Below are 57,671 nucleotides of genomic sequence, written 5' to 3'. Positions count from 1 at the left end.
CTGGCGTGCCAGCACTTCTGTTGGTGCCATCAGCGCGGATTGTCCGCCTGCTTCAGCGGCATGTGCCATAGCAATGAGGCCGACGATTGTTTTACCGGAGCCGACATCACCTTGCAAAAGCCGTAACATGCGCTGCGGTTCTTTCAGGTCGGTGATGATTTCTTTAATGGCTGTCTGCTGGCTGCCGGTTAATTGATAGGGCAGGTTTTGTAAAATCGCCTGAATGATCTTACCGGTGCCCTGCAAGGGGCGGCCTGATAGTTTGCGTGTTTTTGCCCGTACAAGCGCAAGGGCCAATTGTCCGGCCAGCAACTCGTCATAAGCCAGTCTCCTGCGATAAGGACTTTCCAGCTCAATATCTTGTGGCTCTTCCGGCTGATGCATATGCACCAGTGCTTCATTGTGGCCGGGAAAATCTTCCCGTTTCAGCAGGCTTTCATCAATCCATTCCTGCATGAACGGAATGCGGGTGAGCGCTTCATCAATTGCACGGTTGAGCACTTTGGGTGAAAGACCGGCTGTTGTCGGATAAACCGTTTCTAACAGCGGCAGCCCGTCGGTGTCATGGATACTGGCAATATAGTCGGGATGCACCATCTGGGCGCGACCGTTAAACCATTCCACCTTGCCGGAGATGACTACCGTTTCGCCTTCGGGCAATACTTTGTGAAGCCAAGGGATTTGTGCATGGAAAAACACCAGCGTAATTTCGCTTGTGTCATCATGGGCAATGACGCGGTGCGGAGCATTGGCGCGGGTTTTACCGGAGGCTGAAAAGGCTGGCTGGTGAAAATCTACCACCACTTCTAAAGTGACGATCGCGCCATGTTCGGCCAGATTGACGGTCGGGCGAAAGCGCCGGTCGATCACAGAACTTGGTGGATAATAAATGAGCTGTCCGACACGGGGTTCCTGTCCCGGTTCCGTGCCAAGTAATTTTGCAAGCAGGAGGGACACTTTCGGCCCGATACCGGGAAGTGTTCTGACGGTGGCAAAAAACGGATCAAGCACTGAAGGTCGCATGAGGCGAAGCTTTAACCGGATTTTCGTTGCATGCAAGCCACTGTTGAAAAAATTTGTGCACTTTTTGTTCTGTATGGCTTAAAAGAGTAAAACAGGTTCCCACATTGCAAATAAATGCTGTATAGCGATGGTCAATAAAGGTGAAGCGGAGAGCGTTTTTATGACTGACACAACAGAAGCCACGAATGCAGCAGTTGAAAAGGCCGCGGCTAGAGCTGATCTTGACGCCAGACGCCGTAAATTATTGTTCCGTTCATGGCATCGCGGTATGAAAGAGATGGATATCATCTTTGGCCAGTATGCTGATGAATATATTGCCGGTTTTACCGATGCGCAACTTGATGAATATGAGCATCTCCTGGAAGTGCTGGATCGCGATTTGTTCAAATGGGTGACAGGTGAGAGCGATATTCCTGCTCAATTTGATACACCGCTGTTTCGTGACATTATCGATTTTCGTAAGCGTATAGCGTTTTAATATCGCCAGCGGTTAAGTTGTCTGCTGCAATGTAAATAATAGAGTTCTGTCTGATGTCCGTATTTTCCAAATTTGGCTTGAAACCGTCCAAAACAGCGCATGTCACAATTGATGGTGTGGCGGATGGTTTTGAAGGGTTTTGCCTTGCCAGATTAGTTGAAGAGGTGGGCGAGGGCGGCCCTCTGCTATTTGTGATGCGCGATGGCCAGCGAGTAGCGGATCTGGAGCAGGTTTTAAACTTTGTGCGTCCTGATCTGCCTGTGTTGCATCTGCCTGCATGGGATTGTTTGCCCTATGACCGCGTGTCACCGGGCGCCGATACCAGTGCGCGCAGACTGGCTGCATTAGCGCATTTATCTAATCTGCAACAGCAACGCCATCCGGCTATTATCTTAACCACCGCCAATGCGGTGTTGCAAAAGCTGCCGCCGCGTGCAGCGCTTGCCGATCAGGTGATTTCTGCGCGCCCGGGCAATCGCCTCAATATGAACGAGCTTGCCGGCAAGTTGGAACGCAACGGTTTTGAACGCGTGCCGACGGTACGTGATGTGGGTGAATTTGCCGTTCGTGGTGGTATTCTTGATCTTTTTGCACCGGGCACAGATGCGCCTGTTCGTCTTGATTTCTTTGGTGATACATTAGAATCAATTCGTTCATTTGATCCGGCCAGCCAGCGCAGTCAGGGTAATCAAAAAGAGTTTATTCTCCAGCCGATGAGCGAAATTACGCTCTCGCCGGAAATGATCAGCCGTTTTCGTACACAATATGTGCAGATGTTTGGTGCGCCATCACGCGATGATGCGCTTTATCAGGCCATAAGTGAAGGGCGCCGTTTTGCCGGCATGGAACACTGGCTGCCGCTCTTTTATGATGAGCTGGAAACGGTGTTTGATCACGCCGGCTCCATGCCGGTGGTGTTTGACCATCTGGTGACAGAGGCTTTGGCCGAGCGCCACACATTGGTGCTTGATCATTATGAAGCGCGTGAGCGTCAGGCAACAGGCAAGGAGCCGGGCGATAGTGTGCCTTATAAGCCTGTGCGTCCGTCTGCGCTTTATATGTCGCCAAAACAAGTGCAGGAGCATGCGCAGGCTGCCGGTATGCGCATTGATCTCACCCCTTTTGGTGCGCCGGAAGTTGCAGGCCGCACCGTTATTCATGCTGATGTGCAGGCTGCAAGAAATTTTGCCGAAGAGCGCGCCGCCACCGATATTAACCTCTTTGAAGTGGTGGTTAAATATCTGGCTGATTTGCGAGCCGGCGGCAAAAAAGTCATGTTGGCGGCATGGAGTGAAGGCTCGCTTGATCGCTTGCTGCAAGTGCTTGGCGAGCATGGCCTTGAAAAAATCGAAACAGTTGATGAACTTCGCACTGTCAAAGCTTTATCGCGCGATAAAATCACCGCAACCGTGCTGGCGATTGAAAGCGGCTTTACCGCCAGTGATCTGGTGGTTGTGGCTGAGCAGGATATTCTCGGTGACCGCTTGGTGCGCCGTACCAAGAAGCGCAAACGCGATCAGGACTTTATCTCTGATGCGGGTGCACTATCGGCTGGCGACATTGTTGTGCATGTCGATCACGGTATTGGTAAATTTGTCGGGCTTAAAACCATCACGGCTGCGGGTGCGCCGCATGATTGTTTGGAAATTCACTATGCCGGCGATGACCGTCTGTTCTTGCCGGTTGAAAATATCGAGCTTCTGTCGCGTTTTGGCGGTGAGGGCTCAACAGCACTGCTTGATAAATTGGGCGGTGGCGCGTGGCAGGCACGCAAAGCCAAGCTTAAAAAACGCTTGCTGGAAATTGCCGGACATCTCATTCAAATTGCGGCTGAGCGTCAGATGCGCGGTGCGCCGGTTATGCCGCCACCTGAAGGGCTTTATGCCGAGTTTGCAGCCCGTTTCCCTTATGATGAAACTGAAGATCAGCTGAGCGCTATTGAGGCGATCACCGATGATCTCTCGCTTGGTCGCCCGATGGATCGCCTGATTTGCGGCGATGTGGGCTTTGGTAAAACCGAAGTGGCCTTACGTGCGGCTTTTATTGCTGCGCTCAATGGTTTTCAGGTGGCTGTGGTTGTGCCGACAACACTGCTGTCACGTCAGCATTTCAAAACATTTACAGCGCGTTTCCATGGGTTGCCGATCAATGTGGCGCAGGCATCGCGTCTGGTTGGTGCGAAAGAACTGTCGCAGGTCAAAAAAGATGTGGCAGATGGCAAAGTGGATATTGTTGTTGGCACTCATGCGCTGCTTGGCAATGGCATCAAGTTTAAAAATCTTGGTCTTCTCATTATCGATGAAGAGCAGCATTTTGGTGTGAAGCACAAAGAGCGTCTGAAAGATTTGAAATCGGACGTGCATGTGCTCACTCTTTCCGCCACGCCAATTCCGCGTACATTGCAATTGGCGCTCACAGGTGTGCGTGAATTGTCGCTGATTACCACGCCGCCGGTTGACCGTATGGCGGTGCGTACATTTATTTCGCCGTTTGATCCGTTGGTGATCCGTGAAACTTTGATGCGTGAGCATTATCGCGGTGGCCATAGTTTCTATGTCTGCCCACGCGTGTCTGATCTGGCGCATATCAAAGAATTTCTTGATGAGCATGTGCCGGAGCTGAAAGTGGCTGTGGCGCATGGCCAGATGGCACCGGGCATGCTCGATGACATCATGAACGCTTTCTATGAAGGTCAATATGATGTGCTGCTATCCACCACTATTGTGGAATCCGGCCTTGATGTGCCGACCGCCAATACATTGATTGTCCATCGTGCAGATATGTTTGGTCTGGCGCAGCTTTACCAGATCCGTGGCCGTGTCGGGCGCTCCAAGCAGCGTGCTTTCGCGCTCTTTACGCTGCCTGTGGGGCGCACCCTGACGCAAACCGCCGAGCGCCGCCTGAAAGTACTGCAATCGCTTGATACGCTTGGCGCAGGCTTCCAGCTTGCCAGCCATGACATGGATATTCGTGGGGCGGGCAATTTGCTTGGCGAAGAGCAGTCCGGTCATATCAAAGAGGTCGGCTTCGAGCTTTATCAGCAGATGCTCGAAGAAGCCGTTGCCGAATTGCAGGGCACAGAAGTGGTGGAGAGCACGCAGTGGTCGCCGCAGATTTCTATCGGCACTGCGGTGATGATACCGGAATCTTACGTGCCCGATCTGCAATTGCGTCTTGGTCTTTATCGTCGTCTGGCTGATCTGGAAGAAACGCAGGATATTGACGCTTTTGCAGCCGAGCTGATCGACCGTTTTGGTCCATTGCCGGAAGAAGTGCAGCACTTGCTGAAAATTGTCTTCATCAAGGCGCTTTGCCGCAAAGCCAATGTTGAGAAGCTGGATGCGGGGCCTAAGGGTGTGGTTATCCAGTTCCGTGATAAGACATTCCCTAATCCGGTTGGTCTGGTTAAAATGATTGGCGAGCAGGGATCATTGGCAAAAATCCGCCCAGATCAGAGCATTGTGCTGATCCGCGATTGGCCGACACCGGAAAAACGCCTCACAGGCGCGGCTGTGCTGATGACACAGCTGGCAAAAATAGCGGCTGCGTGATTTCTCAAGCAGCCGCCAAAATATCAGATGAAATGAAGGTCGCGATTAGCGGTCTTCAATAATGCCTGGCTCAAAACCGCTTGCGGCTTGGCTGATTGCATCGGCCAAAACCTCAGCGCTTTGTGCGCCCATGACAGCATATTTCTGATCAATAATAAAACATGGCACCCCGCGCACGCCGATGCGGGTGGCTGTTTCAATTTCTTGCCGGATATTCTGCTTGTCAGCATCGGTTTCAAGTAGTTTTTCAATCACAGGTGCCTCAAGGCCGGCCTTGGCTGCGGCTTCTACCAGCACTTTATGATCACCGATATTCTGGCCTTGCTCAAAATAGAGCGAGAAGAGCTCGCCGACGAGTTTGTCTTGGGCATCAGGCGTGCCGGCCTGTGCTGCCCAATGAATGACGCGATGCGCATCTAATGTGTTGGGTGCAACTTCAATAGCATCAAAATCAAATTCAATGTCGTTGTCTTCGCCGGTTTTAATCAGCTGATCGTGTATCTCATTAGCACGTGAACCGGAGCCGAATTTTTCTTTCATATAGGCTTTGCGATCCTTGCCGCCAGCCGGAATATTCGGGTCGAGCTGATAAGGTCGCCAGCGTATGGTTGCTTCTACATCGGGCAGGAGATTTAATGCCTGTTGCAGCCGTTTACGGCCTACAAAGCACCATGGGCATACCACATCCGATATAACATCGATGGTTATTTGTTTGGCAGGCATGGTTTATCCTTTTAAAATTGCAAGTTTGTCAGCGCCCCAACATATTCACGACATGGCGTTTTTGTAAGGGGCGCAAACGAAATTTATGCAATTATACGCGACCTGCGTTTGCCTTGGTCAGAAAAAGAAATACCAGATAATCAGCACTACAAAAAACGGAACGCCGAGCATCCATAAAATTCCAGCACGTAACATGAGAACCTCCATTTTTTAGCTTCTAAAAGGCGTGGCCTGTATCAAACTAACTGCTGAATGCAGGATTGGTTCCGTATTTTTTTACATAAGTTTTATTTGAAATTTGTGCGGAAAACGAATTTTTGAGGGTCGTTTTAGCGATTTTTTTAAATAAAAGCCCTGATTCACGCCACGATTATGCCAGCATGGAAAAGGTGTGGAATGTATGGTCTCTTGTCTTTGATCCGGCCATAAAACGGCTCTTTTGCGCTTCCAAAATATAAAAATTTAACATGGCTGCATCCCTTGTATAATACGGGATGCAGTAAGATTTAGCGTCTTCTGATGTTAGTAGATTTCTGTGTTTGGGTGGACATGAAGTCAGTTTTCTATATACTAACTCATAAATCTGAATTGAATGAGTTCTTATTATTGAAGTTTTTAAATTCTCTACTTTAAGCTTTAATATATAAGAACATTTTTGCTTGTTTAAGGAGGTTAGGTCTGCCCGACAAGGCAGGGTTAATTATAATATATGGTATTTATTACGGATAACGATAGTAAAGAAACTTCCGAAAAAGTAAAAATTTCTTTGAAAAATGTTTTCAAAGTTTTTGGCGATCGTCCGGAACGTGCTTTAAAAGAATTGAAGTCCGGAAAATCTAAAACAGATATCCATCGTGAAACCGGCTGCACAATTGGTGTGGATGATGCCGGATTTGAAATTAAGGAAGGCGAGATTTTCGTCATTATGGGGCTCTCAGGCTCCGGGAAATCGACGCTATTACGGTTGCTCAACCGTTTGATTGAGCCAACATCCGGTGTGATTGAGGTTGATGGTCGCGACATTACCAAAATGTCGAAATCAGAACTCATCGATTTACGCCGCCGCGATATGAGTATGGTTTTCCAGTCCTTTGCGCTTTTGCCAAACAGGACTGTTTTAAATAATGCTTCCTTCGGGCTGGAAATTGCCGGTGTCGGTGAGGCCGAGCGCCACGAAAAAGCAATGAAGACGCTGGCAGCCGTCGGCCTTGAAGCTTATGCACAAAGCAAACCGGATGAATTGTCCGGTGGTATGAAGCAGCGTGTCGGGCTGGCGCGTGCCTTGGCAAGCGAGCCGACCATTTTGCTCATGGATGAGGCTTTCTCAGCGCTTGATCCTCTGATCCGCACAGAAATGCAGGATGAGCTCATTCGTTTGCAGGCAGAAAACAGCCGCACGATTATCTTCGTCAGCCATGATCTTGATGAAGCGATGCGTATTGGCGACCGTATTTGCATTATGCAGCACGGTAAGGTGGTGCAGGTTGGCACACCGGACGAGATCGTCTCGCAACCAGCCAATGACTATGTGCGCTCCTTTTTCCGCAATGTGGATGTGTCACAGGTCTTCAAAGCCGGTGATATTGCCCGCAGCACTCAGCTGACGATCATCGAGCGCCATGGTGTTTCTGCTGCGGCAGCACTGAAGCAAATGGAAAGTGCAGGACGCGAAGTTGCCATTATCGTTGGTCGTGACCGCGGCTATCACGGCATGATCAGTAAAGATGCACTGATTGAACGTTTGAAATCAAAAGTCGAACAGCCTTATCGTGAGGCCTTTATTCCGGATTTGCAGCCGATACAGGCGGAAGAATCCTTGTCTGATGTGCTGGGGCGCGTCGCTGAAAGCCGCTGGCCTGTGCCGGTTGTTGATGAAAACAACCGCTATATTGGTGCAATAAGTAAAACTGCACTGCTTGAAACTCTCGACCGTGCCGGTTGAGCGCAGCCTTTCTGCTTCGTTTGAAGCAATGGAATAGTATGCGTGGAAACAAAAATAAGGATGCGTAAAAGCATCCGGAACGGACGGATAAAATGAATTTTGAATTTAGTATCGGCAAGGGTGCCGATCTTGTGGTCAATTATATTCTTGACCATTTCACCCCGCTGTTAGATGCCATTTCTGCTGCAATTGGCCTTGTAACCGGTAGTATTCAGCAAGTTTTGCTGTCCTTGCCGCCAGTCGCTGGCATTCTCATTGTGGCAGCGCTCAGTCTTTGGCGCGTTGGTGGAAAGTTTGCGCTCTTTACCCTGCTTGCGATGGCTTTGGTTCTTCACATGGGGCTTTGGGAAGGCATGATGCAAAGCTTGTCACTTGTGTTGGCGGCAACCATCATTGCTATGCTGATTGGTATTCCGCTGGGCATCTGGATGGCGCGCAGTGAAACAGTGGCTACGATTACGCGCCCCATACTTGACCTGATGCAGACCATGCCTGCCTTTGTGTATCTCATCCCGGCCGCCATGTTCTTTGGTCTTGGTGCGGTGCCTGGTACAATCGCCACGGTTATTTTTTCAATGCCGCCGGTGGTGCGACTTACCAATCTTGGTATTCGTCAGGTGGATGGTGAATTTATTGAGGCAGGGCTTGCTTTCGGCTGCACAGGCAAACAACTGCTCTTTAAAGTGCAGCTGCCGAATGCAATGCCTTCCATCATGGCAGGTGTAAACCAAACCATCATGCTGTCGCTGTCGATGGTTGTGATCGCATCGATGATTGGTGCAGGTGGTCTTGGTAATACGGTCCTCACCGGTATTCAGCGCCTTGATGTTGGCACTGGTTTTGAAGGTGGTTTGGCCGTGGTTATTCTGGCGGTTGTTCTTGACCGGATTACTCAGAGCTTTGGTCAGGCAGGTGGAAGTGAGCGTTCTGGCTTCCTCAAGCGCCTTGTATTTTTCAAAAAAGAGGCAAGCGACGTCAAGCAGCCTGTGCTGAATAAACAGGAAGCATAAGAGCTGTTTGCGAATGAATTTATGCATCGCTTTGAAAAGGCGTTTTCAAAATTCGAGCGTGTAAAAGCGATGCATTGCAAAAATTAAAAACCGAAAAGGAGAAGATATGTTTGGGAAACTGACACGTCTAAGCCTGGCGGCATTGCTGGCGGGAACTATGGCAACTTCGGCTCTGGCACAGGATGCCAAAACCGTGAAACTGGGTTGGGCTCCATGGTCTGATGCTGAATTTGTCACTAAACTCGCAGCAAAATTGTTGGAAGATAAATACGGCCAGAAAGTTGAGCTGATTCAGACCGACGTGGCACCACTTTATCAAGGTGTCAGCCGTGGTGATCTGGACGCGATGATGATGGCATGGCTGCCTGCAACCCACGAAGATTATTATAAGCGTGTGGAAAACAAGGTTGAGAACTTAGGTTCTGTTTATGAGGGCGCAAAACTTGGCTGGGTTGTTCCTGCCTATATTCCGGAAAGTGAGATCAATTCGATCGAAGATCTGAAAAAGGCTGCGATTCAGGAAAAGCTGAAAGGTCAGATTCAGGGGATTGATCCTGGCGCAGGTCTCACCCGCTTGTCGGAAGAAGCGATCAAGTCTTATGGTTTGAATTACAAGCTTCAGATTTCCAGTGAGGCGGCAATGCTCACCACTGTTGACCGTGAAATGCGCAAAGACGGCTGGTTTGTAGCGACCGCGTGGAGCCCGCACTGGATGTTCGGTAAATATAAGCTGCGCTATATTGATGATCCGGAGAAAGCTCTGGGTGATGCAGAACATGTTGATGTGCTGGCACGTCAAGGGTTCTCAGAAGAAAACCCGGAAGCTGCTGGTTTCTTGAAGCGGATGAAGCTGCCGATTGATGAGTTGGAGGCTGCGATGTTTAATGCGCAGGAAACCTCTTATGAAAAAGCGGTCGATAAATATATTGAAGAAAATCCAGACCGTATCAAGGAATGGGTTGAAGACAAATAAGTAAACTGAAAGCGGCGGCTTCATATTGAAGCCGCCGCTTTTTTAATCAGCTGCGGCGGGCAAATAAAATGCCGCAAATGATAATAATGCCGCCGATAATCTGCATCATACCAATTGGCTCACTGAGAATGAGCCATGCCAGAATGGCAGCCACAACCGGTTGGATCAGCAAAGTGAGCGATGAGAAAGAGGCAGGCAGATAGGCCAGCGCATAGGTAATGAGCCCCTGACCACCCGCATGGGTAATCAGCGCAAGGCCGATCAGCATTGCCCAGCCGTAAAAAGTGAGCGGGAACAAATTAGTTTCAAAGGCAACCGATACAATCAGCATGGCGATGCTGGCTGAAATGGTGCTTGCCAGCATAATTTGCATGGCGGTGAATTTTGCCCGAAGCTTGCCCAGAAACAAAATATAGCCTGCATAGAACATGGCGGCGATCAGGGCGAGGCCATCTCCTTTGACTTGTCCGTCGGTAAGACCTGCCACGCCGCCCTTCAAAACGACCAGCCCGATACATGCAAGGATGAGGCCGATCACAAACGGGCGGGAAGGACGAATGCCTAAGAAAATCCAGGCTCCGGCAGCCACAAAAATCGGCGCCATATTAGCAAGCAAGGTGGCATTGGCAACGGTAGTGATATTGAGGGCAGCATGCCAGAGCGCCAGATCACCAGCCAGAAACAACCCCGGAATACCAAGTGCAAAATAATCCTTCCATGTGAAGTCTTCTGTTTTGGCCTCTGGTTTGATGAACATTTTATCAAACGCCATTAGCGGTAGCAGAGCCAAAGCCAAACGCCAAAAAGCCGTGGCCAGCGGACCTGTCTCGGAAAGGCGTACAAAAATTGGTGATGTACCAATGGCGACACCGCCCAGGAATAGCGCAATTATCGCAATGTGAGCAGGGCTTTTCTTCGATGCAGCAATCATAACTTCCGCCAAATACATACCAATAAACCGGCGGGCACGCTTACGAGGCTAAATATTTATTTGCCAATATTTCATGCTGTTGCAGCACTTGCTGTCGGTTGGGAAAGAATAAAAGAGCCGTATCAACGGCTCTTTGTGTGAAGTCCATAGAGGATAATGAGCGCCAAAGCAACTCAAAGAGCCGGATGCGAATTATTGTTCCAGCCGCGCCAGCAATGACGAAGTATCCCAGCGACCACCGCCAAGTTTTTGCACTTCTTTATAGAACTGATCGACAAGGGCAGTCACAGGCAGCATTGCGCCATTACGGTTGGCTTCATCAAGGCAGATGCTCAAATCTTTTCGCATCCAGTCAACGGCAAAGCCGTGATTATATTCGCCCTGATCCATGGTTTTGTGACGGTTTTCCATCTGCCATGATCCGGCAGCACCTTTGGAGATTACTTCAATAAGTTTGCTGATATCAAGGCCGGCTTTTTTACCGAAATGAATGCCTTCTGCCAGCCCCTGAACCAGACCTGCGATGCAGATTTGATTGACCATTTTGGCCAATTGTCCGGCGCCAACAGGCCCCATTAAGCCGACTGAGCGGGCAAAAGCCTCAATCACTGGCTTGGCCGTATTGAAATCATTTTCATCCGCACCAACCATCACCGTGAGTACACCATTTTCAGCGCCTGCCTGACCACCGGAAACAGGAGCATCCATAAATTTGAAACCGGCCTTTTGTGCCGCTTCGCCCAGTTCGCGGGCAATGGCAGCGGATGCGGTGGTGTTATCAATAAAAAATGCGCCCTTTTTCATTGAGGAAAACGCACCATTCTCGCCTAAAGTAACGGAGCGCAGATCATCATCGTTGCCGACGCAGGCGAAAACGAAATCAGCGCCTTGAGCGGCTTGCGCAGGTGTGGCAGCAAAAGATCCGCCAAATTCTTTTGCCCATTTCTCAGCCTTAGCAGTGGTACGGTTATAGACCGTTACCTCATGGCCACCTTTGTTTTTCAAGTGTCCGGCCATCGGATAGCCCATAACGCCAAGGCCTAGATAAGCAACTTTTGCCATAAGAGTTCCCCCATTAAACATTTCTGTCTGATGCATGAAGCCGTTTTGCGACAGATAATGCGTATAAAATAAATAAAGACGTGTTGTTCAGCACTGTCATCATCACAGAGGGTGCTGACTATGTGGCTGATTATTCAATAGTTGTCATGACGCGGCGGCGATATGCAGGGCGCGTCTGCAATTGCTGATACCAGCGCTCGAGATTAGGAAAAGACGGACGCTCAAGCGAAAGGCCGAACCATAAATAGATGTTAACACCAAGCGGGATATCGCCAATGCCAAAGGCTTTGCCCGTCATCCATTCATTTTCGCTCAAATGAGCCTCGGCAATTTCCAGCACTCTGGAAAGCTCGGCGACAGATTGGGCCAATAGTTTGGGTTCACGCTGCGCTTCAGGCAGGCGCAAACCATGCATGATAATGGTGCGGAAATGCGGCGCAACGGAATTCGACGTCCAATCCATCCATTTTTCGGCAGAAGCGCGCTCGGCTGGGTTTTCAATCCAAAGGCTTCCCTTGCCATATTGCGCTGCCAGATAGCGCACAATCACATTAGATTCCCATAAGTTAAGCGAGCCGTCCTCGAGAAGCGGCACTTTGCCGTTGGGGTTGCGTTTCAGGAATTCAGGATTGTCCAGACCGCCATGTTTGCCACCGGCGTGGATATATTCAACATCCTGGCTGAGTTCTTCAGCCGTCCACAATGTCTTTTTAACATTGCCTGAACTATCGCGTCCCCAGATTTTCATTCTCTTCCCTTTGCATTTTCTATATCAGTCATCATCGGCGCAGATCAGCGCTTCAAATGTCTGGTAATTCTGCGTTCGATCCATTCCCAAATATGACGCAATATTTCTACGATGATAAGATATAAAACAGCCGCCCACAGATATGTCTGGAAATCAAAAGTGCGCGAATAGGCGCGTCTGGTTTCACCCATCAGGTCATAGACCGTGATGATCGCAACGATCGCCGAGCCTTTGATCATCAGGATGATTTCATTGCCATAAGGGCGCAGAGCCACGATGAGCGCTTGCGGCAGGATAACCTTCCAGAATGTGGTGCGTTTATTAAGGCCAAGTGCTGCCGCACCTTCCCATTGGCCGACCGCAACACTTTGAATAGCGCCACGTAAAATTTCTGCCTGATAGGCCGATGTGTTAAGCGTGAAAGCTAAGATCGCGCAGTTCCACGCATCACGGAAAAATACCCAGAGGCCGACACTTTCCAATGAGGGGCGGAAGGTGCCAAAGCCGTAATAAATCAAAAAGGCTTGCGCCAAAAGCGGCGTACCGCGGAAGAAATAGACATATCCATAAGAAATACGGCGCAAAATTTTGGAGTTGGACATGCGCGCCGCGGCAACAGGCAGCGAAACCAGCGCACCCAAAACAATAGAGATAGCGACAAGCTTTAATGTGGTGAGAAGGCCGGACCAATAGCGTGGACCATAGGTCTGTACCAGATCGATCTGCCATGCATTATAAAGATAGGTGGCAAGACCCGCGAACATAATAAGCCAAAGGCCAACCAGTACATGGCCGGTGATCCGCGCTTTTGTCCAGCCGCGTTTAATCGCAGGAGGTTTTAAACACTCAACTTCGGTGCGAAGGATTGCGTTGGAGGACATGTGTTTACTCATGCTTTGCCTCCATTTTTATTGTTGCTGGCCCAATCGCCAATGCGATTGATAAAATAGGACGAAATAATTGCAAGGCTGAGATAAAGCAGGCAGGCAAGGCTGTAAAAGAGAAACGGCTCTTTGCTGACACGTGCTGCAATCTGGGTCTGTCGAATGATGTCGGACAGAGAAATAACCGACACAAGCGATGTGTCTTTGAGCAAAACCAGCCACAGATTGGCAAGACCGGGAAGGGCGATGCGGATTAATTGCGGAAAAATGATTTTGCGCATTGTCTGCCATTTGGAAAGGCCAATGGCATAGCCAGCCTCATATTGGCCGGCAGGAATGGCACGGAAAGCGGATAAAAACACTTCACTGGAATAGGATGAGAACACAAAGCCCAGCGCCAACATACCGGCAGCAAAGGAATTGATTTCGATCTGAATATTAAGTCCAAGTGCGGTGGTGAGTTTTTGTACGCCAAGTGTGGCGCCGAAATAAACCAGAAACAAAGTGAGGAGCTCGGGAAGCCCGCGAAAAATGGTTGTATAAATATTGGAAGCCAGTCGCAGTGATGGCTCGGATGATTGCTTGCCAAGAGCCACCAGAAAGCCAAGAGCAAGGCCGAGCGGCAGTGTGGCGACAGCCAGAGAAACGGTAATCACCAGGCCAGATAAGATGTTTCTGGCCCAGCCTTCAGGTCCAAAACTAATTAAGCTTAAATAATAATCCATGCGCTTATGCGCCTTTTCTTTCTCAAATTATATGTGGCCTGCATGTCGCTAACCTGCATACCATTGGTCTTTTAACCGCAAAGCCTATGTGGGCGAAATGAAATCGCGTTACGGCTTTAAGCATCTGCATTTAAAGGCATAAGATGAAAACGGCCCTTCCTGAGGCTTCAAGAAAGGCCGCTCATTCATGGATTAGTTTTCTGCACCATAAGCATCAAAGGCAAAGTATTTGTCGTTGATTTCTTTGTATTTGCCATTGGCGCGAATAGCCTTAATAGCGGCGGAAAACTTATCAGCCAGTTCTGTATTGCCTTTTTTGACGGCAACGCCGGCGCCCGGGCCGTGAATTTCAATCACTGGCGGAAAAGTGCCGAGCATCTTGCAGCATGCGCCATCAGGCGTATCCAGCCATTGCGACAGGGTTACACTATCATCATTAACGGCATCAAGACGGCCATTGGCCAGATCAAGGCGATATTCTTCCGCTGTCGGATAGGCTTTGATCTCGCTGTCAGTAAAGGTTTTCTCAGAATAATTAGCGTGGGTTGTCGAAACCTGAACGCCGATTGTTTTGCCAGCCAGATCTTCTTTGGTCATGCCGGTAATCGGGCTGTCTTTCGGAACGGCAATGCCCGGAGGGGTGTTATAATATTTACCGCTGAAATCTACTTGCTTCAGGCGTTCTTCAGTGATTGACATTGAAGCGATATAAGCATCGATTTTGCCCGCTTGCAGGCTTGGAATGGCGCCATCCCACTCTTGTGTGACCATTTCACAATCGGCTTTCATTTCCTCACAAAGCGCAAGGCCGATCTCAACGTCGAATCCGGTTAATGTGCCATCCGGCTTGATGAAGTTAAATGGCGGGTAAGCGCCTTCAGAGGCGATTTTAATCTTTAGCGGTTCTTCCGCCGATGCGCTGGTGATGCCGGCAGCATTGAGGCTGAGTGCAAATGCAAAAGCCGAAACGGCACAAGTCATACGTTTTGATAGACGCATTTTTCCCTCTATATAGTTTGCGGCCTTTGTTTACGATTATTCGTATTTAAGACCGTCGTTTATCTTTGTTTCCCAGATATCTTTGCCTGTTAACGGCTGGCCGCGATACAAAAATATATCTGAAGCATTTACTTCTTATGGATTGATATTCCCATTATTTTCAGGAGAAAGGCAAGCTGTATTCAGATTTTTTACTTTAAATAAAATTTAAAAAAAGGATGGCACAAAATTTCCGGCGTTATAATGGCTAAACTGCTGCATAATAAGGGCTGGTAGCTGCTTTTTTGACGAAAAAAACTGCATAATGAATGATCTCTAATACCAAAGACGTAGATGTTAAGGTGGCAAAAATAGCCGCTAACTTCTTCGCTCGTGTTCAGCGCTGGAATCATCACTTTTTCAGATTGCAGAAGCGCTCAATATAATCAGCAACTAAGTGTATGTCATCTGGGTGAAAAAGGGGCAGATGGCCAGCGCCTTTCAGATTGGCAGGCGATAAATCACTTGCTAAGGCAACTATGCTCATATTGGCCTCATAAATGGGCGGCTGTGTTTGACTGGCTTGCCGGATTACCTCAAGCTTGGGGTGAGAGCCTTGCTTATAACCTTCAACCAGTACCAGATCGGCTGGCGATAGCCGTGCAAGAATGTCGTCTAATGAAGGTTCAGCCTCATCCGTATTTTCATGAATAATGGCAAACCGACGAGATGACACGACCGCCACTTCTGCGGCTCCGGCTTTACGATGTCGCCATGAATCCGTGCCTTCCACATCAATATCAAAATCATGATGGGCGTGTTTAATCGTGGAAACACGCCAGCCGCGATGTGTCAGTTCGCTTACCAATCGTGCAGTCATTGTCGTTTTTCCGGAGTTTTTCCAGCCGGTAATGCCAAAAACAGGTGAGGCGAATGACTGATTGCTCATATTGTCAGTTGCTTTAGTAATTGGCGGGCGAGGATGAGATCGGACGGTTCATTAATATTGAAAAACGGATCATAACTGCTGCCGTTTGACAGGGTGCCAAACGGAAAATCGACCGTGCTTTGTTTGATGGTTGCGGCAAAACTAATGACGCTTGGCTTATGACCCTGGGCGAGCCAAGTGGATAGTTTTTCTGCCAGATGAGTGCGCCACAAGCCAAAAGTCGGGTGTGTTGCGCCATTCGATGCGGCAAAGACCACATCGCTTTGGATGGCTTGTTGCCGGTTGAATAGTGCTTCTAGCAGATCACTTGGAATGAAAGGCGTGTCTGCCGCAGCGGTTACAACAAAAGCTTGCTCTTTTGCATAACGCATTGCGGTGAGAATCCCGGTAAGGGGGCCGGAATTATAGGCAAACTGGTCTGCAATAACCGGCAAAGCAAAGCGCGATAAAACGCTTTGAACCTGATTGCTGTTTAAGGCGATATGATCGGCTTGTAATTGTAAACGCTCGATCAAATGGGCAATTACTGGCTTATCATCCAGCAAATGCAGATATTTATCTCCCGACAGCCCTTCGGCTTGCATACGGCTTGAGCGGCCACCGGCAAGAATGACCACCGGTATATGACGGGCTTTAATGTCCTTCATGAAGGGTCGATCCCCGTTGGAATTGAGGCAAGGGTGCTGCGTTGTTCGGCACGTTTGTTCAACACGCTTTCACGGTAGATCATATAGACACCACTGCTCACCACAATCAGCGCGCCGATAATTGTCCAAAGGTCAGGTGGCTCACGGAAAATGACGGTGCTGAGAATGATTGCCCATAGCAGACTGGTGTAACGGAAAGGGGAAACAAAAGAGATTTCGCCCTGACGCATGGCCATGATGATGAAGCTATAGCCAATTAGCAGCAAAACAGCGGCAATAATGCAGAGGAAGACACTATTTATAGTTAAAGGTGTCCAGCCGCCCATTGGCATGATGATGGCAGCTCCTATCATAGTGGTGGCAACGGTTGTAAGGGTTGAGAGATAAAGCGTTGGTACCGTATCCGGCACGCGGCGCGTTGCAATATCGCGCACAGCAGCGGCCAAAACGCTTAAGAGCAAAAGCCCGATACTGGTGAGGCCGGCAATTTCATTGCCGCCCGGCCGAATAATAATCAATACGCCGACAAGACCAATGAGAATACATGTCCAGCGACGCCAGCCGACATGCTCGCGTAAAAACACCGCCGCGCCGATGGTCACAAATAGTGGCACTGCCTGAAAGATGGAGGAAGCAAAAGCCTGCGAGACAAATTTGAGCACATAAATATAGGTAATCGCCGCAACGACTTCGGCGACAACACGTAAGGCCACCATCGCGTTAAAGCCGATTTTGCGTAAGCTGCCCTGATACCATGCCAATGTGGTGATAATGGCGGTAGCAAAAAGACCGCGCACCAGCATATATTGGCCGCCGTTCATCTCTTGTGCCAACATTTTGGTGATACTGTCGCCGATGGTGAATAATCCCATCGCAATCATCATATACATACCGGCGCGCAAATTGGCAGAGTTTACCACGGCAAGGCTTTCATTCTTATTGTTGTTATGAGTGTTGAAAAAAGCAAGAATTTAATAAGGTCGGCGCGAAACTCATCCGCCGGTCATGCTCATATGTCTGGGTAGTGCAGGGCGCTGGTCACGCCGGTCGATGATAAAATCATGACCTTTAGGCTTTCGTGAAATCGCTTCGTCGATGGTGCGGCTGAGAAGTGCATTGCTTTCGGATGCGCGAAGCGGCTCACGCAAATCAGCTGCATCTTCCTGGCCTAAACACATGAAAAGCGTGCCGGTGCAGGTAATGCGCACGCGATTGCAGCTTTCGCAGAAATTATGGGTCAGCGGGGTAATAAAACCAAGTTTTCCGCCGGTTTCCGCAATCTTGTAATAGCGTGCAGGGCCGCCTGTGCGGTAGTTTAGCGGTGTAAGCGTAAATTCCGATTGCAGGTTTTGCCGGACCTTGGAGAGCGGCAGATATTGATCGGTGCGATCAATATCAATCTCGCCGAGCGGCATGGTTTCAATCAGTGTCATATCCATGCCGCGTGCATGTGCCCATTGAAGCATGGATGGAATTTCAAACTCGTTGAAATTTTTGAGTGCCACCGTGTTGAGCTTGACGTGAAGTCCGGCTTCAAGGGCTGCATTAATGCCGTTAAGCACCTGCTCAAGCTTGCCCCAGCGGGTGATCTGCTGAAACTTATCATGGTCGAGTGTGTCGATGGAAACATTGATGCGCTGGACGCCGCATTCTTTCAATTCTCGTGCAAAACGCGACAATTGTGAGCCATTGGTGGTAAGGGTCAGCTCTTCCAGTGCGCCGCTTGCTAGATGGCGGGAAAGCTCACGAATAAGATGCATGATGTTTTTACGCATCAAAGGTTCACCGCCGGTAAGCCTTAGTTTTTTGACGCCTTTGGCGATAAATGTGCTGCAAAGACGGTCTAATTCTTCCAGCGAGAGCAGGTCTTTGCGTGGCAGAAAGGTCATATGTTCTGCCATGCAATATGTGCAGCGGAAATCACATCTGTCTGTCACCGAAACGCGCAGGTAATTGATGACCCGCTCAAACGGATCAATCATTGGCGCATAAGGCTCAAGATCAGCTGTATTTTTCACGTCCTGCATTGAAAAGCTCATTATTATTATGCTTCGCCCTCATATCCAGAGATAAGGCTTCTAAGCTTCGCTGTCCAGCAGTCAAAATGGTTTGATCGTGACTTATCTCAGGCGAGTGCTATTGCCTTGTGATTGATTAAAATTGCGCGTAAATCTTGACGCACGAGCAAGGGCATTAAAGGAGCAGTTTGGTGAGTGATATCTGGCCGGTGGAGTTGCGGGTTTCACAAGACCGCACAGAGTTGAACATTAGCTTTGATAATGGCAGTTCTTATGTGCTTCGTGCAGAAATGTTGCGGGTTTTATCGCCTTCGGCAGAAGTGCAGGGACATACGCCGGAACAACGCAAAACCATTGGTGGCAAGCGCAATGTAACGATCAGCCGGATTGAGCCGATTGGTAATTATGCTGTGCGTATTGTCTTTGATGACAGGCATGATAGCGGCTTGTTTACGTGGAACTATCTGCACAAGCTGGGTGCCGAGCATGATGCTCTTTGGCAGGCCTATCTGGCTGAATTGGCAGAAAAGGGCTTGTCACGCGATTCCCGATTTTAATGAAAAAAGCCGGAAATTTCTTTCCGGCTTTTTTGATGCTGTTTTATAAAAATATTAGCTGAGGTTCAGCTCTTTAAAGAAGTCGTTGCCCTTGTCATCAATGACGATGAAAGCAGGGAAGTCGACAACCTCAATGCGCCAGATGGCTTCCATACCAAGTTCCGGATATTCAACCACTTCGACTTTTTTGATGCAGTCTTGAGCCAGACGAGCAGCAGGGCCGCCGATGGAGCCAAGGTAGAAGCCGCCATGTTTACCGCAGGCATCACGTACCTGACGGGAGCGGTTGCCCTTAGCAAGCATGACCATTGAACCGCCAAAAGACTGGAACTGGTCAACATAAGAGTCCATACGTCCTGCCGTGGTCGGGCCAAAGGAGCCGGAGGCATAGCCGGTCGGGGTCTTGGCCGGACCTGCATAATAGATCGGATGGTTTTTGAAATATTCCGGCATGCTGTCACCGTTTTCCAACCGTTCACGGATTTTAGCATGGGCCAGATCGCGTGCCACAATGATTGAGCCGGACAGGGAAAGCTGTGTCTTTACAGGATGTTTCGATAATTCTTTAAGAATTTGATCCATCGGCTGATTAAGGTCGATCTTCACCACATGGGAGGAAAGCTTTTCCTCATCAATTTCAGGCATATACTGTGCCGGATTGGTTTCCAGCTGCTCAAGGAAGATGCCTTCCTTGGTGATTTTAGCTTTTGCCTGACGGTCAGCCGAGCAGGAAACGCCAAGGCCGATCGGCAATGATGCGCCGTGGCGTGGCAGGCGGATAACGCGCACATCATGGCAGAAATATTTGCCGCCGAACTGCGCGCCCACACCAAGCGACTGGGTCAGCTTATGGATTTCTTTTTCCATTTCCAGATCGCGGAAAGCGTGGCCGGTTTCGGAGCCTTCAGTTGGCAATTCGTCCAGATAACGCGTGGAGGCAAGCTTTACGGTTTTCAGGTTCATCTCAGCAGAGGTGCCGCCGATAACAATCGCCAGATGGTAAGGCGGGCAGGCCGCGGTGCCGAGTGTCAGGATTTTCTCTTTCAGAAACTCGATCATCCGGTCATGGGTGAGTAGCGATGGTGTGCCCTGAAACAGGAATGTTTTGTTGGCCGAACCGCCGCCTTTAGCGACAAACAGGAATTTATAGGCGTCCTCACCTTCCTGATAAATATCAATCTGTGCCGGCAGATTGTTCTTGGTGTTTTTTTCTTCAAACATCGAAATCGGCGCAAGCTGGGAGTAGCGCAGATTTTTCTTGTTATAGGCATCCAAAACACCGGCGCCCAAAGCATCGGCATCGCCGCCCTCTGTCCAGACGCGACGGCCTTTTTTACCCATAATGATTGCCGTGCCGGTATCCTGACACATTGGCAAAATGCCGCCCGCAGCAATATTGGCGTTTTTCAAAAGATCATAAGCCACGAAACGGTCGTTATCGGTGGCTTCCGGATCTTCCAGAATATTGGCCAGCTGTTTGAGGTGGCTCGGGCGCAGCAGATGGTTGATGTCTGAAAATGCGGCTTCTGACAAAAGGCGCAAGCCTTCTTCTTCAACGGTCAGGATTTCCTGATCCTTAAATGTTTCGACCGAAACATAATCAGATGTCAGTTTGCGATATTCAGTTTTGTCTTCACCGAGCGGAAAAAGATCGGCGGCGCTTAACTCAGCCATCATATACCTCACCTTATGCGCCTCATGACTAAACATTGAGGCTTTGCAATATGCTCCGCTTTTAGCCCGTCATGCCAAATAATCCACTGCGGCAGATTGCGCCTATACGGATAAGTGAACAGAAACTTGCTAATATATTTATTGTTGAGAAGCTTCTGTTAAATCTTTCTACACTGGCTCAGGCATAATTTGCTGATGAAGAACTGACAGTGTTGCGCTGGAAAATATGATGAAACAGGCAGGCATTTGATGATGAAGAACTATTCCCGACAGAAAATCTATCTGAAGCAATCCGTAACAAAAGCCGGATTGCTGGCGGGGGTCATTGTGGGCGCATCTTTGGCGGCTTCGCAAGTGCAGGCTGCCAGCACTTTGATGGAGCTTTTCCAAAAGAAAAAGGCGCCAGCAGTAGAGACGGTTCAGCCAGCGTCACAGGCGCCGGTCGCAAAGGCGGCCAGGCCGGCAACACCGACTGCCGCTCCGGTCAAAGCGGTGAAAGTGTCAGGTCCGCAGGTTTATGATTACAGAGCCGATAAACTTGTTCGCATCGATTTTTCAAAGATTGATGAACCGGTAACAAGTGCGGCGGCTGATGTGGCTTTGGTGGCGCCTGCCAGCGAAGTGGAAACCGATGCAACGCCTGTCGCAGAAGATAAGCTCTATAGTGAGTTGAAGAGTTATTTTGCAACCACACGTATCATGGCGGAAAAGCCGATTGCTGAAGCTGTTGCTGATTTTTATATCAAGCAGCAACGCTTGCTTTGGGTGGATGAAAATGGCGCGACAGCACGCGCTGAAAAACTCTTGGCATTTTTTGATAATGCTGATGAAGACGGCTTGAACCCGAAAGACTATGCGGTTGAAGAAATCGGCCTGACGGTTGAAGATGGTGAAGAAAAGCGCTTACAAAAACTGCTTAACTTTGAACTGATGATGTCTGCCCGTGCGTTGCGCTATGCAATCGATGCCGGTGAGGGGCGCATTGTTGCCAATCGCTTGAGCGGTTATCACGATCTGCCGCGCGGTCGTGTGCTGCCCGCTGAAGTTCTTGCGGCTTTAAGCGATCAGGCTGATGCGGCTGATTATCTCGCTAATTTCCAACCGCAGAGCAAATGGTATCAGGCGCTTAAAACCGAGCTTGGTAAACTGACACCGGAAAGCCAAGAAATCCGCATTGCCAGCGATGTGCTGATTAAGCCTGGACAGGAAAATAGCGAGTTACGCAACGTCATTGCTGTTCTGCTTAAGAAAGGACCAGCGAGCTATCTGAACTCACATCAGGAAATTTTGTTGCAATATGCGCAAAGTGACAAATATGAGCCGGAACTCGTTGCGGCAATTAAAGATTATCAAAGCCTGACCGGCAATACGCCGGATGGAGTTATTGGCCGTAGCACTGTTGCCGCGCTTCAAGGTGAGCTGACCTCAGTTAAACGTGACCGTCTGATTTATTCGATGGAACGCCTGCGCTGGTTGCCGCATGAATTTGGTGATCGTTATGCCTTCATCAATCAGCCGGCTTATCGCGCTTATTTTTATGATAAGGGTGAGGAAACGCAGGCGATGAATATCGTCATCGGTTCACGTGCCAATCAGACCTATTTCTTCTATAATAAAATTCAAACCGTGGTGTTTAACCCGTCATGGGGGGTGCCGCGTTCAATCATCGTCAATGAAATGCTGCCTAAAATCATGCGTGACAGCAGCTATCTCTCGCGCAATGGTTATGAAGTCTATAAGGATGGTAAAGTCGTTCCGGCTTCCAGCATCAATTGGTCAAGCGTTGCGGCAGGCAAAACACATGTGGGAATCCGGCAAAAACCAAGCCTTGATAATTCATTGGGTGAGTTGAAGATATTATTCCCGAACAGTCATGACATTTACATGCATGACACGCCTGCAAAATCTTACTTCAAACGCGACATGCGTGCGCTTAGCCATGGTTGTATTCGTTTGGAACGTCCACGCGATATGGCTGCCGCAGTGTTGGGCAAAAGCGCTGAGGACCTGAAGCCATATTTCGGCAAGAATGAACGGGGCATCAAGGTGCCGGAGCCAATGCCGGTCTATGTGGCTTATTTTACGGCGTGGCTGGATGAGGCAAGCGGTCATATTCGCTATTATGATGATGTATATGGGCGTGATGAAGGCTTGGAAAAAGCTTTTAATAAAACCAGCGCCAGCCGTCAGGATGTAAGCGCTTAAAAATAAGGCCGGAGCAAAAACTCCGGCCTTATTTTTTGTGTCCGGCTTTATTTGCCTATGCTGATGCTTTTAATTGCGCCATTTTTCAAGCTGCAATGCAGTGAAATATCCTGCCATTGGCCGGATTTGCGGTGGCGTGCCTGACCGTGAACTGTCAGTTCTTCAGCGGATGATTCAGCCTTTTTCACTTTGGCCTTGCTGATGCCGTCTTGGGTAAAGCCGAGGCGGTCGAACTTCTTATCTTTTTTCACGAGATCATAGCCGGTTGCAATACATGTAGCTATCTGTGGCGGCGCTTTTTGATCTTGTGTCAGTGTGGTATAGTTACCGTTAAAATCGGCGGATTTTTTAGGAGGTGGTGCCGCCAGTGCGGCAGTGCTGAAAAAAACAGAGAAGCTTAAGCAAAGAATAATCTGCTGTTTATTCATCGAGAAAACCCTTATCGTTAATGAGAATATACATTAAATACCCTTGTAGTGAGAGCGCAAATTGTGCTTTTTTTAAGTCGTGGCCAGAGGCTTGCCACATGGGTTGGATTAGCTTAGCCAATAAGCACGGCAGTTAAGGTTGAAGATAATTCAGTGTCACCTTGACAAACCAGCCCTATCAAGACTAAAAGCCCGCTCAACATGAGTATCTCGGATTCTCGTGTTTCACAACGTGTCCCGTGGATAAAGACGCATTGCTTGCGCGCTTTGTCCTGTCAGTTTTTGAAATTCAAAAACAGAGGAGGGCGCGTTTCCTGAATTGGTATCACGTGTCAAAGCGGATATCACTTTGTTTATGTTAAAGGAAATGCGATGAGTAAGCGCGAAGCTTCCAAGTATAAAATTGACCGTCGTCTCGGCGAGAACATCTGGGGTCGTCCTAAATCCCCTGTAAACCGTCGTGAATACGGCCCAGGTCAGCACGGTCAGCGCCGTAAGGGCAAGCTGTCTGACTACGGCGTACAGCTGCGCGCCAAGCAGAAGCTCAAAGGCTTCTACGGTGATATCTCCGAAAAGCAGTTCCGCAAAACCTATGAAGAAGCCGCTCGTCGTAAAGGCGATACCGGTGAAAATCTCATCGGCTTGCTGGAATCCCGTCTGGATGCGATCGTTTACCGTGCAAAATTTGTTCCGACAATTTTTGCTGCACGTCAGTTCATCAACCACGGTCACGTTAACGTAAACGGCCGTCGCGTAAACATTCAGTCATACCGCGCTAAAGCCGGTGACGTGATTGAAGTTCGCGAAAAGTCAAAGCAGCTCACCATTGTTCTGGAAGCTGTTCAGCTGGCTGAACGTGATGTTCCTGACTATGTAGAAGTTGACCACAACAAGATGGTTGCAACCTTCTCACGTGTTCCAACTCTTGCTGACGTACCTTACGCAGTTCAGATGGAACCAAATCTGGTTGTCGAATTCTATTCACGTTAATCTGAATTAGAATTTAAGAACTTAAAAAAGCCGCCCGAAGGTTTACCATCGGGCGGCTTTTTTGTATGAGTGTGGCGAACAATAAGAGGCCGGAAATGAGCGCCGTTGAAACCCTGATAAACGAGACAGATTTAACCGATGAAGGTGTATCGGCAGACGGATGTCATCCGCTGTTTCGTGATATTCCCTCGACAGTCGAATTCAACAAATTGCGCAAAAGATTGCTGCGTCTGACACGGCAGTCTTTGGATGATTTCTCCATGATAACGCCGGGTGAGCGCTGGCTGGTCGGCCTTTCGGGCGGTAAGGATTCTTATGCCCTTCTGGCGGTGTTGCTGGAGCTTAAATGGCGCGGGCTGCTGCCTGTTGACATTCTGGCTTGCAATCTCGATCAGGGACAACCGAATTTCCCCAAACATATTCTGCCGGATTTTTTAAATAAATACGGTATCGCGCACCGGATTGAATATCAGGATACCTATTCGATCGTTACCGATAAAGTGCCTGAAAACCAGACCTATTGCGCGCTTTGTTCACGTCTGCGCCGCGGCAATCTTTACCGTGTGGCGCGTGAAGAAGGTTGCAGCGCATTGGTGCTTGGCCATCACCGTGAAGATATTCTCGAAACCTTCTTTATGAACTTGTTTCATGGTGGCCGACTGGCTTCGATGCCACCGAAACTTGTCAATGATGAAGGTGATTTGAAAGTGCTGCGGCCGTTCTCTTATGTCGCAGAAGAAGATCTGGTCAAATTTGCCGATCTGATGCAGTTTCCAATCATTCCGTGTGATTTGTGCGGCTCGCAGGATGGCTTACAGCGCAATGCGATGAAGGTTATGCTGACCGATATTGAAAAGCGGATGCCGGGCCGTAAAGAAACGATGATCAGGGCATTGGGTAATATTCGCCCAAGCCATATGCTGGATCGTAACTTGTTTGATTTTGCAGGATTAATGATATCTTCGGATAAATAAAAAGGGTGAGGGCTGTGACGTTTAACGAGAATGAGATTGATTGGTTAGCAGGTGTTTTGGCGGATGCCGCAAAGGCTGAAATTATGCCGCGTTTCCGCAAGCTTGATGCCGGTGATATCAAACAAAAAACCACAGCCTATGACCTTGTGACCGAAGCCGATATCAATGCGGAAAAATATATCACCCGCGTGTTGAGCGAGAAATTTCCCGATGCAATCGTCTTGGGTGAAGAGGCTGTCTCGGCAGGTGCTGCACATCTTGAAAGTTTGCATGATGCGGATCTGGCTTTTGTCATTGATCCGGTTGATGGAACTTATAATTTCGCCTCAGGTGTTCCGCTTTTCGGCGTGATGATGTCGGTGCTGGCAAAGGGTGAAACTGTTGCCGGTATTATCTATGACCCGATGGGGCAGGATTACATCATGGCGGTTCGCGGTGGTGGCGCTTATCACGTTCAAGCTGCCCGTCGGCGCGCACTTAAAGTGGCAGCAGCGCAAGATGTATCACAGATGCTGGGCTCCGTGTCATGGCAATATATGGAGGAGCCGCTACGCTCAAAAATTGCCGGCAATCAGGCTAAATTCATGTCGCAGATCGGATATCGCTGTGCGGCGCACGAATATCGTTTGCTGGCTGACGGCCATGCACATTTTGCCGTTTATAATAAACTGATGCCTTGGGATCATCTGGCCGGTTCATTGATCCATACCGAGGCTGGCGGCTATGCAGCGCGCTTTGATGGAAGCCGTTATCTGCCGCAGCATGTTGATGGCGGTTTGATCGTTGCGCCGGATCAGGAAAGCTGGCATGCCATCAAAGCGACTTTATGGTCATGATAATGCATTTGCCGTGCTTGAAGTGCGGCGCGATGCATCTCATCTGTTACTAAGTTACGAATTTTCTGGGCGTTGTTGATGTTTTTATCCGTCTTTGATCTTTATAAAATCGGCATTGGCCCGTCCAGCTCCCATACGATGGGGCCGATGACGGCTGCGAATATGTTTTTGCTCGAGGTGCGTGACGGCGAGTGGCCGCGGCCTACGCAAACAAAAGTTCATCGACTGAAAGCCTATATGCATGGCTCGCTTGCTTTCACAGGCGTTGGTCACGCAACCGACCGCGCGGTGATTTTGGGGCTTTGCGGCAATGTACCGGATCAGATTGATCCCGATGAGATGGAAGCGCAGCTTCAGCGTGTTAAAAAAGAGAAAAAGCTGAATGCTCCCGGCCATCCGGTCTATGCTTTTGATCCGGCGGTTGATCTGGTGTTGGAGCGTAAAATTCCGCTGCCAGGACATGCCAATGGTATGGCTTTTGAAGCGCTGGATAAAAACGACCGTGTTTTGCTGCGCCGGATTTATTACTCGGTGGGTGGTGGCTTTGTTGTGACTGCCGAAGAGCTTGAGCAGATGAAAAGCTCCAAGGGCAAAAAAACAGCGCCAAGCAATGTGCCTTATCCGTTTAACAATGCGGCTGAAATGCTCAAAATGGCGGATAAAAGCGGCTTGTCCATTGCTGAGATGAAGCGCAAAAACGAAGAAACCCGCATGTCGGCTGAAGAGCTTGATGCAGGGCTCGATAAAATCTGGGGCGCGATGCGCTCCTGTATTGATCGCGGTTTAAATAATGAAGGCATTATGCCGGGTGGCTTGAATGTGCCGCGTCGTGCCCGCCACATTAATGATAAATTGCAGGATGAGTGGCGCAACAATCGCCATAATCCGCTTCTCGCCAATGACTGGCTTTCGGTTTATGCGATGGCTGTCAACGAGGAAAATGCTTCCGGCAGCCGTGTGGTGACTGCACCCACCAATGGTGCAGCAGGTGTAGTTCCGGCCGTACTGCGTTATTTCCTGCATTTCCATGAGGATGCAACGGAAAAAGATATTCACGACTTTCTGCTCACTTCTGCAGCGATTGGCGGTATTATCAAGCATAATGCGTCTATTTCAGGGGCCGAAGTCGGCTGTCAGGGTGAGGTAGGGTCGGCGTCTGCTATGGCGGCGGCCGGCATGGCTGCTGTGATGGGCGGCACGCCAGCGCAGATTGAAAATGCCGCTGAAATCGCGCTTGAGCATCATTTGGGCATGACCTGCGATCCGGTTGGTGGACTTGTTCAGGTGCCATGTATTGAGCGTAATGCGCTTGGTGCGGTCAAAGCTGTGACGGCTGCCTCATTAGCGATGAAGGGTGATGGCAAGCATTTTGTACCGCTCGATGCCTGTATTGAAACCATGCGTCAGACCGGTAATGACATGAATGAGCGCTATAAAGAAACCAGTCTTGGTGGTCTGGCTGTTAATGTGGTGGAGTGCTAAGCCTCATTTGCGATCATCGTAATGAGCAGATAGGCTGATGATATGGCATTAAATCTGGTTAAATTATGTGTCGGCTGCGACAGTATCGAAACGCTTGCGGCGTGGATTGATTTCCGGCTGGAAGAAAAGCGTGCGGCTGGCTTGCTGCCGGAGCAGTTTCACACTACGCGCATGGTTCCCAAGCGTGTGGAGGAACTGCTTGCTGGCGGTTCGCTTTATTGGGTGATTAAGGGCAATATTCAGTGTCGTCAGCGTTTGCTGGAAATTCGTACCTTTACCGATGATGAAGGCATTAACCGCTGCCATCTGGTGCTGGAGCCCAAAATTATTCCGACGGAATGGCAGCCGCGTCGTGCATTTCAGGGCTGGCGCTATTTAAACGCTGAAGATGCGCCGCTGGACGAGGCGGCAGGTAAAAGCGGGCGTGCTGCCCTGCCAGCAGAACTCAGACGAGAGCTGGCAGAGCTTGGATTGCTTTAATTCGCCAAATTAAATCTGCCCAGTTGAATCTGCTCAGTTAAATCTGCCCGGTTAAATCTGATTGAGGAATTGCGCAAAAACCATTGAGCCTTCCGGCCAAGGGCCGTGGCCGCTATCTGTGTTCAGGTGGCCGGCTTCACCGGCATCCAGCAGCAATGCGCCCCAATCATTGACGATCGCTTCAGCCGTTTCAAAATCTGAAAAAGGATCATTACGGCTGACGACAACCAATGTCGGGAAGGGTAGCCTTTCACGCGGATAAGGGCCGAATGTCATCAGATGGCGGGGGCGAATATTTTCGTTTGCAACATCCGGCGGCGCTACAAAAAACGCACCGACTACCTTGTCTTTGATCTGCGGAATAGCGTGAATGGCCGCAGCCACGCCAAGTGAATGTGCAACCAGCACAACCGGTTTTTCGGCAGCTTCAACGGCCTTCACGATTTCTTCAACCCAGTCTTCACGAACCGGCTTTGACCATTCTTTTTGCTCGACGCGGCGCGCAGTGGAAAGCCTTTGCTCCCAACGGGATTGCCAATGGTCAGGGCCGGAATTGGTATAGCCGGGGATAATGAGAATTTCGACGTCTTTAACTTTCATATTATGCCGTTCTTTTCATTCACGTCTTTATCAGCGCATGCGCTTAGAGGATTGGTTTGAATGCTTATTGCGTCACAGCTGAGGATATTCAAGCCGTTTTGTCATAGATGGTGCGGACGGGCGATAAACGAAAGTGTTAGCTGGTAAAATATTAGATTAATTGATGATCAACAGATGGTGACAAAAATTAATTTTTGTCACCATCTGTTGCAGTAACTGATTAGTTACGTGGCAGGCGATCTCTGATCTCGGTCAGGCGATCATAAATGCGGAAGGTAAGCATAATGCCTTCACACATAACACGCCAGAAAATCAGGCCGACAACAAAGAATACAATTGCGCCCAGAACCTGCATAACGCCACGGCCCATATAGCTGAATGCTGACAAGATCATCATCAGCGACATAAGTGCGATACCGGCATTGCCGATCCAGTAAACAACCTTGATAAGGGTTGGGGTCAGAAACTTATCAAAGCTGGTCATATCTTGTATATTCATTGTTATTGCGCCTCCTGTTGCGCTTATGTTGTTTTGTCGGTTGAGCAATGCTGGCTGTTAACATGATCATTTGATACTAATAATAAGTCGTAACCGCACAATTGCTATAATTGCCAAAGTCTGCAATTTATCGGTGCAGCAAGTCAGAGCAGTGTGTGGATTGCTCATGAGGTGGTCGGTTCTCACACTAATGTGTGCGAATGTCAGCAAAAGACTTAAATCAAAACTAGCTAAAAATAGCTAAGTCATTTAACATGCAAGGGTACTGCCTATGAAAGCGGTACTACATACGTTTGTTAATTGAGATGGGATGAAAAACATGTCTTGGCATGCACCTCTGTTTGTTGAAGTCAGCTGCGCAATGGAAATCTGCCGTTATGCAGCCGGTGACGGTGATGAACCAGTTCTGTTCTAAGTAACAGGAGAGAAATTCTCAATGTTAAGCATTGAAATTTGATCATGACGACGTTTCGCTCGATCGTGATCGGGGCCGCTGCTGGCGGCGGCCTCCCTCAATGGAATTGCGGCTGCGAAAATTGCCGGTTAGCGCGCTTGCCCTCAGGAGAGGGAATTCCTCCACAAACACAATCCTCACTCGCGGTAACATCAGACGGTGAAAACTGGGCGCTTCTCAATGCTTCTCCTGATATCAGGCAGCAATTGATTGATACGCCTGCACTGCATCCGCGCAGCTTACGTGACAATCCGGTTAAGACCGTGCTTCTCACCAATGGCGATCTGGATCACATTGCCGGGCTTTTGACCCTGCGTGAGAAACAGGCTTTCCGTTTGGTGATGACGGCGGCTATCCGCGATGTTATTGCTGAAAACCCAATTTTCCGCGCGCTTGATCCCGCCTTCGTAACACAGGAAATTATTGCGCTTAACGAGAGTTTCGCGCTCGTGCCGGGCATCACTGCCAAGCTTTTTGCCGTTCCGGGTAAAGTGCCTCTCTTTATGGAGGGGGAGCATGTTGATACGGAATTGGAAGGCGAGCAAACCGTTGGCGTTGAAATGCTGACGGATGACCACCGGATTTATTATATTCCGGGCTGTGCTGTCGTGCGCGACGATCTTCTGAAGCGCATTGATGGTGCCGATATTCTTTATTTTGACGGCACTTTGTTCAGTGATGATGAAATGCTGCAATCCGGCACTGGTGTGAAAACCGGCAAGCGGATGGGGCATATTTCGATTTCCGGCGATGATGGCAGCCTGAAGATTTTGGGCGATGTTGCTGTCACCCGTAAAGTTTACGTCCACCTTAATAATACAAACCCGGTCTGGCGCGATGGCGCAGAGCGCAAACTTGTCGAAGACAGCGGGTTTGAAATTGCCTTTGACGGCAAGGAGATTTGTCTATGAAACCGGCTGCAAGCAAAGAAGATTTTCACGCAAGACTGCTGGCAATCGGGCAGGAGCGTTATCACGACAAGCATCCGTTTCATGTGCGCTTGCATGGCGGCGAAAGCACCATCACGGAAGTGCGCGCATGGGTGATTAACCGCTATTGCTATCAGAGCAGTATTCCGATGAAGGATGCGGCTTTTCTGTCGCGCTGTGAGGATGTGAATATGCGCCGTGCATGGCGCTCACGCATTGAAGATCACGATGGCGGTATGCACGAAGGCGGTGGCATCCGCCGCTGGCTGAAATTGGCGGAAGCTGTCGGTCTGGATGCAGATTATGTGGCTTCCGGCAAAGGTATTTTGGCAGGCACCCGCTTTGCCGTTGGTGCATATGTGCATTATGTGCGCGATAAGCCATTGCTTGACGCTGTAGCTTCATCTCTAACCGAATTATTCGCGCCGAAAATTCATAAAGACCGCATTGCTGGTTTGTTGAAGCATTATGCTTTTGCCGATGACAATGCTTTGTCTTATTTTCGTCAGCGTTTGAATGAAGCGCCCGTCGATGTGGAATATGGCCTGGCCTATGTGATGGAACATGCCGACACATTGGAAAAACAGGATGCCGTTGCGGCAGCACTCACCTTTAAAACCGATGTTTTGTGGTCGCAGTTGGATGCGCTTTACCTGGCCTATGTTGCGCCGGGTATGATTCCACCAGGTGCATGGGACGGCAAAGAAGGCGTGAATGCTGAATGGGACAAGGCGCTGGCTGCAAAGAAAGTTTCAGCATGAGTGACAGTGTAACTATTCTGGCGTCGAATATTGTCAAGCTTGCGCGCGGTGTGCGCCTGCGGGTTGATGATGTGCGCGGACAAACCGTTTTACTGGCACCTGAACGTGCGATGGCGGTTGATGAGATTGCGGTAACCATCGTTAATGCTTTGGATGGCGTACGTTCAATCGATGCTATCTGCGACCAGTTCGCGACTGATTACAATGCGCCGCGTGACCAGATTGGTGGTGATGTGCTGAAATTTGTTCAGGAACTGGCCAATCGTCGTATGATTGAGGTTGTGGAATGACTGCCACCAATTTGGCGGCAAGTGCGGCTTTAAAAAAGCTTGCGCCGCCGCCAATGGCATTACTTGCCGAACTGACCCATCGTTGTCCGCTTTCCTGTCCTTATTGCTCCAATCCGTTGGAGCTGATTGGCGTGAAAAAAGAGCTTTCGACGGAAGACTGGATCGAAACTTTCCGTCAGGCTGCCAAAATGGGCGTACTGCATCTGCATCTTTCCGGCGGTGAACCGGCCGCACGGCGTGATTTGCTGGAGCTGACCAAGGCGGCTGTCGATATTGGTCTTTATACCAATCTGATTACATCCGGCATTGGCCTCAACGAGCAGCGTGTTAAAGCGCTGGGTGAGGCGGGGCTGGATCATGTTCAACTTTCCATTCAGGGCACAGATGCTATCTCCGCTGATCGTGTCGGTGGTTATAAAGGCGGTTTTGACCGCAAAATGGCTGTTGCCAAATGGGTTGGTGATGCCGGTATTCCGCTGACTGTGAATGCTGTCTGCCACAAGCAGAATATGGAACAGCTCAATGACATGCTGGCGCTGGCCATTGAGCTTGGTGCACGCCGCATTGAAATTGCGACGGTGCAGTTTCATGGCTGGGCAGAAAAAAACAAAGCTGCATTGTTACCAACACGTGAGCAGGTTGCATTTGCCAATAAAACCGTGGCAGAAGCGCGCAAACGGTTGGAAGGCCGACTGGTGATCGATTATGTGCCGGCAGACTATTATTCGTCCTATCCTAAGGCCTGTATGGGCGGCTGGGGGCGTATTGGCCTGAATGTCACGCCGGATGGCCGCGTGTTGCCATGCCATGCGGCGGAAACAATCCCGTCACTGAGCTTTGATAATATCAAAGATAAAGCGCTTGCTGATATCTGGTATCATGGCGATGCGTTCAACGCTTACCGCGGTGATGACTGGATGCCGGATCTGTGCCGTACATGCGACCGTAAAGAAATTGATTTCGGCGGCTGCCGTTGTCAGGCGATGGCGATTGCGGGGGATGCAAGTGCTACAGACCCTGTCTGTGTGCGTTCACCGCTGCGCGATTTGGTAACTTCTATGGCGGAAGAAAATTCAAAGGCACCTGTGCCTGAAAGCTTCACCTATCGTACTTTCGCATAACATCATTATCATTGGTTAATAAATAAGCAGGGAAATGTAACAGTTTCTCCTGCTTTTTTGTGTGCTAATCGAGCGCAAAATATAGTTTCTAGAGCAAATTCATTGATCGATGAATCAATTGTGAAGTGACATTAGGCTCAGAACCTATTAATTGATCGCGTCGTAGATGGCCTGCATCGTTTGCAGTAATCGCTATCGTTATATTCACTGTTGCTAGAATAGCTTATATATGTGCTGATAAGAAATATGATAGCATTATACAAATGCTATATCGCCAAGCTTTTTTATTTAAAGAATTTTATTTATCTTAGAAGTAATGGTCGGAGCGGCGGGATTCGAACCCACGACCCCTTGACCCCCAGTCAAGTGCGCTACCTGGCTGCGCTACGCTCCGAACCTACATAAACCTTTAGGATATATAGTGTTTTTAAGCAAGTGGGATGCTTGCTATTACTAAGTCTTAAATACATATGCAATGTAATGGCGATCCCGACAGGATTCGAACCTGTGACCGTCGGCTTAGAAGGCCGGTGCTCTATCCAGCTGAGCTACGGGACCAAAAATGGTAAATCTATTCAGAACTTATGTGCGCAAATACACATAAATGCAAGGTGAGTCTTGCCGCCATCTTATTATTTCAAAAGGATTTTATGATCCTGTTAAAATTAATGAGTCCAAGGCTGCAAGCGGTCTGAACGGAAATTGTCTGAATAAGAAACCTGACGGCGCTTGGCTTCTTTAGGTTCGAAGACTTTGTAGGCAACGCCATTGCGAGTTGCATAAGCAATTGCTTCTTCTTTGGTTTCAAACTTCAGACGTATTTGACTCTGCATGTCGCGGCCTGAGGTGTAGCCCATCAAAGGTTCAACAACGCGAGGTGATTGTGGTTCGTAGTCAAGAAACCACGTTTCTGACTTGGCCTTGCCCGATTGCATGGCTGTTTTTGCAGGGCGATAAATACGTGCGACCATGTGAGGAACCTTGCTATCCGCTTTTCTTGTAATGGTCGGAGCGGCAGGATTCGAACCTGCGACCCCCTGATCCCAAATCAGGTGCGCTACCAGACTGCGCTACGCTCCGCTATCTTGCGAATGACTGTCTTATTAAGGGGTAGGTTGAGTCTTTGCAAGCCCTAAATCTAAATTTTGAAAGAAATTTTATTTTTTAAGTTGCTGAATTCACAAGGCAATATAGCGCTAACACAGTAATTTGCATTGCGCTCTAATCGTCAAATTTTAAAAGGATAAATCCGCCTCATCTAAGTGATGGTCGGAGCGGCAGGATTCGAACCTGCGACCCCCTGATCCCAAATCAGGTGCGCTACCAGACTGCGCTACGCTCCGCTATCTTGCGAATGACGGCTTAATAGGCGCTCGCTTCGCAGTTGGCAAGCCCTAAATCCAGCTTTTAAACGAAAAAATGTCAGTTTTTTCACAAAGTCTGCTTTACAGGGCTTTTTTGCGCTCTCTTCCGCTAAAAAATATGATTTTGGCGGAAGAGGAAACTTAAACAAATGTCAGATTATAAAGGCTTTTATGATTCTAACGCTGCGAATCCACGGTTCAGATCGGTAATTAGATCCTCTGGATTCTCCAGCCCGATTTGCAGGCGGATAATGGCGCCGCCATAATCTTTGCGTGCAACCGTGCGGTCATTAATATTGACGACCACTGCAAGGCTTTCATAGCCACCCCATGAATAGCCAAGACCAAAGATTTGCAGAGCATTGACGAATTTACGTGCTTCTTCATCTGATTTGCCGGCGAGCACTATCGAAAACACACCCGAGGCACCTTTAAAGTCGCGTTGCCACAAAGCGTGGTCGGGGTGGCCTGGAAGGGCTGGGTGTAAAACTTCGCCGATTGCTGAATGATTTTCCAGCCATTCAGCAATAGTGAGGGCGCTCTTCTGATGGTGTTCCAGTCTGATGCCCATAGTGCGCATACCGCGCAGCACCTGATAAGCGTCATCACCTGACACGCAGAGGCCTAAAGTACCGTGAGTCTCGAGCAATTGTGGCCAGCATCGCTTGTTGGCAGAAACAGTACCGAAAAGAATATCAGAGTGACCGGACGGATATTTGGTGGCAGCGTGAATGGAAATATCGACACCATAATCTAATGCACGGAAATAAACCGGCGTTGCCCATGTGTTGTCCATCATAACAATAATGTCACGGGTATGGGCAGTTTTCGCTATTGCCGGAATATCCTGTACCTCAAAAGTGTTGGAAGCTGGTGATTCCGTAAAAACCACTTTTGTATTGGCTTTAAAAAGCTTTTCGATATCTGCACCGGTGTGGGGTGGATAATATTCGACCTCAACACCAAGGCGTTTGAGAATCGTATCGGCAAAATGGCGGGTAGGGTTGTAGATGGAATCAACAAATAGTGCGTGGTCGCCGGGGTTTAAAAAGGCGAGCAAGGGCACGGTAACGGCCGCAAGCCCTGATGGTACACAAACAGTGCCCTCTGAACCTTCTAAAGCATTGATGGCATCGCAAAGAGCGCCGGTCGTTGGGGTGCCTCTGGTGCCGTAGGTATATTTCTGGCTGCCATCAACCATACTCTCAGCATTAGGAAACAAAACCGTTGAGGCACGCACAACAGGAGGATTAACGAAACCATGATATTCGCGCGGATTATAGCCGTCATGCGCAAGGCGCGTATGGATGCCATAATTGTTTTGTTTGTCTTTACTGGTCATGTGAGCAAGCCTCGGATAATTAAAATTTCATGCAACTGACAGCAATTGTGCATAGCTGAGCCCAAAAGAACAGCGGTTCCCTTTATTTTTAGCACTCGCCATCATTATGACGATGTTGGACCCTTGATACAGTTTGGCTGCGCATTGGAATTTAGTTTTTTAAAGGCACTGTTTATGAATGTTAAGACGTCGCAATTTTCACTAAGTCATATATTCAAGAATTTTTTTGCTATTGTGAAGCAACCAAAACCTTTTGGTTGGACTGCGCCGATGACATGGGCTCTATGCGTTTTGCCTTTGCTTTTGTTGCTTGTGCATCCATATGATGCGCAGGTGAGTGCAGTATGGACAGAACATACAACCAAGTTTCAGCAAATACTGGCCTCATCAACCAATATGATTAAGTCAGGCTATTGGCTGGTATTGGCGCTGTTGATTTGGGCAGGTAGTGGATTTTATTTAAAGCAGCAGGCAGGAAAGCCAGTTTCAGCATTGATCATGCGTGCACGCGAGGCTGGGCTTTATCTGTTTTTTGCAATCATCTGCGCCGGCATTCCGGTAACGCTAATCAAGTTTTTGGTAGGGCGTGCACGACCGCATTTGTTGGAACAATTGGGGCCGGAATATTTCTCACCTCTCAGTGCCAGTTATCTTTATTTAAGCTTTCCGTCTGGTCATGCGATGATGGCAGGTATTTTATTCGTATTCTCGTTTAAATATTTACCGCGACTTCGATGGCTGCTGATCCCGCTTTGCTTTCTATTGGCCTTTAGCCGTGTAGTGGTCGCAGCTCATTATCCAACCGATATTCTGGCAGGATTTACGATTGGTGTGGTTGTTAGTCTGTGGTTGTATAATTTTCTCTCCGTGAGAAATATTATTTCTTCGGGGCGAAAAAATAAATATTAGGAGCTGATTTTTTTAAAATTTTAGGGGTGGAAAAGCGTCGTTACATTTGTTTATGTTATGCATCTATCTGAATTTGTGATGAATTTAGTATTTTTACTTCTTGAAGTCAGGTTAGTGAATTTGCACCGATGAATAGTTGGAAAAGCCTTATTAACCTTGAATTTGTGGGGTTCTGTTTCATTTCTTGTAAGAAAGTTTAACACGAAATCTCTTGACCACTGGCGAATTATCGCCTTCCATGAGAAGGTAATAAGATCGACCCGTATCGGTTATAGAGCATCTACCGGCGAATTGATAAAATACGGTACGCTCTGTGGGTTGTTCGTGGGGAAAATAATAAAAAGGTTAAGTACCAAATGAAAAAATATATTCATCAGAGCGTAATGGGAAAAATCATATTAGGGGCTGCTTTGTCGACTGTGCTGATTGGCGGAAGTGCATCCGCCGGCACATTGGATGATGTAAAAGCTAAGGGCTTTTTGCAATGCGGGGTCAATACAGGGCTCACAGGTTTTGCCTCGCCTGATGATAAAGGCGAGTGGACGGGTTTTGATGTTGATTATTGCCGTGCTGTGGCTGCGGCTATTTTTGGCGATACAAGCAAGGTGAAATTCACACCACTTAATGCAAAAGAGCGTTTTACAGCTTTGCAATCGGGGGAAGTGGATGTCCTGATTCGCAATACCACATGGACAATCGGGCGTGATACTTCACTCGGTCTCGATTTTACCGGCGTAAATTATTATGACGGTCAGGGCTTTATGATTAACGCCAAAAAACTGGCGGGTATCAATTCGGCATTGCAACTTTCCGGTGCTTCAGTGTGCGTTCAGGCCGGTACCACCACCGAGCTGAATCTGGCTGATTATTTCCGTTCGAACAAAATGGAATATAATCCGGTCGTGTTTGAAAAAGTGGATGAGGTGAATGCGGCCTATGATGCAGGGCGTTGCGATGCCTATACCACCGACCAATCCGGCCTTTACTCCATTCGCTTGCGTCTCTCCAACCCGGATGATCATATCGTATTGCCGGAAATTATTTCCAAAGAACCATTAGGGCCGACAGTGCGCCAGGGTGATTCTCAATGGGCGGACGTGATACGCTGGGTACATTTTGCGATGCTGGATGCCGAAGAAATGGGCATTAATCAGGGCAATGTTGATGAGATGAAAAACTCTGACAATCCTGAGATTAAACGTATACTCGGCACAGAAGCAGATACTAAAATCGGCACTGATCTTGGTCTCGAAAATGACTGGGTTGTAAAGATCATCAAAGGTGTCGGCAATTATGGCGAAGTGTTTGACCGTAATATCGGTTCAGGCAGCCCGTTGAAAATTGCTCGCGGCATTAACGCCCAGTGGACCAAGGGTGGTTTACAGTATGGTATGCCGATCCGTTAACAAATGGATCTAACGCAGATAAGGCTGACCGTATCGCTAAGCAATGCAAGGATACGGTCACCTTGATGCATAGGGATGATCACAAGGCTCGTGTGTTTTTTAGTGACCTTTTTATAATTTGAAATTTACATTCAAGCACGGGTTTTGCCGGAACATAAAAATAAACTGCCCTTTGGACTGAGTATCATTTTGTATGGATTTCGAATTTTGTCCAAGTGCGAATAATCTGAGTGGCAACTGAACAAGCGGTTGCCATTACAGTTTGATGAAATTTCCGGCAATTGCAGATCATTATCATGTTTTAGGCTAAGTGCTCATAAAAAGAGCATGGCGGCTGGCGCGGAAGCTGCCTGACTTGGTCACGAAGATGGCCGGGATGGGGAGCGCTTCCTTAAAAAAGGAACCTCGCTTAACATCTGTGGGGAAATAAATGACCTCAGGTTCAATGGCGCAACAAAGGATACAGCCTGCACGCGGATCGCTACTGTATGATCCGCATATCAGGGGTATTTTTTATCAGGCATTGGTTTTTATTGCCGTTGTCGGTTTCGTTTACTGGATTGTTGGTAATACGGTTGCCAATTTGCAAAAAGCCAATATCGCTTCAGGCTTTGCGTTTTTAAAAGGGCGTGCAGGCTTCGATGTCAGTCAGACGATGATTGCCTATAATAATGACTCGACCTATGGCCGGGCATTATTGGTGGGATTGGTAAACACGCTCTATGTGGCCTTGCTCGGCATCATTGTTGCGTCGATTGTCGGCTTTTTGGTTGGCGTGGGACGTTTGTCCAATAATTGGCTTATTCGCAAGCTCTGCACTGTTTATGTGGAAGTTTTCCGTAATATTCCGCCTTTGCTGGTGATTTTCTTTTGGTATTTCGGCGTACTTTCTGTGTTGCCACAGGCGCGCGAGAGCTTGGAATTACCGTTTAATACATATCTCAATAATCGTGGTTTTTTCTTTCCCTCGATGGTGTGGGGAGAAGGGGCCGGAATTATTGGCATTACATTTCTTGCTGGCATCGTGGCAGCATTTTTGGTGGGCCGTTGGGCGCGCAAACGCCGTATTCAGAGTGGTCAATCATTTCCAACCCTCTGGGTTAATCTGGCATTAATTATTGGTTTGCCTTTCATACTGTTTTTGGCACTTGGTATGCCTTTGAGTTTTGATTACCCCAAACTTGGTACTTTCAGCCTGAGTGGTGGCGCGCAGATCAAGCCGGAATTTATGTCTCTGTTTCTGGCGCTCTCTTTTTATACGGCTGCTTTTATTGCCGAAACAGTGCGCGCTGGTGTCTTGGGCGTCAGTCGCGGTCAATCAGAGGCAGCAGAGGCTTTAGGGTTACGTTCCCGCCAGACTATGCGGCTGATCGTTATTCCGCAGGCGATGCGCATTATTATTCCGCCGCTATCCAGCCAATATCTGAATTTGACTAAAAACTCGTCACTGGCGATTGCAATCGGCTATCCGGATCTTGTCGCAGTAGGGGGAACTATCCTTAATCAGACAGGGCAGTCCATTGAAGTTGTGGCGATTTGGATGGTGATTTATCTCGGTATCAGCTTGCTGACATCCGGCTTTATGAACTGGTTTAACGCCAAAATGGCTTTGGTGGAGCGCTGATTATGACCAGAGAAAACTTACTTTACGTACGGGATAATTTAGCGCCACGGGAGCACCCGCCCGTTAATAATGCCGGTGCTTTGGCTTGGATTCGCGGTAATCTTTTATCAACTCCACTCAACACAGTGCTCACCATTGTGGCGCTTTTGTTATTATGGTGGTTCGTGCCGCCATTGATGCGTTGGTTGTTTATTGATGCTGTCTGGTCTGGTTCCGATCGTTTTGCATGTTTAACCTCAGCGCAGGGCGGTGAATTGCCAGAAGGCTGGAGCGGAGCTTGCTGGGCTTTTGTTCAATCAAAATATCAGCAATTTCTTTATGGCCGCTATCCGATTGATCAGCGTTGGCGCGTCAATCTGACAGCAGCACTGTTTGCCGTCTTACTTGTGCCGCTGATGATTCCATCGGTGAAACATAAAGTGACTAATGCTCTTGTGTTTTTCATCTTCTTTCCGGTGCTGGCATTTATTTTTCTTGTCGGTGGTTTCTTCGGGCTTTCCTATGTCGAAACCCCATTATGGGGGGGGCTGCTGGTCACATTGGTGTTGTCCTTTGTCGGCATTGCGGTGTCATTGCCTTTGGGGATATTGCTGGCATTGGCGCGGCGCTCCAATTTGCCGGTTATCAAGGCACTTTCAATTATCTTTATCGAAACAGTGCGCGGTGTGCCTCTGGTGACAGTGCTTTTTATGGCAAGTGTGATGTTGCCGCTGTTTTTGCCGCCGGGCGTGAGCTTTGACAAATTGTTGCGTGCACTTATCGGTGTTGCCTTATTTGCTTCCGCCTATATGGCAGAAGTGGTACGCGGTGGTTTGCAAGCAATACCTAAAGGTCAATATGAAGGAGCGGATGCACTGGGCTTAAGCTATTGGCACAAAACTGGCTTTATCATTTTGCCACAGGCATTAAAAATGGTCATTCCAGGTATTGTGAATACCTTCATTGGGCTATTCAAGGACACAAGTCTTGTTTACATTATTGGTATGTTCGACTTGCTTGGGATCGTGAGGCAGAATTTCTCTGATGCAAATTGGGCAACACCACAAACACCGGTGACGGGTTTGGTCTTTGCCGCCTTTGTATTTTGGATTTTCTGTTTTGGCATGTCGCGCTATTCTATTTTTATGGAACGACGTCTCGATACTGGCCACAAACGATAATTGAGGGAATAAACGGTTATGAATGCACAAGCCAATAAAGTGGCAACTGATACTGCAGCCAGTGAGACACCAAAAATGCAGGTTTCAAAAACTGAAGTAGCAATTGAAATCGAGCACATGCACAAATGGTATGGTGATTTTCATGTGTTGCGGGACATCAATCTGAAAGTCATGCGGGGAGAGCGCATTGTTGTTGCAGGTCCTTCAGGCTCAGGTAAATCCACCATGATCCGCTGTATCAACCGACTGGAGGAGCACCAGAAGGGCAAGATCATTGTTGATGGTACAGAGCTTACCAATGATCTGAAAAAGATTGATGAAGTACGCCGCGAAGTCGGCATGGTGTTCCAGCATTTCAATCTTTTCCCGCATTTGACGATTTTGGAAAATTGCACACTGGCTCCGATCTGGGTACGGAAAATGCCTAAGAAGCAAGCAGAAGAAGTGGCGATGCATTATCTGGAGCGGGTGAAAATTCCGGAACAGGCTAATAAATATCCGGGTCAATTGTCTGGCGGTCAGCAGCAACGTGTTGCGATTGCACGTGCCTTATGCATGAACCCACGTGTTATGTTGTTCGATGAACCGACATCGGCGCTTGATCCGGAAATGATCAAGGAAGTGCTGGATACAATGGTTGGCTTGGCGGAAGAAGGCATGACGATGATTTGCGTGACCCATGAAATGGGCTTTGCGCGACAGGTGGCCAATCGTGTGATTTTCATGGATCAGGGGCAGATCGTTGAAGAAAATGCTCCGGCAGAATTCTTTGATAATCCGCAGCATGAACGCACGAAACTGTTCTTAAGTCAGATATTGCATTAATTGATGATTGTATGAACTGTGAAAAACGCGCCGATCTGATCGGCGCGTTTTTTTACGTGCATTGATTGCAGATGTAAAAAAGCCCCCATGCGAAACATGGGGGCTTTTTATTTATGAGATCTCAGAGCTCCGCTTAAAAGAAGCTTTTTTTCTGCCACCAGCCTGAGCGTTTGGCTGCAGGTGCTTCTTCATTATCGCTAGATGTAATCACCGGTTGGGATGATTCCTGTGGTTGATTAACCGGCACAGCAATTGGCTCGACCGTTTCAATGATAGGCTTTTGTTCCGGTTCTGTAGCGCCAGTGGTTGGCACATCCTGCGGAGTTTCAACTGCATCATCAGCCTTTACAGCAGTTTTACGTGTACGCGGCTTACGGGCAGGTTTTTCCGTGGCTTTTGCAGGTGCTTCTGCAGCCGGCTTATCTTTCGTAGTGGTTTTGCGTGCACGCGGCTTGCGAGCCGGCTTTTCTTCTACGACAGTCTCTTCCACGACCGTTTCTGTTACTTCCACTGCAACTTCAACAGTTTCGGTTACATCAGCAACCACTTCAGCAACCACAACTGCTTCTACTTCAGTCGGCGCTTTAGCTTTGCTGGTGCGGCGGCGAGCAGGTTTCTTAGCCTTTTCTTCAGCCTTTTCAGCTGCGGGCGCGACAGTTTCAGCAGGCTTTACAGGTTCATCAGCTTTGACTGTCTCAGCCTTGACGTTTGCTTCTGTGTTGGCAGCTGCCGGCATAGGTGCCGGACCTGGAACGGGTTCTGCCGGCGGCACATTCTTAGCCTTTTCAGCAGCTTCTTTTGCAGCCTGACGTTTGGCGTCAGCAGCTGCGAGCAGTTCCGTCCAGTCGCCAATCAATTCGGCAGCAGGCAAGTGGCTGTAATGACCATCATCGCGGCGGTTTTTGCGTCCGCCACGACGGCCACGGCGGCGTTTTTTGCGCTGATCATCATCAGACTGACCGCTGGAGCCTGCATGATCTGCATAGCCTTCATTCTCATTTTCGGATTGCGCATCTGCGTCATGACTGTCAGAGCCATTATCGCGCTCACCGCGACGGCGACGACGGCGACGGCGACGGCGATCATTATCATTACCGTTGATTTCTTCCTTGTCGGAAGAGACGAGTTCAGCTTCTGCTTCGTTCTCATCGTCTTCAACCGGCAGTTCCGGATCTTCAATGCCGTCATCATAATAGTCTGCCGGTTGCAGGGCAGGCATGGTGATCGGACGGGTGGAAGGTGCGCCTTTATCAATGACCAGATTTTGCACGCCGACCGATTCATCCGCATTGATGTGGATGTTGAGACCGAAACGGGCTTCGAGGTCAGACAAGAGCTGGCGCTTATGGTTCAGCACATAAAGGGCAGTTGCCGCAGGCGTGCGAACCGAAATATCGTAACCGCTATTGCGCATCAGATAATCTTCAACAGCGCGGATCACATGCAGCGCCATGGAAGAGTCGGAGCGGATATGGCCGGTGCCGCCGCAATGCGGGCAAAGCTGCATGGTGCTTTCGAGAACAGACGCACGAATGCGCTGACGCGACATTTCCAGCAGACCAAAATGCGAAATACGGCCTACCTGAATACGTGCCCGGTCATCTTTCAGGCAGTCTTTCATTTTCTTTTCGACGGCGCGGTTATTGCGTTTTTCTTCCATATCAATGAAGTCAACGACAATAAGACCGGCAAGGTCGCGCAGACGCAACTGGCGCGCAACTTCTTCAGCTGCTTCCAGATTTGTCTGGAGAGCAGTGTCTTCAATCGAATGTTCACGGGTAGAACGGCCGGAGTTTACGTCAATCGCGACCAGAGCTTCTGTCTGGTTGATGATGATGTAGCCGCCGGATTTCAGCGTCACCTGCGGTAACAACATGCGATCAAGCTGCGCTTCAATGCCATTGCGGGCAAAGATTGGTGATTGTTCGCGATATGGCTGCACAACGCGGGCATGGCTTGGCATCAGCATCCGCATGAATTCTTTGGCTTCGCGGTAGCCAGCTTCACCGGAGACCAGAATTTCGCTGATATCTTTATTATAAAGATCGCGGATCGAGCGCTTGATCAGGCTGCCTTCCTCATAAACGAGGGCAGGCGCCACGGATTGCAGCGTCAGATTGCGCACATTTTCCCACATGCGCATCAGATATTCATAGTCGCGGCGCACTTCAGCTTTGGTGCGGTTGGCACCGGCTGTACGCAAAATCACGCCCATGCCCTGCGGCACTTCCAGTTCTTTAACGATGTCTTTCAGACGCTTGCGATCCTGAATATTGGTGATCTTGCGTGAAATACCACCGCCACGGGCAGTGTTAGGCATCAAAACGGAATAGCGTCCGGCCAGCGACAGGTAAGTTGTAAGAGCTGCGCCTTTGTTGCCGCGTTCTTCTTTAACAACCTGAACCAGCAAAATCTGGCGGCGCTTGATGACTTCCTGAATATTGTACTGACGGCGATGCACACGGTTATGCGTTGGCAGCTCTTCCATGGCATCTTCGGAGCCAACGGATTCGACTGTATCATTCTCGTCATCATTGCCATTATCATGGATATCGTCATCATCATGATTGCTGGAAATGAAATCATCTGCCGGTTCTGACACGCTGTCCATGTGGATGGCATGCGGAACAGCCGGTGTGCCCGGTACATAATCAACAAATGCAGGGCCGACCGGCTCAGCGGCAGGCACAGCATTTTTAGCCGCGCTATTGTCATAGCGACGGTTGCGGCGGCGATTGCCACGACGGCGATCATTGCGATCAGAACGGGCAGCAGACGCATTGTTTTGCGGCTGTTCGTCGTGATCATCATCGTCACTGTCAGCATTGGCCGCAGCAGCGGCAGCTTCTGCTTCCATCAATGCAATACGGTCAGCTTCCGGGATCTGGTAATAATCAGGATGGATTTCAGAAAATGCCAAAAAGCCATGGCGATTGCCGCCATATTCGACAAAGGCTGCCTGCAATGATGGCTCGACGCGGGTTACACGTGCGAGATAAATATTGCCTTTAAGTTGTTTTTTATGCTCGGATTCAAAATCAAATTCTTCGATCTTGTTGCCCCGCGTAACGATAACGCGTGTTTCCTCCGGGTGAGAGGCATCGATAAGCATCTTGTTTAACATGTTTGTTTTTCCTGCCGACAACGCGGCGCACATCAATGGGGCACAAGAGTACCAGTGCTTTGGTTGCTCGCTTAAGAGTGCGTCTGTCGGATGGTTCGAGGTTCTTCGAAACAGGCAATAAGGCTTCTACGCGTAACTGCCTCACGGCGATCGCGGTTTCCTGCCTGGTAATGATCGGTCTTTGTTGACCCATAACTGTTCCGAACGAAACGACCTAAATAATGACCTGGAAATGCCAGGCCGACCTGTTTGCCCTGTAAAAGAGCTGGCGACCACGTTGAATAAACACGCTGTCGTCCAATTAAAAAGCGGTGTGAACCGCAAAATTCTGTGCGGAGACGGCTTGGCGTTGATAGTCGCCATTTGCGCGGAAAGTCCGAGTTATAACTGCTTTCACCAGTTATTTCAGGACTTTGATTCTGCGGGCAAAACCGAAACCTAACTATGCTTTTATGACCTGTTTTCACTCATGACAAGAAGGAATATTTTTGCAAGGCTTATCGTGTGGCGTGCACCGGCTTGTTATGTGAGGTCAAATAAGCCTTTATACATAAATGATTAACTGTAATTGATTTGGTGCAGGTCAGCTGTGCAACTTATGATCTCTTGGTCGAAATATCGACATAAGCATGATTTAATATTCATCAATAGCATGGTTTTCTTTATTTTTTATGCGTAGAAATCCTTGATTAAAAATGGTTTTTGAAAAGCTAGCGGTTCAGTCTTGTTTCATTATGGTATGATGATGCGTTCTTTTTTTGGAATGATTTTAAGTTTTGGAATTATTTTTTTTCCAACTGTAAAGGCTGCTTGGGCGGCTCCTGTTTCTGCTTTAACATTTCGAATGGCGGGCGATGAGTTGCGCACCCGTGTCGTTGTCATGTTTGACGAGAAACCGGATGTGAAACCAATTTTGTTTGATAAGCCGCATCGTTTGGTGATGGAGCTGAGTGAGACGCGTTTTGGCTTTGACGAGAAGTCATTAACACCACGCGGACTTGTTTCGTCTGTGCGCTATGGGTTGGCAGGAGAGGGACGCTCGCGTTTAATCTTGTCATTGATCGGACCGTTCAAACTTGAAAATATGGATGTCATCAAAAACGAGAACGCGCCCGGCTATCGCATGGTTGTCGACATTATCGCCAGCTCTGACCGGGAATTCGCTGATGATTTAGCTGCGCAAAACAGTAAGGGGAATGCAAGCCCTGCGCAGGCAGCAGAAGATAAAAAAAACCGTGAGCAACAGCAGGCCGCCAAGAAGTTTACCGTTATGCTGGATGCCGGTCATGGAGGGATCGATAGCGGAGCCGAAGGGGTCACCGGCCTGATAGAAAAAGATGTGACGCTGGCATTTGCACGGGATTTGCGCGACCGCTTGAAAGAAGAAAAAGATTTTCAGGTTTTCATGACGCGGGATGAAGATGTGTTCTTACGTCTTGGTGAGCGGGTGCGTCTTGCGCGCCAGCATGAGGCCGATCTTTTTATCTCAATCCATGCTGATAGTGTGCCCCAGCATTATATTCGTGGTGCGACCGTCTATACGATTTCCGACAAAGCCTCTGACTCGGTGGCGCGTGCAATGGCTGAGCGTGAAAATAGATCAGATGAATTTGCCGGGATCGTGCCTGAGGATTTACCTGAGGTGACCGATATTCTGCTTGATTTGACCCGCCGCGAAACACATGGTTTTTCGTTGAAATTTGCCGATAAGGTGGTCAAATCATTAGACGGCGAAATTAGCCTCATTAATAATCCGCATCGCTTTGCAGGTTTTCAGGTGTTGCGTGCGCCGGATGTGCCGTCTGTTTTGGTGGAAATGGGATATTTATCGAATAAAGAAGATGAAAAACTCATTACCGATCCGAAGTGGCGCCAGCTTTTCGCTGAGCGGCTGGTGGTGGCAATCAGGCATTTTGCGACATTGAAAAAAAGGGTGTCACCGGTTCCTTGATTAAATGGGGGGACTGTTTAAATGAGTGTGATGAGGAAAAGTTTGATTTCTTTTTAACCTGCGTCGTTTAAGCTTTAGGTTAAATGCACTGGTTATTCAGTTTTGCAGAATGGCTGGGAAGGCTTTTGCAAATTGCTGCAATTTTGCACATCTGACAGATAAAGTGGTTTGAAGTTCGTAATTTTGAGTTAAAACTTAATAAATGATCTTGCCTTTGACGTAATTGCACTTCACTACCTGCGATCATCTGTCGTGAGCGTGCTGTTGTTACGTTACGGAAAGTTGACGATAGTGCATTGACGCCAATGCATGTGACGCAAATTTAGCTGATTGGTTGTCTTGTTGACAGCTCCTTGGTGGTACGGAAGGTAGGATTCCGGGTTTATGGTACGACTTATCGGATATTTCTTCGGCATTGGTGCCGTTTTCATGCTTATGGTTGCTGGTGCCGTTGCGCTTTTTATCAGCAAAATAAACAAGGAACTGCCCGATTATGAAGTTTTGGAGAAGTATGAGCCTCCTGTGATGACGCGTATTCATGCGTCTGACGGTAGTTTGATGGCTGAATTTTCCCGAGAACGTCGATTGTACCTGCCGATACAGGCTGTTCCTGATCGGGTTAAGGCTGCCTTTATTTCTGCGGAAGATAAAAACTTCTATCATCACAATGGTGTGGATGTCGGTGGTGTTGCCCGTGCAATGGTCAACAATGTTAAAGGTATTGGCAGCGGGCGTCGTCCTGAAGGTGCCTCGACCATTACCCAGCAGGTGGCTAAAAACTTCCTCCTCACCACCGAACAGACCTATGATCGTAAAATCAAAGAGGCGATTTTGGCCATGCGTATTGAGCAGGCCTATTCAAAAGATCGTATTCTTGAACTTTACCTCAATGAAATTTTCTTCGGTATGGGCGCTTACGGTATCGCAGGCGCTGCTCTGACTTATTATGATAAAGCTGTCGGTGAGCTGACTGTTTCCGAAATGGCTTATTTGGCTGCTTTGCCGAAAGGTCCTTCCAACTACCATCCGTTCCGTCAGCCGGAACGTGCAGTTGAGCGTCGCAATTATGTGATCGACCGTATGGCCGAGAACCAGTATATCACCATGGAAGAGGCGGAAGCTGCCAAAGCTGAACCTTTGCATGTCAATATTCGCCAGACATCAAAATATCTTTTTGCATCCGAATATTTTACCGAAGAAGTGCGCCGTCAGATCATTGCCAAATATGGTGACAAGGCCCTTTACGAAAGCGGTTTATCAGTCCGCACCACTTTGGATCCGGCCATGCAGGTGATGGCACGCAACTCTTTGCAGTCAGCATTGTTGCGTTATGATGAAGCTCGGGGCTATCGTGGAGCTTATAAGCATATTGAACTCGGCTCTGACTGGGGCGTGCCGCTTGGTGAAATCTCAGCTTTCTCTGATGTGCCGGAATGGCAATTGTCGGTCGTACTTAATGTTTCTGCCGCTGGGGCAGACATTGGTTTGCAGCCCTCGCGTGAAGCTTCGGGTGCGCGCTCAAAAGAACGCAAACAAGGTTTTATCGCTGCCGAAGATATGAAATGGGCAATGCGCGTCATGGTTGTTAACGGCAAGCGCACCAGTGCCAAGTCACCGGAGGCTGTGCTTAAAGTTGGCGATGTGGTTTATGTGTCGCCTAAAAAAGGTAGTGATACTGCGTTTCGCCTGCAGCAACCGCCGAAAGTTGAAGGCGCTATGGTAGCGATGGATCCGCATACTGGTCGTGTACTGGCAATGAGCGGTGGTTTCTCTTTCTCTGAATCCGAATTTAACCGCGCAACACAGGCCTATCGCCAACCGGGTTCATCCTTTAAGCCATTCGTTTATGCCGCAGCACTTGATTATGGTTATACACCTGCTTCTGTGGTTCTTGATGGCCCGCTGGAAGTTGATCAGGGTGGTTCGCTTGGTGTTTGGGCACCTAAAAACTATTCCGGTAAATTCTCCGGCCCTTCAACTTTGCGCTATGGGATCGAACAGTCGCGTAACGTGATGACTGTTCGTCTGGCGCAGGATATGGGCATGAATGTCGTTGCCGAATATGCCGAACGCTTTGGTATCTATGACAAGATGATGCCTGTATTATCCATGTCATTGGGTGCGGGTGAAACTACGGTTCTGCGCATGGTTACCGGTTACTCGGTAATGGCCAATGGCGGCCGTAGTATTGAACCGTCAATGATCGACCGTATTCAGGATCGCTACGGCAAAACCATATTCAAACATGACAGCAGAAAATGCGAGAGCTGCAATGCTGACAGTTGGTCTAATCAGGAAGAGCCTGAGCTGATTGATGATCGCGATCAGGTGCTGGATCCGATGACCGCTTACCAGATCACTTCGATGATGGAAGGTGTTGTGGCTCGTGGTACTGCGAGAGTTCTGCAAGATCTGAAGCGTCCGGTTGCTGGTAAAACCGGTACAACCAACGATGAAAAAGATGCTTGGTTTGTAGGTTTTACCCCTGATCTCGTCGTCGGTGTTTATATTGGTTATGATAATCCGACCCCGCTTGGTCGTGGTAGTACCGGTGGTGCCCTGGCAGTTCCTGTGTTTAAAAACTTTATGGAACAGGCACTGGTCGGTAAACCGAAATCTGAGTTCCGTGTGCCGGAAGGCATGATGATGATCCCGATCAATCGCCGCACAGGTATGCGTATAGCGGCTGGTTCCGGTGACGCATTCATGGAAGCCTTCAAGCCCGGAACGGGACCTGCCGATTCTTATTCGGTTATTGGTATGGATGATTTCCAGGAGGGGTCACCGGTTGCGCCAGCTTCGCCACAGGCGACGCGTGCGCTTTCGTCCGGCTCAGGCGGATTGTATTAACGTCGTAAATTCTTTACAGATTTTGATGAGGTGACTATGTTGCCTCATCATTTGTTTGTTGAGTGAAGCATAAAAGCAGAAATCTGCTTTTGAAATTTGAGAATAGATTAAGGAATATAAAGCGAATGCGCGCTGAAATTGAGAGCTTGGTCGACGAAATCAAGCAGGCCATAAGCCTGCTGAGGAGGCATCTTTGACTGGGATCAGTCTATTAAACGGCTGGGTTATTTAAACCAGCGCGCAGAAGATCCGACCCTTTGGAATGATGCGCAGGAAGCGCAAAAGCTGATGCGTGAGCGCCAGCAGCTTGATGACAGCATCAATGGCATTAAGTATCTGACACAAACATTGGAAGACAGTATTGAGCTGATTGCAATGGGTGAGGAAGAGGGCGACAAGTCGATCATTGCGGATGCGGAAGAGGCGATCCGTGCTTTGAAAACCGATATCGCTAAACGCCAGATCGACATGCTTTTGTCTGGTGAAGCAGATCCGAACGACACTTATGTGGAAGTTCATGCCGGTGCCGGCGGTACGGAAAGTCAGGATTGGGCTTCGATGTTGCTGCGCATGTATACGCGCTGGGCAGAAAAGAGCGGTCGTAAAGTTGAATTGCTTGAAATTCACGATGGTGAAGAAGCAGGTATCAAATCAGCAACCCTGCTGATTAAGGGGCATAATTCTTACGGGATGATGAAAACCGAATCCGGTGTGCATCGTCTGGTTCGCATTTCGCCTTATGATTCCAATGCGCGTCGTCACACATCTTTTTCCAGCATCTGGGTTTATCCGGTAATCGACGATAATATTGAAGTGGACGTCACTGAAGCTGATGTTCGCATCGATACTTATCGCGCTTCGGGTGCCGGTGGTCAGCACGTGAACACGACCGACTCTGCTGTTCGTATTACCCATATCAAAACCGGTATTGTGGTTCAGTGTCAGTCAGAACGTTCGCAGCATAAAAACCGTGCTACCGCATGGTCGATGTTGCGCGCTCGCCTCTATGAAGAAGAGCTGAAAAAACGTGAAGAAGCCACCAACGCTATGACAGCTTCCAAAACCGATATTGGCTGGGGACATCAGATTCGCTCTTATGTTTTGCAGCCTTATCAGTTGGTCAAGGATTTGCGTACCGGTGTGGAAAGCACAAACCCGCAAGAAGTGCTTGATGGTGCAGTGACACCATTTATGGAAGCATCACTTGCGCATCGCATCAGCGGCAGTGACGTCGTGGTCGAAGATATCGACTAATCACTGAGCTTGGCTGAGCCGGTTTTTAAGTGTTGCAGGGCGGGATTGCATAGTGCTGTTTCGCCCTGCATCATATGTATCTGACAAATATGGATTCGCAGTTTCATGCTCTATTTTTCGCGCTGGAAAGCCGCTCTGATCTGGTTGGTTGTGTTCGCTGGCGTTATCTTCGCCTTACCCAATCTTTTCTCGCGTGATACATTAGATGAATTGCCGAATTTCCTGCCCAAAAAGCAGGTGGCACTCGATCTTGACTTGTCGGGTGGATCAAGACTGATTGTCCAATCCTCGAAAAGTTCAGATAAGGTTGTCGATAAGACGGTTGAGATTTTAAGCAATCGTTTGAAAGAGATGGGTTACACAGACTCACTCGTTGAAAAAGAGCGCAGTAAAGGGCAAATCCTTGTCGAAGTGCGCGGTATTTACGATATCGAGCTGCTGAAGGATATTCTGAGCGCGAGTGGCGCTGTATCTTTTCACGAAGTTGACGCGTCCATGTCGCCGGATGAGGCCATTCGCGGCACACCCCCGGAAGGCGATATCGTTGTTTATTCTTATGATGATCCTCCGGTTGGCTACTTGCTTGTAAAGAAACCGGCGCTGACAGGTGAGGACATTGTGGATGCTCAGGCAGGCTATGCCGCCGATGGCACCACACCGGTGATTACAATTACACTCAGCCCTGAAGGCCGTCAGGCGATGGCTGAGCTTACCGAAAAAAGCATTGGCCGTGCATTTACTGTTGTTGTGGATCATCAGGTTATTTCTGCGCCTTTTGTGCAGACAAGAATTGATACAGACGAATTGCAGCTGACCGGCTCTTTTGACTATGACGTGGCAAGCAATCTGGCTGTTGTATTGCGCTCCGGTGCATTGCCGGCAAGCGTCAGTGTGCTGGAAGAGCGCACAATTACCTCAGCACTGGGTGCAGATTATGCCAGTGCTGCCGCAGTGGCTGCCATAATGGCTGCCGTTCTGGTCGGCCTTTTTATGATTTTATCTTATGGCACTTTGGGCGTATTGGCGATGATTGCGGTTGCGGTCAATATCATTCTGCTGATTGCTATTTTGTCTGTTTTGGGTGCTTCTGTAAGCATGGCCAGTGTTGCCGGTCTGGTCCTGACTATCGGTATGGCAGTGGATGCCAATGTTCTGATTTATGAGCGTGTTCGTGAGGATCGCAGACATGGCTATTCAGTCGTTCAGGCGATGGAATCAGGTTTTTACCGAGCACTTTCAACCATTGTTGACGCCAACCTCACCACTTTGATTGCAGCCGTGGTGCTGTTCATTCTGGGTAGCGGTGCGGTCTACGGTTTTGCAGTAACTGTTACGATTGGTATCGCCACTACATTATTCACGACGCTGACCTTCACCCGCCTGCTGATTTCGCAATGGATCCGCATAGTGAAGCCGAAGGAAGTGCCAAAGCGCCGCTTGAAGCTGGTGCCGACTGTGACGCGCATTCCTTTCATGCGCTTGCAGTTCCTCACCCTTGGTGTTTCGGTTTTGGCTTGTGCTATCGTGCTGGCGCTTTTCGTCAATATCGGTTTCAATTATGGCGTGGACTTCCGCGGCGGTGCAATGGTTGAATTGCAGGCGCGGGAAGGTGATGCAGATCTCGTTGATATCAGTGAGCGTCTTGCTGAACTCAACATTGAGAGCGCGCGTGTGATGCCAACCGAAACTGCCAATTCAGCGCTCGTGCTGATTGGCAGTCAGGAAGTAGGTGACGAAGCTGATCAGACTATTGCCGTTAAATTGCGTGATGAATTTGGCAAGGAATATATGTTCCAGCGCGTTGAGGTGGTGGGGCCGACAGTTTCTGAGCAATTGAGTAATGCCGGACTTCTGGCTGTAACCCTGTCTTTGCTTGGCATTTTTATTTATGTCTGGTTGCGCTTCCGCTGGCAGCTTGCTTTTGGTGCAGTGATTGCCACTTTGCATGATGTCATCATTCTGGCAGGCATGTTTGTTGTCTTTGGCATGGAGTTTAACCTCTGGAGTGTCGCGGCAATTTTGACCATCATCGGCTATTCGCTCAATGATACGATCGTCATTTATGACCGTATCCGCGAAAACTTGCGCCGTTATCAGAGTGCACCTTTGCCAGCGATCATTGATGCGTCGATCAACCAGACATTGTCACGCACCATTTTAACCTCTTTTGTGACCTTCCTTGCCCATGTGCCGCTATATGTGTTCGGCGGTGAGGATATTCGTAACTTTGCACTGGCGCTCAGTGTTGGTATTATTGTGGCAAGTTATTCGTCTATCTTCATTGCTGGCCCGTTGTTGGTGCAGTTTGGCTTGAAGCCGCGCAGCCCGCGACAGGAAGGTGATGATGATATGAGTGACGAGCTGGCTCAGTCACTGAATTTGGAGAGCTGATATGTCTTCCGGCATTCAGATGCGTGAGGCGCATTTTCCTGGACGCGCGCCCATTGATGCTTATGGCAATGGCGGTTTTCGTTTTGCAGAGATGTCGCATAAAGGTTCCATCATGTGTCTGCCAAGCGGTGTGCATGGCTGGGAGCCAAAAGCGGCACCTTTGCTTGCTGTCGATGATTTAAAACTCATTCTTGAGCAGGCTAATGACATTGAAATTTTGCTGGTTGGCACAGGTATGGATTTACGCCGCATTCCCGCGGAGGTGCGTGAGTTGCTGCGTGCCAGTGGTATTTCGTCCGATCCGATGAGTACGGGGGCGGCAGTGCGCACGTATAATGTGCTTTTGGCGGAAGATCGCGCCGTTGCCGCAGCACTTATCGCTGTCGAATAATATGCAAGCGGATAAAATGCAGGATAATGAACTTTATTGCCTGAACCTGTTGGCTCAAGCGGATAAAGACCGCTACCTTTCATTGCTTTACGCACAGGAAGCAAAGCGTGGTGCTTTGGCCGCGCTCTATGCGTTTAATGTAGAAATTGCCCGTATTCGTGATGTTGCTAAAGATGCATTGCCGGGTGAGGTGCGGCTGCAATGGTGGCGCGATCTCATCAATGGTGAAGGCCATGGCGAGACAGAAAGCCATCCGGTGGCTGCCAGTTTGATGGCAACCATCCGGCAATATTCGCTTCCGCTACAAGTTTTTGATGCTTATTGCGAAGCACGGATTTTCGATCTTTATAATGATCCGATGCCAGCGCGTCATGATCTGGAAGGCTATTGCGGTGAAACAGCATCCGTTCTGATACAAATGGCGGCGATTATTCTTGATACGGACAGAGCGCCGCAATTTAGCGAGGCCTCTGGTCATGCGGGTGTAGCGCAAAGCATTGCAGGCCTGTTACGATTGATGCCACTGCACCGTGCACGCGGTCAAATTTATATGCCGGCAGATATTATGCAGGCGGTGGGGCTTGATGCAGGCACCTATCTGGGGTCTGGCCATGAGGCTGAGAAGACCAATCTGGTGCGCGCCATGATTGCTTTGGCAGATGAGCATTTTGCAGCCTATAAAAAAGCTGCGCGTGGGCTGCCTGCCAGTTTGAAGCCTGCATTTTTGCCGGTCAGTCTGGTGCCGTCCTATTTGCGTAGCTTGAGCCGTAATGCGGATAAAGCGACAATAGAAATCAACGATATTTCCCCGCTTCTCCGTCAATGGACATTGATGAAAGCCGGATTATTTGGTTGAGTAGATTTTATTTCATAGGGCAATAAAAAACGGGCAAGACTATCAGCAGTCTTGCCCGTTTCATTTGTGCGATGGGAAAACGCTTAAAGCGCTGATTTCTCCAGCCAGTTTTTCCAATCTTCCAATGCACGAGCGCTCATGGCGCGTTTTTTGGCAATGGTTTTCTCTTTGCCGCGCAGGCGCTTACCTTCGGTTTTCACCACTTCAACAGGCGGGAAAAGGCCGAAATTGACATTCATCGGCTGGAAAGAGCGCTTGCCCGGTTCTTCATCGCTGACAAGATGGCCGCCGGTAATGTGGCCAAGCAAAGCACCAAAACCGGTGGTGAGTGGCGGAATTTGCAACTCTTTGCCCAATACTTCAGCAGCAGTAAAGCGTCCGGCAAGCAGGCCGATGGCAGATGATTCCACATAGCCTTCACAACCAGTGATCTGACCGGCAAAGCGCAATTGAGGGCGTGATTTCATCCGCAATTTATCATCAAGCAGCACTGGTGAGTTGAGATAGGTGTTGCGGTGCAAGCCACCAAGACGGGCAAATTCAGCGTTCTCTAAGCCGGGGATCATGCGCAGAATGGCGGTCTGATCGCCGTAGCGCAGCTTGGTCTGGAAGCCAACCATGTTGTAAAGTGTGCCAAGCGCATTATCTTGGCGCAATTGCACGACTGCGTAAGGCTTAACGGTCGGGTTATGCGCATTGGTAAGTCCCATTGGCTTCATCGGGCCATGACGCAATGTTTCTGACCCGCGCTCTGCCATGATTTCAATCGGCAGGCAGCCATCAAAATAAGGTGTGCCTTCCCATTCTTTGAAATCAGTCTTTTCGCCGCCAATCAGGGCTGCGATAAAGGCTTCATACTGCTCTTTGTCCATCGGGCAGTTGATATAATCTTTGCCGGTGCCGCCAGGGCCAACCTTATCATAGCGGGACTGGAACCAGCAGACATCCATATTGATGCTGTCAAAGTGGATGATGGGTGCAATCGCATCAAAAAAGGCCAGTGCATTCGTGTCTGTTTCTGCGGCAATGGCATCAGCCAGAGATGCGGCAGTCAGCGGGCCGGTTGCAATAATGGTTGTGCCCCATTCTTGTGGTGGCAGGCCGGACACTTCACCGCGCTCGATGGTGATGAGCGGATGGTTTTCAAGCTTTTGCGTGACGGCTTGTGAAAAGCCGTCCCGGTCAACTGCCAATGCGCCACCAGCTGGCACCTGATTGGCATCGGCGCAAGCCATGACAAGTGAATTCGCCATGCGCATTTCGGCATGAAGCACGCCGACTGCATTGGTTTCCGCATCATCTGAACGGAAGGAGTTGGAGCAAACGAGCTCTGCCAGATGATCGGTTTTATGGGCATCGGTGCCGCGCACAGGGCGCATTTCATGCAAGATCACCGGAACGCCGGCCTCAGCCAGCTGCCACGCGGCTTCCGAGCCTGCAAGCCCGCCGCCGATAATGTGAATTGGGGAGTGAGAAACTGTGTTTGACATGAGCGCGTTCTTACTCTCTTTCAAAGAAATCAGCAATCACCGGTGATCTGGTTTGGCTCTTGGCTGTGATAATTTTTTTGAAAAGCAAAAAGTTACTGTGTAACGCAGACGAACTTAAAACGAATAATGCCCGCCACATGAAAATGTGACGGGCATTATTTCTGTCAGGCTAGCGTGGGAGGAGGGTCGCTAACCCGAAACTGCTATAATAGGGAGGAGGATATATAGCAGTGAATTATTGTAAATACGCAAGTATTTACTTAAGTATTATTAACGTTTGTTAGCCTGGCGGGCGACAAATGGAATGTCTGAACGAGAAATTCCAAGGTCATTGAGTTCACGGTTGCTTAAAATGCTAAGTTCTGTAACTGTCGAACGGTAACGGCGCCAGTTATTGAATGAGCGCATAATGTTCATTTCTTCTGTCTCCGATTGAATTACTGTAGATCATTGTTTGATCGATGAGTTATATATAGGCCATATATTTTAAATTGGGAGAGACAGGTTTGCATAGCTGCCCTGCAAGCTATGCATCTCGGAAATCATCATTCGGACACAACTATGCATTAGGTAAAAGGTTCGGGCATATTTTGCATGGGCGGCTTTAACGGTCTTGCTGTAAATTATGATCGACTTCGCTGTAGCCGCAAATTATAACGCATGAATATATGCATCAGCGAAAGGGTCTGCCTTTGTCTTTTTCTATGTCGGTTGAAAAGCTTATTTCCAGCTGGAAAGAGCAAGGGCTAATCGATAATGACACGGCCGGAAAATTACTCAGTGATTTAAATAGTCGTCGCTCAGGCATTGGTCTGGGAACTGTGCTGGCAACCATCGGCGGTCTGTTGTTGGGTGCAGCGGTTATTTTGCTGGTGGCAGCCAATTGGCAGGATATTCCACGCATTGTGCGCGTCTTGTCTGTTTTTGCAATTATCTGGCTTTGTTATATAGGCGGTGTATGGCGTCGCCTTGCCGGTGATGCGATTTTCTCAAAAGCTCTCTTTATTGTCGGTGCTGCCTCCTTTGGTGCGGGCATCGCCATGGTCGGGCAAATGTATCACATGTCCGGCGATGAGCTTTCAGCGATACTTTTCTGGGTGGCTGGTGTTTTTATTGCAGCTTTTTTGCTGCGCGAACCGGTGCTCAGCGCTTTTGCGATGTTCCTGACGGGATTTTATATATTTTCAGCGGTTCAGCATGATTTCGACATGCTGGTCTATGATAAAGGCGCCTATATCGTACCTGCATTACTGGTGACCGGTGCTGTTGCTGCTTATTTTACCCATTCGCGTATCAGTGGCCATTTAGTGGGTATAGTGACGCTTGGCTGGGTGGGGCTGCTCTATGCCGAGTTAGAGTGGCAGTCGATATTGTGGCTGCTTTTGGCGGGCGGCAGTGCCTTGATGCTCGCAGATGGTTTTGGTCATGTTTTCCTGCAGCGCCTGACCCGCTTTGCCCGTCCGCTGGCGGCTTATGGTTTTCTCGGGGTTTTGGGAGCCGTATTGGCTTTCCAGTATCAAGATATGCGTTTGAACAGTTTTGATGAGAAGCATATTGTCTTTTATGGCATCGTTATTTTTGCTCTTTGCATTGGCTCGCTTGTTTTGTGCGGGCGCAATAATGGTGGTTTGCGCTGGCTGGTATATTTGGTTTTTTCCGGACAGGTTCTTTATCTCGCCTTTGAAACCATAGGTACAATGATCGGTACATCAGGCTTCTTCCTGAGTTCAGGCGTTCTTGTATTGTTGCTGGCGGTTTTCGTGCGCCGCATGGAAAGGCGTTTATCGGGGCATGATCGGTTAGAAACAGAGG

50 protein-coding genes and 4 tRNA genes (2 of these 54 cut by a window edge) are annotated in these 57,671 nt (G+C 48.9%); 29 read left to right on the top strand and 25 right to left on the bottom strand.

Features of this window, described 5'->3' with window-relative positions:
- Nucleotides 1-1,023, bottom strand: the 5' end (the start) of a protein-coding gene (gene recG / locus FHS77_RS03250; protein WP_184219945.1) for an ATP-dependent DNA helicase RecG. It extends 1,095 nt beyond the left edge of the window; only the first 1,023 of its 2,118 coding nucleotides appear in the window; it begins with the start codon at nucleotides 1,021-1,023; the stop codon falls past the left edge of the window.
- Nucleotides 1,024-1,183: 160 nt separating this feature from the next.
- Here recG and FHS77_RS03245 point away from each other — a divergent pair, with 160 nt between their 5' ends.
- Together FHS77_RS03245 and mfd are read left to right on the top strand one after the other, a co-directional pair.
- Complete coding sequence (locus FHS77_RS03245; RefSeq protein ID WP_184219942.1) at nucleotides 1,184-1,501, top strand: FAD assembly factor SdhE; 318 nt, start codon at nucleotides 1,184-1,186, stop codon at nucleotides 1,499-1,501.
- Between the two features lie 53 nt (nucleotides 1,502-1,554).
- Entirely contained in the window at nucleotides 1,555-5,052 is a 3,498-nt protein-coding gene (mfd, locus tag FHS77_RS03240; protein ID WP_184219939.1) for a transcription-repair coupling factor, read from the top strand.
- Between the two features lie 45 nt (nucleotides 5,053-5,097).
- Here mfd and FHS77_RS03235 read toward each other — a convergent pair whose 3' ends face one another.
- Nucleotides 5,098-5,775 carry a DsbA family oxidoreductase gene (locus FHS77_RS03235; protein ID WP_184219936.1) on the bottom strand — a complete coding sequence of 226 codons (678 nt, stop codon included), beginning with the start codon at nucleotides 5,773-5,775 and terminating at the stop codon, nucleotides 5,098-5,100.
- A 709-nt stretch (nucleotides 5,776-6,484) separates the two neighbouring features.
- Between FHS77_RS03235 and proV the strand changes: the two genes are divergently transcribed.
- The 3 genes from proV to FHS77_RS03220 all read left to right on the top strand — a co-directional run bounded on the left by proV (nucleotide 6,485) and on the right by FHS77_RS03220 (nucleotide 9,700).
- The gene (gene proV / locus FHS77_RS03230) at nucleotides 6,485-7,717 is read left to right on the top strand and encodes a glycine betaine/L-proline ABC transporter ATP-binding protein ProV (protein WP_184219933.1); all 1,233 of its coding nucleotides are present in this window, start codon (nucleotides 6,485-6,487) and stop codon (nucleotides 7,715-7,717) included.
- Nucleotides 7,718-7,809: 92 nt separating this feature from the next.
- Nucleotides 7,810-8,727 carry an ABC transporter permease gene (locus tag FHS77_RS03225; RefSeq protein WP_184219930.1) on the top strand — a complete coding sequence of 306 codons (918 nt, stop codon included), beginning with the start codon at nucleotides 7,810-7,812 and terminating at the stop codon, nucleotides 8,725-8,727.
- Nucleotides 8,728-8,833: 106 nt separating this feature from the next.
- On the top strand, nucleotides 8,834-9,700 hold the full coding sequence (locus FHS77_RS03220; protein ID WP_184219927.1) for a glycine betaine ABC transporter substrate-binding protein: 867 nt from the start codon (nucleotides 8,834-8,836) through the stop codon (nucleotides 9,698-9,700).
- A gap of 46 nt (nucleotides 9,701-9,746) precedes the next feature.
- Here the strand turns inward: FHS77_RS03220 and FHS77_RS03215 are convergent, their stop codons facing one another.
- The 10 genes from FHS77_RS03215 to moaA form a co-directional block, all read right to left on the bottom strand.
- A complete protein-coding gene (locus FHS77_RS03215) occupies nucleotides 9,747-10,631 on the bottom strand; it encodes a DMT family transporter (protein WP_184219924.1) in 885 nt (294 codons plus the stop codon).
- 192 nt (nucleotides 10,632-10,823) lie between these two features.
- A complete protein-coding gene (locus FHS77_RS03210) occupies nucleotides 10,824-11,693 on the bottom strand; it encodes an NAD(P)-dependent oxidoreductase (protein WP_184219921.1) in 870 nt (289 codons plus the stop codon).
- Between the two features lie 130 nt (nucleotides 11,694-11,823).
- On the bottom strand, nucleotides 11,824-12,441 hold the full coding sequence (locus FHS77_RS03205) for a glutathione S-transferase family protein (RefSeq protein ID WP_184219918.1): 618 nt from the start codon (nucleotides 12,439-12,441) through the stop codon (nucleotides 11,824-11,826).
- 44 nt (nucleotides 12,442-12,485) lie between these two features.
- Entirely contained in the window at nucleotides 12,486-13,205 is a 720-nt protein-coding gene (locus tag FHS77_RS03200; RefSeq protein ID WP_374786203.1) for an ABC transporter permease, read from the bottom strand.
- A 125-nt stretch (nucleotides 13,206-13,330) separates the two neighbouring features.
- The gene (locus FHS77_RS03195) at nucleotides 13,331-14,050 is read right to left on the bottom strand and encodes an ABC transporter permease (RefSeq protein ID WP_184219915.1); all 720 of its coding nucleotides are present in this window, start codon (nucleotides 14,048-14,050) and stop codon (nucleotides 13,331-13,333) included.
- Between the two features lie 192 nt (nucleotides 14,051-14,242).
- The gene (locus FHS77_RS03190; protein WP_184219912.1) at nucleotides 14,243-15,049 is read right to left on the bottom strand and encodes an ABC transporter substrate-binding protein; all 807 of its coding nucleotides are present in this window, start codon (nucleotides 15,047-15,049) and stop codon (nucleotides 14,243-14,245) included.
- 391 nt (nucleotides 15,050-15,440) lie between these two features.
- A complete protein-coding gene (mobB, locus tag FHS77_RS03185) occupies nucleotides 15,441-15,977 on the bottom strand; it encodes a molybdopterin-guanine dinucleotide biosynthesis protein B (RefSeq protein WP_184219909.1) in 537 nt (178 codons plus the stop codon).
- A complete protein-coding gene (mobA, locus tag FHS77_RS03180; RefSeq protein ID WP_184219906.1) occupies nucleotides 15,974-16,624 on the bottom strand; it encodes a molybdenum cofactor guanylyltransferase MobA in 651 nt (216 codons plus the stop codon). The genes mobB and mobA overlap by 4 nt, the downstream gene beginning before the upstream one ends.
- Complete coding sequence (locus FHS77_RS03175; protein ID WP_343060943.1) at nucleotides 16,621-17,544, bottom strand: DMT family transporter; 924 nt, start codon at nucleotides 17,542-17,544, stop codon at nucleotides 16,621-16,623. The genes mobA and FHS77_RS03175 overlap by 4 nt, the downstream gene beginning before the upstream one ends.
- A gap of 72 nt (nucleotides 17,545-17,616) precedes the next feature.
- Nucleotides 17,617-18,651, bottom strand: a complete 1,035-nt coding sequence (gene moaA / locus FHS77_RS03170) for a GTP 3',8-cyclase MoaA (RefSeq protein ID WP_184219903.1) — start codon at nucleotides 18,649-18,651, stop codon at nucleotides 17,617-17,619.
- Nucleotides 18,652-18,833: 182 nt separating this feature from the next.
- Between moaA and FHS77_RS03165 the strand changes: the two genes are divergently transcribed.
- Nucleotides 18,834-19,199 carry a gamma-butyrobetaine hydroxylase-like domain-containing protein gene (locus FHS77_RS03165; RefSeq protein WP_184219900.1) on the top strand — a complete coding sequence of 122 codons (366 nt, stop codon included), beginning with the start codon at nucleotides 18,834-18,836 and terminating at the stop codon, nucleotides 19,197-19,199.
- Nucleotides 19,200-19,253: 54 nt separating this feature from the next.
- On the opposite strand, the gene FHS77_RS03160 is transcribed toward FHS77_RS03165, so the two are convergent.
- Nucleotides 19,254-20,873, bottom strand: coding sequence for a fumarate hydratase (locus tag FHS77_RS03160; protein ID WP_184220569.1), 1,620 nt, complete (start codon nucleotides 20,871-20,873; stop codon nucleotides 19,254-19,256).
- Nucleotides 20,874-21,125: 252 nt separating this feature from the next.
- Here FHS77_RS03160 and FHS77_RS03155 point away from each other — a divergent pair, with 252 nt between their 5' ends.
- Nucleotides 21,126-23,078 (top strand): L,D-transpeptidase family protein, encoded by a 1,953-nt coding sequence (locus FHS77_RS03155; RefSeq protein ID WP_184220566.1) that lies wholly within the window; start codon nucleotides 21,126-21,128, stop codon nucleotides 23,076-23,078.
- Between the two features lie 47 nt (nucleotides 23,079-23,125).
- Here the strand turns inward: FHS77_RS03155 and FHS77_RS03150 are convergent, their stop codons facing one another.
- Complete coding sequence (locus tag FHS77_RS03150) at nucleotides 23,126-23,506, bottom strand: BspC domain-containing protein (protein ID WP_184219896.1); 381 nt, start codon at nucleotides 23,504-23,506, stop codon at nucleotides 23,126-23,128.
- Between the two features lie 372 nt (nucleotides 23,507-23,878).
- Between FHS77_RS03150 and rpsD the strand changes: the two genes are divergently transcribed.
- The 5 genes from rpsD (at nucleotide 23,879) to FHS77_RS03125 (ending at nucleotide 28,268) form a co-directional block, all read left to right on the top strand.
- On the top strand, nucleotides 23,879-24,496 hold the full coding sequence (rpsD, locus tag FHS77_RS03145; RefSeq protein ID WP_184219893.1) for a 30S ribosomal protein S4: 618 nt from the start codon (nucleotides 23,879-23,881) through the stop codon (nucleotides 24,494-24,496).
- A gap of 95 nt (nucleotides 24,497-24,591) precedes the next feature.
- Nucleotides 24,592-25,470 carry a tRNA 2-thiocytidine(32) synthetase TtcA gene (ttcA, locus tag FHS77_RS03140; RefSeq protein WP_184219890.1) on the top strand — a complete coding sequence of 293 codons (879 nt, stop codon included), beginning with the start codon at nucleotides 24,592-24,594 and terminating at the stop codon, nucleotides 25,468-25,470.
- 14 nt (nucleotides 25,471-25,484) lie between these two features.
- A complete protein-coding gene (locus tag FHS77_RS03135) occupies nucleotides 25,485-26,306 on the top strand; it encodes an inositol monophosphatase family protein (RefSeq protein WP_184219887.1) in 822 nt (273 codons plus the stop codon).
- Nucleotides 26,307-26,384: 78 nt separating this feature from the next.
- Complete coding sequence (locus FHS77_RS03130; RefSeq protein WP_184219885.1) at nucleotides 26,385-27,788, top strand: L-serine ammonia-lyase; 1,404 nt, start codon at nucleotides 26,385-26,387, stop codon at nucleotides 27,786-27,788.
- A gap of 42 nt (nucleotides 27,789-27,830) precedes the next feature.
- A complete protein-coding gene (locus FHS77_RS03125; RefSeq protein ID WP_184219882.1) occupies nucleotides 27,831-28,268 on the top strand; it encodes a DUF1489 family protein in 438 nt (145 codons plus the stop codon).
- Between the two features lie 51 nt (nucleotides 28,269-28,319).
- Here the strand turns inward: FHS77_RS03125 and FHS77_RS03120 are convergent, their stop codons facing one another.
- Nucleotides 28,320-28,868 carry an RBBP9/YdeN family alpha/beta hydrolase gene (locus FHS77_RS03120; protein ID WP_184219879.1) on the bottom strand — a complete coding sequence of 183 codons (549 nt, stop codon included), beginning with the start codon at nucleotides 28,866-28,868 and terminating at the stop codon, nucleotides 28,320-28,322.
- A 220-nt stretch (nucleotides 28,869-29,088) separates the two neighbouring features.
- On the bottom strand, nucleotides 29,089-29,367 hold the full coding sequence (locus tag FHS77_RS03115) for a DUF4282 domain-containing protein (protein WP_184219876.1): 279 nt from the start codon (nucleotides 29,365-29,367) through the stop codon (nucleotides 29,089-29,091).
- A gap of 319 nt (nucleotides 29,368-29,686) precedes the next feature.
- Between FHS77_RS03115 and pqqA the strand changes: the two genes are divergently transcribed.
- From pqqA to pqqE, 5 genes are read left to right on the top strand one after another with little or no spacing between them, the layout of a single operon-like run.
- On the top strand, nucleotides 29,687-29,782 hold the full coding sequence (gene pqqA, locus FHS77_RS03110; protein WP_184219873.1) for a pyrroloquinoline quinone precursor peptide PqqA: 96 nt from the start codon (nucleotides 29,687-29,689) through the stop codon (nucleotides 29,780-29,782).
- A 44-nt stretch (nucleotides 29,783-29,826) separates the two neighbouring features.
- On the top strand, nucleotides 29,827-30,732 hold the full coding sequence (gene pqqB / locus FHS77_RS03105; protein ID WP_184219871.1) for a pyrroloquinoline quinone biosynthesis protein PqqB: 906 nt from the start codon (nucleotides 29,827-29,829) through the stop codon (nucleotides 30,730-30,732).
- Nucleotides 30,729-31,511, top strand: a complete 783-nt coding sequence (gene pqqC, locus FHS77_RS03100; RefSeq protein ID WP_184219868.1) for a pyrroloquinoline-quinone synthase PqqC — start codon at nucleotides 30,729-30,731, stop codon at nucleotides 31,509-31,511. Before pqqB ends, pqqC begins: the two co-directional genes overlap by 4 nt.
- Nucleotides 31,508-31,801, top strand: coding sequence for a pyrroloquinoline quinone biosynthesis peptide chaperone PqqD (gene pqqD / locus FHS77_RS03095; RefSeq protein ID WP_184219865.1), 294 nt, complete (start codon nucleotides 31,508-31,510; stop codon nucleotides 31,799-31,801). The genes pqqC and pqqD overlap by 4 nt, the downstream gene beginning before the upstream one ends.
- Nucleotides 31,798-32,922, top strand: coding sequence for a pyrroloquinoline quinone biosynthesis protein PqqE (pqqE, locus tag FHS77_RS03090; protein ID WP_184219862.1), 1,125 nt, complete (start codon nucleotides 31,798-31,800; stop codon nucleotides 32,920-32,922). Before pqqD ends, pqqE begins: the two co-directional genes overlap by 4 nt.
- A gap of 317 nt (nucleotides 32,923-33,239) precedes the next feature.
- Here pqqE and FHS77_RS03085 read toward each other — a convergent pair.
- The 6 genes from FHS77_RS03085 to FHS77_RS03060 form a co-directional block, all read right to left on the bottom strand.
- Nucleotides 33,240-33,316: transfer RNA gene (locus FHS77_RS03085), tRNA-Pro, on the bottom strand.
- Between the two features lie 87 nt (nucleotides 33,317-33,403).
- A tRNA-Arg gene (locus tag FHS77_RS03080) sits at nucleotides 33,404-33,480 on the bottom strand.
- 107 nt (nucleotides 33,481-33,587) lie between these two features.
- Nucleotides 33,588-33,893, bottom strand: a complete 306-nt coding sequence (locus FHS77_RS03075; protein WP_184219859.1) for an ETC complex I subunit — start codon at nucleotides 33,891-33,893, stop codon at nucleotides 33,588-33,590.
- Between the two features lie 32 nt (nucleotides 33,894-33,925).
- Nucleotides 33,926-34,002 (bottom strand) — tRNA-Pro (locus tag FHS77_RS03070).
- Nucleotides 34,003-34,188: 186 nt separating this feature from the next.
- Nucleotides 34,189-34,265 (bottom strand) — tRNA-Pro (locus tag FHS77_RS03065).
- 190 nt (nucleotides 34,266-34,455) lie between these two features.
- Nucleotides 34,456-35,628 carry a cystathionine beta-lyase gene (locus FHS77_RS03060; RefSeq protein ID WP_184219856.1) on the bottom strand — a complete coding sequence of 391 codons (1,173 nt, stop codon included), beginning with the start codon at nucleotides 35,626-35,628 and terminating at the stop codon, nucleotides 34,456-34,458.
- 45 nt (nucleotides 35,629-35,673) lie between these two features.
- On the opposite strand from FHS77_RS03060, the gene FHS77_RS03055 reads away from it, so the two are divergent.
- The 5 genes from FHS77_RS03055 (at nucleotide 35,674) to FHS77_RS03035 (ending at nucleotide 41,552) form a co-directional block, all read left to right on the top strand.
- Nucleotides 35,674-36,537, top strand: coding sequence for a phosphatase PAP2 family protein (locus tag FHS77_RS03055; RefSeq protein ID WP_184219853.1), 864 nt, complete (start codon nucleotides 35,674-35,676; stop codon nucleotides 36,535-36,537).
- A gap of 356 nt (nucleotides 36,538-36,893) precedes the next feature.
- The gene (locus tag FHS77_RS03050) at nucleotides 36,894-37,943 is read left to right on the top strand and encodes an amino acid ABC transporter substrate-binding protein (RefSeq protein ID WP_184219850.1); all 1,050 of its coding nucleotides are present in this window, start codon (nucleotides 36,894-36,896) and stop codon (nucleotides 37,941-37,943) included.
- A 430-nt stretch (nucleotides 37,944-38,373) separates the two neighbouring features.
- Nucleotides 38,374-39,567 carry an amino acid ABC transporter permease gene (locus FHS77_RS03045; protein ID WP_184219847.1) on the top strand — a complete coding sequence of 398 codons (1,194 nt, stop codon included), beginning with the start codon at nucleotides 38,374-38,376 and terminating at the stop codon, nucleotides 39,565-39,567.
- 2 nt (nucleotides 39,568-39,569) lie between these two features.
- Nucleotides 39,570-40,727: an amino acid ABC transporter permease gene (locus FHS77_RS03040; RefSeq protein WP_184219844.1), complete on the top strand. Its 1,158-nt coding sequence runs from the start codon at nucleotides 39,570-39,572 to the stop codon at nucleotides 40,725-40,727.
- Nucleotides 40,728-40,745: 18 nt separating this feature from the next.
- The gene (locus tag FHS77_RS03035) at nucleotides 40,746-41,552 is read left to right on the top strand and encodes an amino acid ABC transporter ATP-binding protein (RefSeq protein ID WP_281383556.1); all 807 of its coding nucleotides are present in this window, start codon (nucleotides 40,746-40,748) and stop codon (nucleotides 41,550-41,552) included.
- Between the two features lie 133 nt (nucleotides 41,553-41,685).
- Here the strand turns inward: FHS77_RS03035 and FHS77_RS03030 are convergent, their stop codons facing one another.
- A complete protein-coding gene (locus FHS77_RS03030; RefSeq protein WP_184219841.1) occupies nucleotides 41,686-44,676 on the bottom strand; it encodes an Rne/Rng family ribonuclease in 2,991 nt (996 codons plus the stop codon).
- A 763-nt stretch (nucleotides 44,677-45,439) separates the two neighbouring features.
- Between FHS77_RS03030 and FHS77_RS03025 the strand changes: the two genes are divergently transcribed.
- The 6 genes from FHS77_RS03025 (at nucleotide 45,440) to FHS77_RS03000 (ending at nucleotide 54,369) form a co-directional block, all read left to right on the top strand.
- Nucleotides 45,440-46,627 (top strand): N-acetylmuramoyl-L-alanine amidase family protein, encoded by a 1,188-nt coding sequence (locus FHS77_RS03025; RefSeq protein WP_246431218.1) that lies wholly within the window; start codon nucleotides 45,440-45,442, stop codon nucleotides 46,625-46,627.
- 384 nt (nucleotides 46,628-47,011) lie between these two features.
- Nucleotides 47,012-49,477 (top strand): penicillin-binding protein 1A, encoded by a 2,466-nt coding sequence (locus FHS77_RS03020; RefSeq protein ID WP_184219835.1) that lies wholly within the window; start codon nucleotides 47,012-47,014, stop codon nucleotides 49,475-49,477.
- Between the two features lie 125 nt (nucleotides 49,478-49,602).
- Nucleotides 49,603-50,731, top strand: a protein-coding gene (gene prfB / locus FHS77_RS03015; RefSeq protein WP_184219833.1) for a peptide chain release factor 2 whose coding sequence is annotated in 2 segments (ribosomal slippage) — nucleotides 49,603-49,671 and nucleotides 49,673-50,731 — 1,128 coding nt in all. Because the reading frame shifts where the segments join, the coding sequence is not laid out codon by codon here.
- A gap of 105 nt (nucleotides 50,732-50,836) precedes the next feature.
- Entirely contained in the window at nucleotides 50,837-53,122 is a 2,286-nt protein-coding gene (gene secDF / locus FHS77_RS03010; protein ID WP_184219830.1) for a protein translocase subunit SecDF, read from the top strand.
- Nucleotide 53,123: 1 nt separating this feature from the next.
- Nucleotides 53,124-53,513, top strand: a complete 390-nt coding sequence (locus FHS77_RS03005; protein WP_184219827.1) for an Mth938-like domain-containing protein — start codon at nucleotides 53,124-53,126, stop codon at nucleotides 53,511-53,513.
- A gap of 16 nt (nucleotides 53,514-53,529) precedes the next feature.
- Nucleotides 53,530-54,369 carry a phytoene/squalene synthase family protein gene (locus FHS77_RS03000; protein ID WP_184219824.1) on the top strand — a complete coding sequence of 280 codons (840 nt, stop codon included), beginning with the start codon at nucleotides 53,530-53,532 and terminating at the stop codon, nucleotides 54,367-54,369.
- An 83-nt stretch (nucleotides 54,370-54,452) separates the two neighbouring features.
- Here the strand turns inward: FHS77_RS03000 and trmFO are convergent, their stop codons facing one another.
- The gene (trmFO, locus tag FHS77_RS02995; protein WP_184219821.1) at nucleotides 54,453-55,859 is read right to left on the bottom strand and encodes a methylenetetrahydrofolate--tRNA-(uracil(54)-C(5))-methyltransferase (FADH(2)-oxidizing) TrmFO; all 1,407 of its coding nucleotides are present in this window, start codon (nucleotides 55,857-55,859) and stop codon (nucleotides 54,453-54,455) included.
- A 270-nt stretch (nucleotides 55,860-56,129) separates the two neighbouring features.
- Complete coding sequence (locus tag FHS77_RS02990) at nucleotides 56,130-56,276, bottom strand: DUF1127 domain-containing protein (RefSeq protein WP_184219818.1); 147 nt, start codon at nucleotides 56,274-56,276, stop codon at nucleotides 56,130-56,132.
- A gap of 275 nt (nucleotides 56,277-56,551) precedes the next feature.
- Between FHS77_RS02990 and FHS77_RS02985 the strand changes: the two genes are divergently transcribed.
- On the top strand, nucleotides 56,552-57,671 hold the 5' portion of the coding sequence (locus FHS77_RS02985) for a DUF2157 domain-containing protein (RefSeq protein WP_184220561.1). It continues 11 nt past the right edge of the window; the window shows 1,120 of its 1,131 coding nt (coding positions 1-1,120); the start codon lies at nucleotides 56,552-56,554; the stop codon falls past the right edge of the window.

The sequence above is a fragment of the Paenochrobactrum gallinarii genome (assembly GCF_014205685.1).
In the GTDB taxonomy this organism is placed as follows: Bacteria; Pseudomonadota; Alphaproteobacteria; order Rhizobiales; family Rhizobiaceae; genus Paenochrobactrum; species Paenochrobactrum gallinarii.
The sequence above is the reverse complement of the archived record's forward strand: the minus strand, read 5'-3'. Positions and strand labels throughout refer to the sequence as shown.

Coding starts and splice junctions, on each gene's coding strand:
- FHS77_RS03245 (WP_184219942.1), top strand. CDS start 1,184: ATGACTGACACAACAGAAGCCACGAATGCAGCAGTTGAAAAGGCCGCG.
- mfd (WP_184219939.1), top strand. CDS start 1,555: ATGTCCGTATTTTCCAAATTTGGCTTGAAACCGTCCAAAACAGCGCAT.
- FHS77_RS03235 (WP_184219936.1), bottom strand. CDS start 5,775: ATGCCTGCCAAACAAATAACCATCGATGTTATATCGGATGTGGTATGC.
- proV (WP_184219933.1), top strand. CDS start 6,485: ATGGTATTTATTACGGATAACGATAGTAAAGAAACTTCCGAAAAAGTA.
- FHS77_RS03225 (WP_184219930.1), top strand. CDS start 7,810: ATGAATTTTGAATTTAGTATCGGCAAGGGTGCCGATCTTGTGGTCAAT.
- FHS77_RS03220 (WP_184219927.1), top strand. CDS start 8,834: ATGTTTGGGAAACTGACACGTCTAAGCCTGGCGGCATTGCTGGCGGGA.
- FHS77_RS03215 (WP_184219924.1), bottom strand. CDS start 10,631: ATGATTGCTGCATCGAAGAAAAGCCCTGCTCACATTGCGATAATTGCG.
- FHS77_RS03210 (WP_184219921.1), bottom strand. CDS start 11,693: ATGGCAAAAGTTGCTTATCTAGGCCTTGGCGTTATGGGCTATCCGATG.
- FHS77_RS03205 (WP_184219918.1), bottom strand. CDS start 12,441: ATGAAAATCTGGGGACGCGATAGTTCAGGCAATGTTAAAAAGACATTG.
- FHS77_RS03200 (WP_374786203.1), bottom strand. CDS start 13,205: ATGTTCGCGGGTCTTGCCACCTATCTTTATAATGCATGGCAGATCGAT.
- FHS77_RS03195 (WP_184219915.1), bottom strand. CDS start 14,050: ATGGATTATTATTTAAGCTTAATTAGTTTTGGACCTGAAGGCTGGGCC.
- FHS77_RS03190 (WP_184219912.1), bottom strand. CDS start 15,049: ATGCGTCTATCAAAACGTATGACTTGTGCCGTTTCGGCTTTTGCATTT.
- mobB (WP_184219909.1), bottom strand. CDS start 15,977: ATGAGCAATCAGTCATTCGCCTCACCTGTTTTTGGCATTACCGGCTGG.
- mobA (WP_184219906.1), bottom strand. CDS start 16,624: ATGAAGGACATTAAAGCCCGTCATATACCGGTGGTCATTCTTGCCGGT.
- moaA (WP_184219903.1), bottom strand. CDS start 18,651: ATGCAGGACGTGAAAAATACAGCTGATCTTGAGCCTTATGCGCCAATG.
- FHS77_RS03160 (WP_184220569.1), bottom strand. CDS start 20,873: ATGGCTGAGTTAAGCGCCGCCGATCTTTTTCCGCTCGGTGAAGACAAA.
- FHS77_RS03155 (WP_184220566.1), top strand. CDS start 21,126: ATGAAGAACTATTCCCGACAGAAAATCTATCTGAAGCAATCCGTAACA.
- FHS77_RS03150 (WP_184219896.1), bottom strand. CDS start 23,506: ATGAATAAACAGCAGATTATTCTTTGCTTAAGCTTCTCTGTTTTTTTC.
- rpsD (WP_184219893.1), top strand. CDS start 23,879: ATGAGTAAGCGCGAAGCTTCCAAGTATAAAATTGACCGTCGTCTCGGC.
- ttcA (WP_184219890.1), top strand. CDS start 24,592: ATGAGCGCCGTTGAAACCCTGATAAACGAGACAGATTTAACCGATGAA.
- FHS77_RS03130 (WP_184219885.1), top strand. CDS start 26,385: ATGTTTTTATCCGTCTTTGATCTTTATAAAATCGGCATTGGCCCGTCC.
- FHS77_RS03125 (WP_184219882.1), top strand. CDS start 27,831: ATGGCATTAAATCTGGTTAAATTATGTGTCGGCTGCGACAGTATCGAA.
- FHS77_RS03120 (WP_184219879.1), bottom strand. CDS start 28,868: ATGAAAGTTAAAGACGTCGAAATTCTCATTATCCCCGGCTATACCAAT.
- FHS77_RS03115 (WP_184219876.1), bottom strand. CDS start 29,367: ATGAATATACAAGATATGACCAGCTTTGATAAGTTTCTGACCCCAACC.
- pqqA (WP_184219873.1), top strand. CDS start 29,687: ATGTCTTGGCATGCACCTCTGTTTGTTGAAGTCAGCTGCGCAATGGAA.
- pqqB (WP_184219871.1), top strand. CDS start 29,827: ATGACGACGTTTCGCTCGATCGTGATCGGGGCCGCTGCTGGCGGCGGC.
- pqqC (WP_184219868.1), top strand. CDS start 30,729: ATGAAACCGGCTGCAAGCAAAGAAGATTTTCACGCAAGACTGCTGGCA.
- pqqD (WP_184219865.1), top strand. CDS start 31,508: ATGAGTGACAGTGTAACTATTCTGGCGTCGAATATTGTCAAGCTTGCG.
- pqqE (WP_184219862.1), top strand. CDS start 31,798: ATGACTGCCACCAATTTGGCGGCAAGTGCGGCTTTAAAAAAGCTTGCG.
- FHS77_RS03075 (WP_184219859.1), bottom strand. CDS start 33,893: ATGGTCGCACGTATTTATCGCCCTGCAAAAACAGCCATGCAATCGGGC.
- FHS77_RS03060 (WP_184219856.1), bottom strand. CDS start 35,628: ATGACCAGTAAAGACAAACAAAACAATTATGGCATCCATACGCGCCTT.
- FHS77_RS03050 (WP_184219850.1), top strand. CDS start 36,894: ATGAAAAAATATATTCATCAGAGCGTAATGGGAAAAATCATATTAGGG.
- FHS77_RS03045 (WP_184219847.1), top strand. CDS start 38,374: ATGACCTCAGGTTCAATGGCGCAACAAAGGATACAGCCTGCACGCGGA.
- FHS77_RS03040 (WP_184219844.1), top strand. CDS start 39,570: ATGACCAGAGAAAACTTACTTTACGTACGGGATAATTTAGCGCCACGG.
- FHS77_RS03035 (WP_281383556.1), top strand. CDS start 40,746: ATGAATGCACAAGCCAATAAAGTGGCAACTGATACTGCAGCCAGTGAG.
- FHS77_RS03030 (WP_184219841.1), bottom strand. CDS start 44,676: ATGTTAAACAAGATGCTTATCGATGCCTCTCACCCGGAGGAAACACGC.
- FHS77_RS03025 (WP_246431218.1), top strand. CDS start 45,440: ATGATTTTAAGTTTTGGAATTATTTTTTTTCCAACTGTAAAGGCTGCT.
- FHS77_RS03020 (WP_184219835.1), top strand. CDS start 47,012: ATGGTACGACTTATCGGATATTTCTTCGGCATTGGTGCCGTTTTCATG.
- secDF (WP_184219830.1), top strand. CDS start 50,837: ATGCTCTATTTTTCGCGCTGGAAAGCCGCTCTGATCTGGTTGGTTGTG.
- FHS77_RS03005 (WP_184219827.1), top strand. CDS start 53,124: ATGTCTTCCGGCATTCAGATGCGTGAGGCGCATTTTCCTGGACGCGCG.
- FHS77_RS03000 (WP_184219824.1), top strand. CDS start 53,530: ATGCAGGATAATGAACTTTATTGCCTGAACCTGTTGGCTCAAGCGGAT.
- trmFO (WP_184219821.1), bottom strand. CDS start 55,859: ATGTCAAACACAGTTTCTCACTCCCCAATTCACATTATCGGCGGCGGG.
- FHS77_RS02990 (WP_184219818.1), bottom strand. CDS start 56,276: ATGAACATTATGCGCTCATTCAATAACTGGCGCCGTTACCGTTCGACA.